This window comes from Bdellovibrio bacteriovorus str. Tiberius (genome assembly GCF_000317895.1).
Taxonomy (GTDB): Bacteria; Bdellovibrionota; Bdellovibrionia; order Bdellovibrionales; family Bdellovibrionaceae; genus Bdellovibrio; species Bdellovibrio bacteriovorus_F.
Genome location: NC_019567.1, coordinates 1,086,870 through 1,144,540 on the forward strand (window position 1 = coordinate 1,086,870; position 57,671 = coordinate 1,144,540).

Consider the following 57,671-nt stretch of genomic DNA (forward strand, 5'->3'; position numbering starts at 1 on the left):
GATCTTTGCTACGCACTTTTTGACGTCGTACAACAATGCTGGCGCGTGCGTTTTTGATAACGGTGCTTCCTAAGAGATTATTTAAGTTTTTACTAAAGGCTTCTACGGGATTAAGCAATATAAGCACGATCGAACCCAATTTTTTCGAACCCCAAACCTTACCGTTATTAAGTTGAATTTCCCTCTCGGCAATGTAAAAGACTTCGCCCATGATAGAACCAATAATCGGAGTGATTAATAGATCCTGAATGGACGGTGTCTCTGCCAAAGCCTCGATGCCGTATTCCCAAAAGAAGGTCGACATAAGAACTGAATAGCCGAATGACTCCATAGTGCTTAAGTCGTTGTGTCTGGCGACTTGATAATATATTGCGCCAGAATATGGATGGCCCAAGTAGTTAAGAGCCCAATTGTCTTGATCCATTACGGGGCCATTTCTTATATTTTCTTGGTAGTTCTTTCCAAGCTTCTTCATTTTGTCCTTGTTCCATTTGGTAACACTTTCTGGCATCATGTACAGAAGACCTGCCACCCCGGCGGCCCCGAGGGCCATATTTCGCGTGCTAGTGTATAGATTGCTTTGATCGGAAGTAAGATTCCGTAGGTCCATTTCCTGGTGCCATTCGTCTTCATCTGAGGCACGTAAGACAGTTATAGAGGCAAATGGACGGGTATCGTCACGCAGGCATAGGTCACGCGGGTCATTGAGCGTTTGTAGGTCTCTGGCATTCAAGAGCTGATGCTGGATAGCCAGGCAAGTATCCTGGTCTCTTGTGTCAACCACGATCAAATGGCCTTTTGCGATATGGCGCTGACGACGGTGTTGGTTTCTTTCGAACCGATTGATATCGTCTATTGTGAAATAGCGTGAGTAGGGGCTGGAAAATGAATCCGCTGCAGTACGGCCTTCATAGTAAGTTTCAGGCGCAGATAGGGTCGCTAAGCTGGATATTTGAGCCAAAGCAAGTTGTGGCAGGAATATCGCCATTCCAGCTACGATATTGAAGAACCTAGACATCATTCCGCCCTTGCTTTCCATAAATATTGAATTCATGGAATAAGAACAAGCAAGATTAAGGCCAATCTTCAAGGGTAGACATGGCGGACACGAATATAGAGGAAAGACGCTCTACTTGGCTCGATGGGAAATCGGAGGCGCACCAAGTAGAGCATCGGTAAAGTAAGCTATCGACAGATGCTAGCGTGAGGGTCTTTGTTGCAGAGATACGACTTGATCTCTCTATTTTCCAGAGACAGTCGTTCATTTTCAATCTTCAACAAGTTTAACTCGGACTTGTCGACTTTTTGATCAAGTTGATGATCATGTTCTAGGAACTTACTATAAAGTTCTTTTATGGCGGCAACTGCGACAGAAACGATCTTTCCATATTGCACGGACCGGTAGCTGTCTTCGCCAATATCAACGACTTCAGGGATTACCTTTTCAACTTCTTGTGCGACAAAACCGATCTGATGCTTTTGATCAAAAGATTTGGTTCGGTTGTTTGTCTTGTCCCAGTCATAGAACACTGGGCGCAGGCGGGTGACTATGTCCAATCCCTGGGTGACAGGTGTAATATTGGTTTTTAAGCGCGCATCCGATACTGTCGTATAGTTGACCCATGAGCCATTTTGATAGAACTCAAACAAGTTGGACGTGGAATTGTAGCGAACCATCCCGTTGACTGTGGTTCCAGTGAACGCTGGTGCGCGTGGTACGATAATGGCGCTCGTCGTGGTGCCCGTATCAATCACATCAAGTCTTGCGGCCGGAGTTGAGGATGTGCCGACTCCGACGCGCCCTGAGGCTGTGAAGTCGATTTGGCGATCACCATAGGCACTGGCGAATCCAACCAGCTCCATTCTGCTTCGTCCGTTTAGTTGATTTGGACGATAAGTCAAGAACGCGTGTTCGGCGTCTTTTCCAAAAAAGGTGATTGAACCGTTGTAATTAGAATCCGATGGTGTTGCGCGTGTTAGGGTATCGCCTAATACCATTGAAGACTGGGCTATGCTAAATGGTGATTGAAAGGCTTGGCCTACGTGAAATTTAGCTTGGGGATTGCCAGTGACAATACCAATGCTGCCGCCGAAATAGTTTTTAGTACTGGTATCTGATTGATAAATGGACCAACGGTCTGTAATCGTTGTCGCACTTCCATTGGGACTATCAATTTTTAGATCGTATGCATTGGTAATTGTGCCGGACTTGAATTGAGGCGCAATTCGCACCCCAACAGCAGTGGTCGTTTTTGGAACTGCGGCCGGATTTCCATCTTCGTGTCCATAGTAGATCAATGCTCCATGCAGAGTTGCAAGATTCCCTGAATCGGTTGTTCCGGTATAGCGATTTCTAGTCATCATTGTGTAAAATCCGGCAGCAAATTGACTGTGTGTCACCCCCGCTGGTATGTCGCTCGCAATGCCAGTAGCAAGTCCGATTGTAGATCGACTAGAATCACTTTGGGGAGCTAGAGTGCTATAAGCAGATAGGGCGCTTGAGGCCCCTGCTGTGGTGTCTGTGATATGTTTCAGGATGCCGACGGATGATTCGGGGCTAGCGCTATTGAAGCCTGAAAAGGCACTAGGAAAATCCGTTGTGCTTCCAAAGAGAGCGTTACCCATAACATGAAGGGTTTGAACAGGAGCATCGGTTCCGACTCCCAATTTCCCCGAGCCATTGATAGTTACCGGGGTCGATACATAATTTCCAGCCGCGTTAAAGAGATTGAAATCAAATCCACCCGCGCCGGCGCCTGGGGCATTCATGAAGCTTGTTTTTCCTGATCCCGATGTCTGATTCCAAGTGACATAGCCGCCTTGGACGGGAAGAGTGGTGGCAGACATGACTGCACTACCTACTTTACCGCCGATGCGAACGGCACCTTGATTGATATCCAGTCTCGCTGATGGGGCTACCGTCGTGCCGATACCAACATAGCCATTGCTATCGATGGTGACCGCACGACTGATGGCGCCGCCGGCCGCGGTGTTGTTCGTATAGAAGTCCATTGATGTGTTGTAGGAATTGTCCCGACGGAATGCGATGGCGGCTCCGCCCCCGCCCATGGAGCTCCATGTGATGGCGTCCTGCGAACTATTTGGTACGCTTCCTTGGATATTGATACCGTTGCCGGTAAAGGCGCTGATGTTTGTTTGGGCGTTTCCGTTGGCGACGGAATCACCTTTGATTTGAAATTTGGCCGTCGGAACTGCTACACCAATTCCGACATTGCCACCAGTCGGCGCAAACGAAATCGTACCCTTGGTTGAGTCCGTTGTTGAATCCAGTGTCAGTGATCCACTCGGAGCAGCACTTCCTGAAACAATAGGAGAAGTGATCTGGGTGCCGGCAGAGATCGCGCCTGACGAGTAGATATTTCCTGAGGTGCCAAGTCCGCCATTTACGATCAGTGCTCCAGTTGACGGGCTTGTCGAAGGGGTATTTGAGTTTACAACCACAGATCCTGTAGGTGTCAGAGTAATATTGCCGGGTGCCGTTATTGTGCTAGCATTGTCGATAGTGCCAGCGGCAGTACCTGTTGCCACGACTTTGCGTGAAGCTGTCCCATTTGTGATGTAGAAGCTGGTGCCGTCGTATTCCATAGCGCCCGCCTGGGGCGTTGTCGTTAGTGCTCCAGAAGTAAGCTTCAAAGGCGCAATAGCGGTACTTCCGGCTGCTAGATGGAGCTTGGCATTCGGCGTTGTGCCGATGCCTACGTTACCATCAGCATCGATACGCATTCGTTCTGTAGCCGAAGTGGCTCCAGTGGTGTTTTTTGTCGCTAAAATTAAGCCACCCTTCGTGCCAGTACCTGAACCGTCGTCGCCTGCATGACTTGTATACGCTGAAATATATGCTTGATTGTATTGTCCAGTGTTTGGAGTTTGAGAAGTTCCAAAATAAATACGGCCACCATCCCCAGAACTGCTCCCATTACCGGAACCAGTTCTTATATAACCAGAGTTCACATCTAACGATGTCGTTGGAGACACTGTGCCGATACCGACTTTACCGTCTGGAGCAAACACCATCTTATTAGACCACGTACTGCCATTATGGTAAGAAAACATTAAACTATTCGGTACATCTTTACGATGACTGATCAACCAATTCTTACCTACTGCTTCATCTGATTTTAACTCAAGAGTAGCGTATTCATTGCCACCAGTTCCTTCAATACGCAAAGTTGCGGCGGCTCCAGGAGCATATACATGAACTGTCCGATCTGGATTTGCCGTTCCAATACCAACATTCCCAGAGACTCGAGTGGCATTGGTTCCATCGCTATCCCAGATTCCGACGGTATTTGCGAAGGCAGATCCCGAGAGATTTGTGATCGACTGGCAAGTAAATTGATCTGTGCCGGAGTTCCAGCTTAAAGTTTGTGTGGCAGTACAGGCAGGAGAAGCAAATAGAGGGGGATTTGAAACCGCAGACGATTTCAAATCAGCGAGAGTGATCATCGCCGGTGCCCATTGACCGGCTGAGTATCTAAGAATCTGTCCCAAGGCAGGACTGGTCGTGTCGACTGCGACGCCCTGAATTTTACCCACGGAAGTCGTGCCGACAGGACCTGTAACATCCCCGGCTAGGGTAATGCCGGAAAGGTCTGGCGCGGCAGGGGCGGACCAAGAAGTAGTTGTTCCGTTAGTTGAAAGAAATTTTCCTGCGTTTCCGCCTTGTGATGGCAGCAGATTTGTAATTGCAGCTGAAGCACTCGTAGCACCTGTACCACCGTTTGCAATAGCAACAGTTCCGGTAACATTATTGGCCACTGTCGCAGAAGCTGCGGTAGTAGCTGAAGGTGCGATGAAAGTGTTGGCCATAATTTCGGCGATGATTGTTTCGATATTTATTTGTGTAACTGTGGCGCTGGTTTTAATAAAACCGTCGGCAGTAAAGCCTTGAAGCTTGTCCGCATCCTCTGATTTCACTGCGAAGGGCACTGCCTTCATTGAAAAGTCCGCGACCAAGTCTTGCCCTTGAATGTTCATACGAAGTCTAAGTTTTCGACCGTGGCTAGTGCTGGGATTGTATGTTTGCCCGTTGATGAATGCATTTGTTGTCGCATCAGTGACACACTTGAGATTCGTGCGTGTAGTGCTATTGTCCATAGCTTGTTCTACAGACAAAACCGGAGATGGATTCAAGGCTGTTGCCGTGGACGCAGTGCTGGCGCCCACAACCAGTGTGACATAGCCATTGTTGACATTAATATTAGAATGCTCCTCTTCCCTGAGGACGCAGTTCGAGACAGGATCAAGGATTTGAACAGTCGCCGTCAAACCGGCTGCGGTGGGATAGGTGTTCGCGGGGGACTTAATGCGTGCATGAAAGTTCATCCCTTTATGTGCGTTGGCTACCTGAGAAGCCGTACACAAAAGCAGGCAGGGCAAGATGATGCTTTTTGAGAATCTTAGAAAAGTGACGAAGTTTTTCATAATGTTCTATTCGGTAGACAGAATCAGCCAATTGAGGGAACGGACTTATTTGTATTGCTAAGTGTTTCCGACCTGCACGTACTCTTTACGGGAAACATGTGTGCATCTTTGTTATTAGTTTTTGAAAGTCCAAGAGTTCACCAAACGGCCAGCTAATGTCTGTTAAATTGTCTTAACGGTAATACTTCCGTACATTGGTTGAAGGTAGGAGGTCTTCATGAAAAGGCTGCCGTTGAACGTTCGGTTGTTTTTAAATATTCTTGCTTTCTCTGTTCCAATTATTGTTTTGACGTATCTTATGTTTGAATCTGAAACGATTGGTATCGATTTTGGGCGCAAGGAATCTCTGGGAAATCAATTGCAAAAGCCCTATGAAGTCTTGATGCAGGCGACGGTCATGGCAAAGCTAGCCGATTCATTCAAAGACCCAGCATATGCTCCGGCAGAACTCAAAGAACTTCAGGCACAACTTGAAAGTAAGATGAAAGAGCTTGGTTCGATATTACAGTTCACCGAGCAAGAACTTGCTGCGCGTAAGCGACAAGGCGCAAGCTTGGAAAATCTATTTCACGCGCTTTCCGAAGAAAGATGGGACGATGCCATTGCATCGATTAAGTTAGGTATCAGTCATCTCGGCGACACATCAAATTTGATTTTAGATCCAGATCTGGACAGCTACTATTTGATGGATATCACTCTGTTGGCATTGCCCCAGATGCAGGATCGGATTCAGAATATTCTGGGTGATAGATCTCTATTTGTTGCCGAGGGGGCTTTGTCTGAACAAGCGAAAATTAAGGCAGCTCTTTATGCGGCGATGTTAAGCGAATCAGATTTGAATCGCATTGTGGCTGACAGTCAAACGAGCTTGAATGAGGACGGTAATTTCTATGGTGAGATGCCTTCTTTGCAGCAGAATTTGCCAAGAACAATAGCGGAACTTCAAGCTAAGTCCGAAGCCTTTATTGCTATATTAAATAAAGTTTCTCGGGGTGATAAAGTAACGGAAGCTGAATTCACGAATTTGGGGACCGCAACTCTAAAGCAATCTTTTGATACTTGGGATGTGGTCTCTTCAGAGCTGGGACATTTGCTTGATCGCCGTGTAACCGTAATGGAAGATCATCGCTTGAAATCTCTGGGAATGGCAGGGATGGCCTTGCTATTAGCGATCTTATTTTCAATTGTAGTAGGGGTTTCATTGAGCCAAAGTATTCGGGGGATTCTTGATTCTGTACTAAAGCTTAAAACAGCATCCAAGTCGACCTTGGAAATTGGAACTCACTTAAATACTATGTCTCGTGATGTGTCAGCTTCTACAACCTCACAGGCGGCGTCTATTGAAGAAACTGCAGCTTCGATCGAGGAAATTAACAGTATGGTTCGAATCACCGCGGACAGTTCTCGGGAAGCCTTAGCTCTGGCGCAAATGACGAATTCAGCCGCAGCAAAAGGCGAGGGTGCTCTTACGACGATGTTGAAATCGATGGGTGAAATATCTGCGTCGTCAAAGTGCATCGTTCAAACTATGGCGGTGATTGACGATATTGCCTTTCAAACCAATCTTTTGGCCTTAAATGCGTCTGTAGAGGCCGCACGAGCTGGAGAGCAAGGAAAAGGATTTGCTGTCGTTGCAGAGGCAGTAAGAAGTCTGGCCCAAAAAAGTGCACTCGCAGCTAAAGAAATCAACGACCTTGTAAAGAACAATGTCGTCGTAATTGAAAAAGGCGGACAAGGAGCCGATCAGTCAGCGGCATCTTTGCGTGAAATTATAGGATATGTTCAAAAGCTAAGCCAGTTGATTAATGAAATTGCAAATGCCACGAACGAGCAAGGTGCAGGTATGGCTCAGATATCTAAAGCTATCAATGATATTGAACTAGAGGCCGGTCGAAATCAGCAAGGCGTGGCCACCTTTCAGGATTCGGCGGAAAAGCTAGTTCATGATTCTTATCAGCTAGATGGAATCATTAGTATTCTTGAGCGAGAAGTATTAGGTGGTAAAAAACCGCCGGAAATTACATCGAAGGTGCCAATCGTTTTGGTGGGGTAACTCATGAGATCTTTCATATTCTTACTTTTGTTCTCGAACTCGTGCTTCGCCAAAGAGATAATTTTAGATAGAACTAACAATATGGGAATTCGAAAGATCGATCTTCTAAAAGAGACAAAGGGCATCTATTTATTTAACGGCAAATCCTTAGGGAATCGTCTGCCGCCAAAGGTGGAGGCATCTTGGCAGGCTGTTGAAAGAGGCCCAAAGCTGCAAAAGAGAAAGGCACGTTGTTTTGCGGGAACCTATATATACATAAACAAAACCTCAGGATCCGAATACCGCCGGCAAGGATGTGCCGAAGGCCCAGGCTATGGAAGCTTGGTGCAAAGCCTCGAAGAAATTCGCAGGCATGCCAAAGGAAGATAGTGATGAAGTACGTTGTGTTCATGGTGATTTCAGTATTTGGCTTTATTGTATCGGCACAGGTGGATCCGACGGTGCAAGAAGCTATAGCAAAGATTGAAAAGGTGCGCCGGGCGCTGAAGATATCGGCATCTCAGAGCGCTCTTTGTCAGACTCCGATATCCCCATCCTGTACCTTTGAGGGCTATTGTGGACAACTTATAGATAAGGCGCAGGACTTCTATTTGTATCAGGATGCCGAAGGGCGGCAGATTCCTAATTTGAGTATGAGTGAATATTTAGGTTTTAGTGAGCACTGTGTTGATGTTTTTCCTCAACATGTAGTTTCGGATCCTTTTGTAGATGTAGAGCAGTTTGTCGATGTAAAGGCGGCCGGTGGGATAAAACAACTTCGCCGAAATAAAGAACGTCTGAAGAAAGAAACCGCACGCACGATGGCGGTTCTGGAAGATGCCCGCAGCCACGTCATTAAAGTTTTAGAAGGTCGGAAGAATGCTAATAACGCAAAACAGATCGACAGTTTGATAGCGAGAGTTAACGCTGTAAAGTATCGACCGATTAAAGCTACGGGATCGTATACAGATATTATTTTGGATGGCTGCGAATCCGCGAATGCTTACTATCGTCGCGATGCTAACTCCATTACAGTTTGCCCTCAGATGATGAATCTTCCGGAAGGAGCTCTTTTTTCGATCTTGGCCCACGAGTTAGGCCATGCGATCGATCCATGCGTATTGCAGTTTGACTTTGATTCCAAAGGAGCAAAGTACCCAAAATCTCTTAGATCTGGCGTGCAAAGGAAAAGCAAGACGACCCTTCCAGCGGTACCGTTGTCTCAGAATCCATTTGAAAACATTATTTCATGTTTGCAGTCTCCACAATCTATTGCGGTTCAGGTTCCTACAAAGCAGGCCTTATTGAATGAAATAAATGCAAGAGGCGTAAAATTGAGATCAGACATTGGAGACGCTTCGAGTGAAGACGGCTCTGTGCCAGAACTAACTGAAGAAGCAAAATTGATGTTGGCTGATCAGCGGAAGCATATCGAAGAAAATTATGAACGTTTCAAGTACTGTCGTGAAATGAGCGGGGTCGGTCACATGCAAGAGGCCTTTTCCGATTGGATTTCCACGCAAGCTTTGGCAGAAAAAGTATCTAACATTCAGGATTCATCCAAGTCGCGGGATTTTGCCTTCGCTTCTGAATCGTTATTTTATGCAAGCGATTGTGAAAATATCCAGCAGGTGGCCAAGAGTAAAGTGTTGGGGGCTATTGAAAAGTGTCCTGGTATTCAGGATATGTTGAACTACCTAGAAGAAGAAAATAGATTGAGCGGTGGAAAGTCCAGTCACCCCGATCCAGCTCGCCGAATAAATCGCATATACTACGCCAACACTAAGATTCAGAAAGCTCTTGGATGCCAGGGTGGCAACGACGCCCAAGAGTGTAACTGACGGCATCATCGACGACCCAGACATGACGGACACCGTGTGGACGTGAACAAAGTATAATCAAATTTCTATCGGCTTGTTTTAAATGGGCTGGCATATTTAGTGCTGTGGGTTTAGATGCATTGGCATTTAAACACTCTCAATATTGTTCTGGAGAAGTTATGAAAAAAACTATACTAGCGTTTTTGATTCCTGTTGTCGCGGGAAGTCTGGCCCACGCGAATTTCGATCTGGCAAATTCGGGTAAGGTTTTTGCCGTTTGCAATAAGGTCATTGATTCGAATGTAAATGGTACGGCTAAAGACACACTGCTTGAGGCTGGAGAAGTTCTAATTGTGGAGTATGACAACTACTATACTGTAGAATACGACTATACGAATCTTAAGTTTTCGCGACACGGTTCGATCCAGGCACTGGCGTCCGGTTGCAGAAAAAGGGATATCGGTCTTAAGTTTGATACATACAGTCCATGTCAAGAAAATGAAAGGACTTTGAAAATGCAGCAGTCCTTCGTTGGAGGTGATTCCCCAAGAATTCTTGCATTATTCAATAAGGAAACTGACCAACTTCGCGTAACGCTGCAGTCCCAGCCGCTTCTTTTCTATAAGACGATGAGTGACGTGGTTTTGCAGTGCTCACGTCTGTAAATGGAGAAAATAGTGAAAAAGACTTCTGCTCTATTTCTATTCTTCCGATGGGCGATTTGTGCAATGTTTGTCGCCGGATGCAACCCTCAATCAAACGAGGACATGGATAAAAAACTTGCCGAGAACATTAAACAATATGAACAAGACATGGAAGAACTTACAAGTCCTATATATCAAGGCGGCCAACCGGGAAAAATCACGGTCAGTGGAGTCATCGTTAAAAAAAATGGCGATAAAATGCTTTTAGACGAAAGAATTAAGCTTGAGCAGGCCGGCGGCAAGGGAAACCGAGGTGTTTCGCAAACGCTGGTGTCGGATAAGAACAAAGCGGTTCTTTCAGAGACTTCAGAGGTTAAAGGTCTCTCGTCAGTAAGTGAATCAAAAAGCTATATTAATTTAGGATGTGAAAGTCTGACAGCAGAAGAAACGGAAGGCCTTCAGGAAGATTCAGATAAGGCATTGATCGAATCGGTTCTCATACTTTCAGCGAAAAAGATTTTTGTGTGTGGAACTCCGCAAATTTCTCAGTCGTTTGTGTCATTGTTGGCGGATAAAATTGTCCTGAAAAATGCGTCACTTAAAATGAAAGCTATGGTCGGAATTTTGACTGTATCCACATCAAAGATTGAGCTGCTTGGAGAAAACTCCATTGAAACAATTGGCGTAGACTCAACAATAAACGTGTGGGACGCCCCGTCGTTGGACCTGCTGGTTGCTGATAAAGTTTCAGGCGAAGGCACTTTGAAAATTTCTTCCATCGGTGGGAATTGCGTTCAGAAATAATAGAAATGAAATGAAACTAGCTCCTTGCGGAGCTAGTAGGTTGCGTAGATGCGGATCCTGTTGAATACTGTATTATTTGTCGGATCGTGAGCGTGGCAGTAGATTTGCTTTCCTGCTGGGAATTGAAACCTCGAAAAGCCAGTGACTGTCTCGCTGCCTTGAGGCGGGCCGCCGCCGTAACTGTTGACTGAAAAGCCTACCTTATCACTGCTTGGGGTTCCTCCGCTCCCCCATATTCCGCAAGTAATGTGTAGTTCGAAGCCCCAAATGCCGGATGAACCGTGGGTGCCGCTGGCATGGACCATAAATGGGGAGCCATCGGTGGTAAAGTAGACCGATGCAGTCTGGTCGTTATATTGTTCCTTATAGTCAAGCACAGACGGTGGCTTGGCATCTCCCATACACGATTGGATTTTTGATGAGGACGGTATATTGATATCAGCTTCAATGGTGGTTGATATCGATAAAGGCTTTAATGCGCGAACTAACTTTGAATTGTCAAAGTCGACTATCCAGCGGCCTGTAAAGCTTGTTGCGGATTGAGTTTCAATGGCGAGGCTGATGTTAGATACCGTCAAGGAATTGGATATGGCAGAGGCTGACTGTCCAACTTGAATGGCTGCTGGTGATCCGGTCAGGGCACGAACAGGAAGGCTATTAAAAGTAAGCACCTGCGGTTTTCCTGGTTGAATCAGAGTATAGTTAAACGTTTTACCTTGTGTTACAAATTTGCAGATAGATCCATTGGCCAAAGTAGCCGTTAAGTACTTCTGTAAATCCATCGCAGCCAAAGATTCTTGCAACGCTTTGACTTCCTTGTACTGATTATTTAGCAAGTTAGCCATAGTGAGGGCAAGAACCGCCGTCAACCCTAGGGACATCATTACTTGTATAAGCATAAGGCTATCCTTTTCAAATTTGCTCGAACACCTGAAGGGTTGTAATTTATAGATTGCAAGTGATGGTGCCTTCGACGGACAAGGCTGTGCCTTGGTTGCAGCCGGGGCTGGTGCACTTTACATCATTGCCTACTATGTTGCATTTTGCCGGCGAGCCTGTTTGCGCACTACTTGTCGCCGATTGTGCCATGTTGTGATAGCATTTTCCGTATCTGAGGCTGTAAGAGCTTACGCCATTAGCACACGTAAAAGTCTTGCTTCCGCTGCTGTGGCCGGGAAGTGCCTGGACTGTATAAGTACTTGGCGAAGGTGCTGCTGACGAACTAGCCGCGGCCTGAGTAGGGGCTTTCAGGTCGCAAGAGTCTGTTGTGGCATCATAGACTCCGACTTGGCCATTGACTTTGAACTGTGTACAAATGGTCTTAGCAACAAGTTGATAATTGACGGCATCATTTCCGGAGCAAGATTCGATGATGCCACTAGAATTCACTTTTATCCAAAGTTTCATATTGTGTTTCTTTTCCCACTTCTTTCCAGCTACTGTAAAATCGGTAAAAAACTGGGCATCTGCGGCTTGCCAGCCAGGTGTCGTACGATCATATTTAAATTCGAAATTGCCGGTAGAGATATTCCCTATACGCCCGTATTCGGCCGTTTTATATCTACAAGCAGCGTAGGGTTTCGTGGATGGGGGACACCCTTGAATGGTTTTGCTTGAGTCTGCCAGGTATTCAGAAATCGGGCCACCTGTCGTCCCAATAAGGCCTACAGGTTGTTGAGCTATACTTCCCGTGTTGTAGCTGTCCAGAGCAAATGAACCGCCCGCTGATCTGATAATAGTGGCATTGCAGTTCGCCTGATCCGCAAAATGTCGGATAATAAAGTTTTTAACTTCAAGCTGTTCAGCTCTGCGCTCTGCAAGGACTTGGGCCTTATTCATATTGTCAGAAAGAGTCATAGCGATGACTCCGACAATTGCTGACATACCTAAGGCAACCAACACTTGGACTAATGCGATACCTCGATTGTTCAACATATATCCCCCTGGATATATGCAATCGGTATGATCTGGACCAACCGATAGACCGACACGCACGACAGGGAGTTTATTTTAAAGTGTCCAAGCATTTTTTGTCGATTTTTGAGATGGCATGAGCTCTTTCGGAGCTCATGCCAGGGAATGTTTCTATGATAAGTAATTCGGTCAGAGTTGTTGCTACTCTACATCCTTTTTAAAGAAGATTAAAGCAGTCGTCTGTTGGCAACTACGGATAGAGATGCCTCATCGCCATTATTTGTAGTGAAAGTAATCTGTGCCGGCACATTCTCTTTTGCTAGCACTTGGAGTTTAACCTTGTTAACTCGTTTGCCATTTTTGTCAACTACACCGACGACAAATTTCATCAAAATGCCTTTATTGTTTTGAATAGAACCTTCAGATACAAGTGCTTCAATAAAACCTTCTTCTGTATCCGTCTCTTGAGCAATAGTGGTGGTCTCGCCGGCCTTAACAATTGCTTGGGTATGCGAGATAAGTTTTCCGTTTAAGGATAAATCCATCTTCAGATCATATCCTTTGTTAGAAGCAAAAGCGGAACTACTGATAAAAGCCAAAACGATAGGAAACAATTTCATAGAAGTTCCTCCTTTAATTTTTAGTGCTTTGTTATTGATATTGTCTTTGCGAATGTAAAATCTTTTCCACTAGACTATAGGTGCCGCCTTCGATCAAGTAGGGCAGCTCGTGTTCTGGAAAGTGCAGCTGAAATTTTGTAGCAAGGTCTTTGTACATTTCTTCAGAGTTAGGTCCGAGAAATTCCTTTGCGTTGAATCCAAGTTTTCTTATTTCGCTTTGAATAATCTCAAGACTTTTTCGAAGATAGTTGGTTTGTTCTTCGACGGCGTCCTTAAGGTTGGTATTGCGGCCTCTTCCTCCATAGGCAATTGTGGAAAGTGGATAGCGTTGCGAGATGTCGTTAAGTATTGTTATCCAGCTTTCGATATCCGGGTCAAAGTGGCCTGCTTTGAGGCCGCCTTCAAGCCAGCAATGAGCCTTGTGGTGGATTATATCACCTGTAATGAGGGAATTGAGTGATGGAATGTGTGCGACCGTATGACATGCTGCTGCCGCGGGCCGGTTAATAGAGCGTAGATAGACTTCTTCATTTCCTGACAATGTTAGAAGATAAGAGTCCGAAAACTCCAAATTCGGGATGGGAGGCTTTGGGTAGGCTTTCTTACGAAACAAGGTCGTTGTATTCTTAAAATAGAATTCTTTGTGCGAGTGAATTTCTGGAAAATGTTTTGTTGTCGAAACAGAACATAGAATTTTTGCCCCGGCCTCTTGGAAGATGCTTGAACCATTGAATTTGTCGGGTGTTGGTTGCGTAATGACAAGCCAGGTAATAGGTTTGTCCGTAAACTGACGTAAATAGGTTAGGGCTCGGCGTGCTATGTCTGGTGAAAGTTGCGCATCAAAAGCAACGACTTCGTTTGAGGCCTCAAAGAAGTAAGTAACTGTGTCCATACCTTCTGTCCCTGAGCGATAAGATATTATGCGATTTGAATTTTTCATGTCAGTCCCTTCTGCGCTGTCCGTTTAATTCTTGTGCAAGCCTGTGCTTTTGTCAGGTTTCCGAATTCGATTCGCTTTGATTCCAAGCGATTATTGTTTCTGAGTAATCCTATCTAGACGGAGCAGGAAACATTCAGGCTGGGTGGGGAGGTGCTGGACCTTAGTGATGGCAAAGTGTTTCCAGTGTTCGGGCGCTTTGTTGTCGGAAACACGAAACATATGATTCGGCCGCAGCTACGTTACAAATGTGTAAAACTTTGATCCAATAAGTGTGTCGAGGTGAGAATGACCACGCTTGAAAAGTTGATACATTTTGAGGCAACGAATGAAACGAGATGCCTGTTCGTGGGACTGTCGTGGATGGTATTTTTTCCGTTGTCTTTGTTTGTAAGCTTCTTTTCTCAAAGCCTTTTCCTTACGGACAACTCAGAGTCGGCAGGATTCTTTTACTTGTTCTTTGGGCTTCTATCGACGTATCTGGTGGTACTATCTTTGTTTTGGCTTCTGGTGAATGACAGGGATGTAGCGTGTGCAGGATATAGGTCTTTTATATTGAATGTTATTGGATGTGTACCTGTTTACGCTTTTTTGCGATTAGCTTTGCCGATGTCGATCGATCTGTGGGGAAACTATATTTTGCTGCTTCCGTTTGCTTTGAGCCTTTGTAGGGTTCTTCATATGTTTGCTAGACTTGTAAGCGTGATAAGCCACAAGCAAGAAGCATTGCAAGCGGCACGTCAGGCGTAAGCTCTGACTATAAGTCAGAGCGGTTCAATACCTTAAAGGACTACTTCAGGAACTGTTGGCAGTGTTCACCCGCAGTTGAGTAAAGTGCTCCGGAACTAAAAAGTGTCTTTCCATTCTTTAGTTGGATTAAGAAGCCACGTTTTTTAGTCCAAGATGTTTCACCCATATAGAACTTTTGTACTTCCTCGGGGTCAATGTTCAGATATATAGCCTCTGAGCTATCGAGCTCTTGCAAGTTGACGAGCTTTCCAGAATCACGATTGTTGAGTCTTGTTAGTTTAATTCGTTCAACTTTCGTAAGTTCGCGATAGGATTGTTCTGTCGGATCTCCAATAATCCCGATATAACGATCATAGGAAATATATCCCTTTTCAAGATCGATTTTAAGGTCAACTTTAGCCCAAACTCGTGAGGGGCCGTCTTTTGAAGCTACAGAGGTCGACTGATCTCCGCAAACGGTTATAGATTCAGCTGCAAATCCGGATGCTGACGACAATAATAGCAAAAGGGTTAAAGCGCCGCTTTTAATCATAAGGTACTCCTATTCAAGTCCATAAAACATTCCAGACAAAACAGATATGCTATATGTGTTCCAGCTCGGCTGCTGTTTATCTTCTTAGGGCATCGAGATTTTTGAATAGTAGACAAACATCGCAGGCAATGTCCGGCATGTCTTGGGCTTGCAAGGCTTGAAAACTCAGAATTGAAGTAAATACCCTGGGGGAGGGCAGATTCGTTTTTTTAGTAGGAGCTTTTACCAGTCATGTTCTGTCTACTAAGTTGTCAGGTAGAGGATGAAGCCCGGCAAGTTCGCCGGGCTTTGTATTCGTTATTGAGTCACCCAGCCGCCATCCACAGATAGTGCATGGCCAGTGACAAACGCAGATTCATTAGAGCATAGCCACATGACGGCGGATCCGATTTCTTCGGGTTCACCAAAGCGGCCGATGGGTTCGTTTCTTAAGAAAAGCTCAAAAGGAATTATTTGTCCTTTTTGCGTGCGAATTCTTTCGAACATCGGTGTTTTAATGACGCCAGGACAGATGGCATTGACTCGGATTCCAGCAGTTGCAAATTCGAGTGCTGCGGCTTTAGTGGCGCCAATGATACCATGTTTCGCAGCAACATACCCAGGATTGCCGGGCATACCTACAAGGCCCACCGCAGATGAACAGTTCACAATGCTTCCGCCTCCGCTTTTCAGCATCAGAGGAATTTCATACTTCATGCAGACCCAAACACCAAACAAATGTACGTCAATAAGGCGTTTGAAGTTTTCTTCGGTGCACACATCCGTAGACCCCTCGTCGCCTTCGATACCAGCGTTGTTATAGGCATAGTCAAGGCGACCAAAATCTTGCCATATTTGTTCGAAGGCTTTTTTTACGACGTCCCCTTTGGAAACATCACATTCATAAAAGATGGCTTTTCCGCCTTTGGATTCGATGAGCCTAACGGTTTCAAGACCATTTTCTTTGTGTTCATCTATAATGGCTACTTTTGCTCCAGACTGAGCAAAGGCCAGACACGAAGCTCGTCCCATTCCCGAAGCACCACCTGTAACTACGGCTACCTTGCCGTTGAAATCATAAGCCTTCCCAGTATTCACAGTTTCCTCCAGTGGATGCGGATTATATTTTAACCTTTGGCGATAGTATCCAAATGTCGCATAGGCCAGGGAAGGGCTTTTTTTAAATTTAAACAACATGCTGTGTCTATTGACAAGGGTTGAGTCGGTCTTGGCCGCAAAAGAGCTAGAAGGCCTTTATTGTGCACCTGATTTCTTGACAGTGATGGACGACCCTTTAGCTTTGGCATTAAACGCCACGCGTGTCGATGATTCAAAGCAGTCATAAAGAAAACGCACTGACTATTTTTCAGTGCGTTTTCGGTCACAACATGACAAGTAGATGAGTGGTTTGAGTATCGAAAATCACTTGCTCAATTCTGAATTTATATTCTGCAATAGTAAATCAGTTAAAATTGTTGCTCTATTCCCAGAAAAGAAATTAGATCCAGAGTGAATTCCGATAATCTTATAACCGCCGGATTGATCAACCGAAATGATGGGAGCGCCACTAACGCCAACTTCAGTTGAGCAAAAGTGTGTTATTAATAGGGGATCAGCATCTCGTTTCGCTGAGCATTGGGAAAAATGTAAATCTAAATTCGGACTTGAAACAGGGTACCCATAAACAGATATCGTTTTTAAATCGCTTTCGGAAGGTACAGATAAAGTTGGGTATTCATTGATATTCGAAGCGGATTTTGCCGGAGAAATTTTAACCAGCGAAACATCAACACCTTCGAACTCGATTATATCATCTATGTCATAATCAAACTGCGTTTCCTTCGTATTTCCAATTCTAAATATATACTGAATATTCTTTGTATCGTTCAAATCTTGAGTGCAGTGTTTCGCCGTTACAGCGAATTTGGCGTTAATGAGTGTGACCGTGCAGACTTCAACCTTTTCAGGGCGTTTAGTATCTCGCCATTTTAAAATTCCAATATTACTTACAGGAAATACCTTCGCGACCTCTTGATCCACCTTTTGTAAAACACTACCGTCGATCTTTTTTTGCATACGAAGTTTGAAATGCGGCAATAGCTAACAAAATACCAACAAACTGAAATTTAAAGCACATAGAGTCTCCTAATCTTGAATACTAATGGGTTGATCTTCAGAAATGCATGGGAGATGCCATGTTGTATGTAAGTTTTATTAGTTTTAAGAAAAAAGAATGACTATATTCTAGACAAAATTGAATTGAAAAATCAGCAACTTAGTTATCGTCGTCAACTTATTAAAACAAAGTGACCATTTAGGTAATAGTTCAGATCCAAAGGACGACCGTAAACGCGCATGGATCTAGTCCAGGCTGCTCTAAAGCAGGCAGACTTAATGGGATAGTTTGCATGCAGCCGGACACGGCAGACATACGCATACATACATACTACTCACCATCTGTCTGTTCAGGCATTTGCATTCTAATCTGATTCATTTTTTCCTGAGTTGTATTGATGATTTTTTGGTTTTCGATATCCATCTGCTTCAGATTTTGAATCTTTTCCCAGCTAACAGCATTCGCGATGCTTCCGTACATCGCCATTTCCGATGCTAAAGATCGAAGATGGCTAAGTACGGTAACAGCAATATCCCGTTGAGCTTCATTCAGTATCTGCCCTTTGTTTGCTGATTTTTCACCAACACCCAGGTGGTCCGCTGCGACAGTAAGTTGCTCTTGAATGGCCGTAAGTTGTTCTTCCAATTGGTAGTTTTCGATGGAAGAAGTGACCACATCGCGATTTGCAATTTTCTTGGTTTTGATTTCTCTTAATAGTTTAACAAGCTCCACAAATTGGCGATCAACCTCGATTAATACGGGGTGCGTGATGGGAATCTTGTTAGCAGGCTGGTCGAATTGGACATGGAAGCGATAGTTTCGATCGATCAAGGAATTCAGAATGGATAAATAGGTTCTTTCTTCCTGAAAAGCAGCTTCGATGACCCCATTTGCGATGGGCCCTCGATTGAAACTGCTGCGTTCGGTGCTAAAAAGACGGCCGACTAGTTTTGCAATGATCTCGTCATAAGATTTTGAATACTCAGAAAAGACATTGCGTATCTGTGCTTCGGTATGTTTTTTCCACCAAGTCGGAAATGCGGAAAGAGCGGAATCGCCCACAACGCTATTTCGAGTCTCTGCAACTAGATATTGAACGAAACCTTGATATGTACCGCCAGACTTCGAGTCGATGGACCAGTTGTAAATACGATCGACGGGGGCTGTGGCTTTCAAACTGTTTTCGCAAACTTCAAAATTATCTTCGAAATTGGCAATACGAGGTGGCAGAAAGACAGACGGGAAACCGGCATTTTGGCCGGCAACTTTCGGTGTCTTAATTGCGCTTGCGCCAGTCTCTAATTCAGGCCCGCAAATCATCTGCATGATTAGGTAGTCAGAGATATTCGGTGTATGGAATATCCCCACCTCCCTATAGAACGAAGTCTTTTTTAATGAGTCAGAAAGCGTTGGTGACTTCTCAAAGGAAGCTCCGAAAGCACGCCCACCACCCAATAAAGGCTCAGGGTTACCCAAAAGGCTTCGCAGGTCCTTTAAGATTTTTAGATAGTTTGGCGATGCGACATATACATTTCTTTGTGCCTCATCGAGGGCTCTATTTAGCTCGACAAGCCCCCTGCCGACTGTTCTTTTGTCGCCGTTTCGAAGGTTGTCCAATACTGTACTTATAGTTTGATATTCTTGTGGATATAGCAACTTAGCGTTCGCTGACAAAAGAATTCCATCGCCCTTAAAGACCGCTTCAGATATTGTGTCCATTTGCATGTTTTCGATCATTCGTGGATGTGTTAGATACAGGTCTTCGTGGCCCGTCTCCAGGCCTAGTGGGGTCACTCCATTGAATGGCATATCCATGCGCAGAAGCTGGTTTTGAGATTGGTTGAAACGGGCATTTCGCACTTCGTTTATGAAAGCATTATAGAATGAATAGCTACTATTGAACATGCTGGTCATTTGCAAAAGTGCCTCAGACCAGTTTTGGTGTGCCTCATAGACGTCTGCCAAATTTACCATCCTCCAAGCAGTCATTTTCTGCTGGAACAGATTGATTTCTTTGACAGCGTCTTTATTCTGCAAATGTTGGGTGCCGTTTTTAGCCTGGGCCACCTCTTTATTCAAACGAACGTTAATATCTACAAACTCAGCGCCGTCAAAAAAATTCTTCCAAGCAAAGGTGACATGACGATTAAGCCACAGGTCAAGTGCCGTGAATGCCGTCAGCTGCAGTCCTTTTCCCAAGATCAGCTTAACGCCTTTGATTTGCATGGTTCCAGGAGTCAGCCAAAGGGCAATGTCCACTCCGGTCAAGCGCAAGACTGACTTTGCTATCGCAGCCTGCCCAAGGGCTGCGACCCCAGAGGAAAGAAGCATGGAAGCAAGGCCGGGTGCAAATTCCCAGATCTTTTTCTGCAGGACTAAATATTCATATGCCTTGGTGCAGGGGTCGTCGTTTTCATTTAGCGTTGCAATGGATTTTTTTTGCAGGCCCAGCATCTGTTTGCCGCAGGCAATGACATTGGGGTCCGCGAGCATGGACGAAAGGTAAGTCTGCATAAAGGCACCGACACTCATCCCTAAATAAGGGATAAAGTGGTGCATAGCCGGATTCTTCACATACATCGAAAGGACATTAGAAGTAAGTCCTTGGGAATACATAAATACAAAGAACCCAAAAGTTCCCATTGGCGAAAGCTGGTGGTCGATGTGTTGCTGCATGGCTATCGGATTTTGTGAATAGTTTCCTATAAGTTGACCGGCAACAACAGCGCCCATAGCTATAAAAAACATAGCGGATTCTGTGGGAAGATTTCGTACTGTGTTCGAGAACGTCGATCGGGCAGTGGTCTTTATTCGAGACATTTCCTCGCGCATCATCTTATTTAGATTAGTCGGTGTAAATCTGCGAAGATCGGCGGTATTCCCAAAGGGGGCGTCGAAAGAAAGCCTATTGGTCGCTTTATCGAAGATTTCGATTTTTTGCGCTTCGTTATTTACGGATACTCGATATCCAAGTGGTTCCAGGACCTTGCGATACTGGGTGGCTTGTGAAATTGCGCCGCCTGAATATGACGTGAAACCTTTCGCCGATGGTGCAAATGAAAGATTCACAAGCGCCACAATGGACAAAATCTTTTCAATGTATCCAGGCATGTCGGCTCCGAGGCTGAATGGTTTATCAAGAACATTTGCAAGTGAGAGGCCACTCAGTACTCAACCAGGAGCTTATGGCAGGTTGCATAGAGCCGGACACGAGGGACATGAGGATACATGACCAGCCCTTTGACAGATGTCGTGTTGGTCCGGTGTTCTTTTAAAGAGTTAGTGATTTTTCGAAGAAGTTCTAGTGACTCAAGAAGCGCCTAAGTATGAATTCTAATTGTGAAATCCTGGGATCTGCCGAAAAGTAGAGTGTATAGGGGGAGTGTTTATGAAATCATCCAGAATATTTCGATTGAGATGCCGACAAGCTACGAGCGTGGTAGCTTTATTTTTCATAAGTACCTTTTTTCAGAATTGTAAGCCGGCGTCCTTTGAGGTCCGATCAGACCTTATGGGTTCCCGAATTGATGCTTCTTTAGGGGATGTTCCCACTCTAGTACCGCCGGGTAGTAATGGCGGTGGCAGTGCTGCGCCGGCCGCGTGTATAAACGCGAGTACGGGTTTGTCAGCAAATGTTGGTGCGTCTATTTCTGTTTATACCAGAGCAAGCGCATCTAACGCCCAGGATTGTACTGAAGCACGGATTCAAAGTAAGTGTGTAAGTAAAGATACCTTCGCCCCAGTTATTCCATCCGTTGTCTATGCGTCGTGTATAGTCAATGCGTCCCCGGGCGGATCTGAGGGGTCGGTTTTGAGTCTTGAGAAGCTGGTGACAAGCTTTACCGTAGAATCCACAGTGAATCGTCAGAATGCGCCATTTACCATTGGACAGTCATTTGCCCCGGGAGATGTCCCAATGGGAAAAGATATTGTTACTGATAGCAGTGATGTAAAATTTCAGGCGGTAATTCAGAATAGATGGCCAGATGGCAGTGCGAAGTTTGCAATTGTATCAGGTTTGGTTGGTAATCTTTCTGCTGGGGTCGCAAAAAAGATCGATGTATATAGTGGCAGCCAGTCGGCAGGGGTTCCATTAGAAGAATCCTATTTAAAGTCTCTAAGTCCAGCGGTTCATGTATCCTTTACTGCGGGCAGCGGGGATAAGCTTGACGTCAGTCTTGCGCCATTGATCGGTGTTGAAAGCAAATACGACAGTTCCTTGGGGATGCATTTGCCAGGTCGGGTCTATGAATTTATCAAAGGGCCGATCATGTCGTCCTTTGTGTATTCTAGTGCATTCGGATCAGATGCTTCACTGCGGGCCTGGTTCGAAGTACGGGTATTCAGAAGTGGAGAAGTAGAAATTTTCCCGTGGAGTGAAAATGGCTATCTTCTTAAGAACGGTGCCGCGGAAAAAAATGGGACGTTTGAAGTCCTAGTAGATGGACGAACAGTCTTTTCGGAATCTATTCTTTTGCCTCACCACGGAGCGACGCCTCTTTTAAAGGGTAAAACGCAGTCCTACTTCCGCAGCGGAGTGGGATCACTTATCATCAAGCACGACGTCGCATATATTCAAAAGTCTCGGGCCGTTCCAACCTATTATACAGAAAGCGGAATGAACGCGACTCTGGTCGGAAACCTTGTTCAGGATTATACCCCTCTTGGGGTGCACAATCTTTCGCCAAGTATGGGGACGGCGGGCTATCATCCATCGATTGGGTTGATATCTGAATGGGATGTGTCTTATCTGTTCACGAAGGCAGATCCAAAATCCTTCAATGCCATTGTCGTGAATGCGATGGCTAACGGACGATATCCGATCTACTATCGGGATGAAAAAACGAATTTGCCGTTGAAATTCTCGGCATTCCCGAATTTGTGCTTTAACTCTGCCAATACAAATGGCGGAGGCGGTCTTAGTAGCGTCGGGCAGATAACCAGCACAGGCACAGGCGCTGCACCTCAAAAATTCGGAACTTCGCACCACCATTCAATAGGATTCATGGCTTATCTTTTAACAGGCCGATACTTCTTTATGGAAGTGACTCAGCACGCGGCGGTTGGATTCTATCTTCGTCAGGGCGATGTTGGGCGCAAATTTAGTAAGGGTATCATCGAAGGCTCTGCGGGGGCAAATACCACGCGCGGGGCGGCCTGGGTGTTGCGAACTTTGGCGCAAGCAATCTATGTTACCCCAGATAGTCATCCGTTAAAGTCTGAGTTTAGAAAGTCTTTGGATGAGAACATTCTTTACTATCATAAGATGTACGTGGAAGGCAGTAATAATCCTTACGGTTTCACCAAGCCGTACTCGGACTATACCCCATCGGGCGACAACAAGTGGCTGTCGGCAATTTGGATGGATGACTTCCAAACAGGCGTGTTTGGTTACATTTATGATCTGCAGCTTTATGATCCAGGTATAAATATCAAGATGAAGGAGTTCTTTGACTGGAAGTCCCGAGCGATTGTTAACAGGTTGGGGCCAAGTGACGACGGCGCATCTTATGACTTCAGATTTGCGGCGGCATACACAGTTGCCATGAGTCCCGTCGATTCAGCTAGCGTGGTAGAGGCAACGAACCCTTGGATTGTCAATGGTCCTTGGTTTTCGAACTGGAACCTGATTATGCATGAGTCTGTTCCAGTAGCAGATTTAAATGCAGGCAAACCAAATATGTTGTTTGGTGCCTATTTCCCAGGAACTACCTCTTACTGGGGTAATCTGCAGCCAGCAATCTCCTATTCGGTTATGCACAAGGCGCCAGGGGCAGCGGCAGCCTTTGGGCGATTGACCGGTGCGACCAACTGGCCTGATTTTGTGAAAAACTGTAAGGACGGCCCTGTATGGTGTATTAAACCGCGAGAATAGTCTTCGGGGGGGCTATTTATTACAGGTAGTAGTTCTCTGGTTTCTATTGGCACATAAACTTTTGTGGAAACAGTTCTTTTGAAGATATGGTCCAGATTTTTACTCAACCACCTCCTGTTTTTAAGCTCGCATTCGATAACATTCTTATGGGTACTTAATTTATTAGGAGGTGATAAATGGGTTCAGTTAAAGTAGCCGGCGGAATTCTGGCAGCTTTGAGTTTGGCGGGATGTGCGCAGTTTGGAAAGTCCGAAGGAAATAAACACGAGAATCGGCAAGTGGCATCTATAAGAGATAGTGATTTGTTTGATAGCACGGGCTTTCTAAATGTTCAGGGCGTGCAGTTTAAAATGGGTAGTCCGAATAATGGGCCAATTAGGATGAACGACGAAATTCTTCACCCGGTTTGGATTACAAAAGACTTTGATATTCAGACTACCGAGATTACGCAAAAGCAGTGGGTTTCTATCATGAAATATAATCCTTCGAAGACTAGAAAGAAGGAAAACTGTCCGGCCGACTTTGTCGAGGACCAGAACATTACCATGTGTCCTCAAAATCCTGTAGATAATGTATCGTGGCGTGATGTTCAGGAATTCATCAGCGAGTTGAATAAGATCAGTGACCGATATGCTTATAGGCTGCCGACAGAAGCCGAATGGGAACTGGCGGCTCGTGGTGGAACAGAGGCGGAGTATTCATTTGGAGCCGATAAAAATCTATTGTCCCACTATGGTTGGTTCAAAGACAATGCGGCGAAACAAAGCCAGGTCGTAGGGCGGAAAATGCCGAATCCAATCGGTCTGTATGACATGCATGGGAATGTATGGGAGTGGGTAGAGGACTCTTATTCAGTCTACTATGGTCCGATATCGCTTAAAGACGCACTCTTTATGCGGGTTTCAGATAAACCTGTTAAGGATCCTGTAGTTGTCCATAACGGAGACCTTAAAGTAATCCGTGGAGGTAGCTGGAATTATCCAGAGGTCTATCTTCGGTCCGCATCCAGACAATCCTATGAAAAGGACTCTGGCAGAAAAGATATCGGATTCAGACTAGTGCGAACTGCTCGTTAGTAAGAAGTAGGCTGGGGCAAGATAGCCCCAGCAATTGTATAGGGAAGATCCTTTTTCTGCTATTCGCAATGTGCTGTGTATAGTTTTAGAGAACCATTTTTTTGAGTGATTGCAACGGCGTATTTGCCGTCTTTTTCGATCAAGTTCGTTCTTCCGTCAGAACTTAGTTTAAGTGGCGTTGTCAAAGCTTCCCCTAATGTTGAATAAGTAACGTCTCCATTGGTAGCTACCAGCAGTGTATTTAGGCCAAGACCTTCGTTAAGATCAGCCAAAACTTTAAGAGAGAGGTTCAGATCTGGCGCCTCGCATTTCAAAATTGTCGTGGCATCATAAGCTTGAACTTGAATTGTCGCCATAGCGATAACACAGGCAGCAAATTTTTTCATAGGGAACTCCTTAGCGTAATTTTTTTCAAATCATTTATCTTGTGGGAAAACTTCCTCTTTTTGAAAACTATCGATGCGGCTGATATATTCTTACTTCTGCAAGTTCAAAGATTCTTCTATTCGATTGCGTATGATTGATTTTTCGCTATCTGTCGGAGCCTCGCCCCATTTATTCTGAAATTCAACCAAGGCCTGCTCGAAGGCCAATTGTGCTTGTTCTTTCTTAAGTTCCGAAATGTTCTTTTCAATAAATTCACGTTTACTTTTGAGATCACTAATCAAGGCATCGACTTCGCTATTGATGGATTGCTGGTAGGTCTCATAGCTTTCCTGGGCCATCACGATAAAGTATACCGCCATGATGATAGGCTGATACAGGCGGCGAAAGGTGTTGTAGGCTTCAATATGGGTTTGATGCTTTAGGGCGATACGAACTGCTTCTTTGTGGACACTGAAGCCGTCGCGTAGGACTTTAAATTGAAGCTCAGGCGAAATTGTTTTATCAAAAATTTTAGGCAGAAAAAATGGAGCTTGGCCGGACGTAGCTCCAATGATGCCGCTTACAAGACTTACGATTTCGGCGGGCTTGGAGTACATTAAAGTCCACATTTTATCTGTAATTTTACTAAGCTTTGAAACCTGGGCCGGGTCGTGTTCGTTTTTCCATGTTTTGACTAGGCCATCGCGAAGAATTTGCTCTTTCAAAAGCGTCACCGCAGAGCTTTCAAGACGCTGCTCTTTGTTTTTTAAGATCCAATTATCGGCGACTTCTCTTTTTCCAAATAGAACAGTGCTTAGCTCCAAGGAATAACGTTCGACGGCCTCAGGGGAGGCTCCACTCTGTAAAATGGAAGTGTTTAAGATTCTGCGAAGAACTCGTTTTTGGTTCCATGAAAGAGTTTTAGAAAAATCATCTAAGGTCTTCCCGCGAAGCAAAAAACGAGATGTTTCCTGATTAAGACCTACGACAACATCGGAAACGGTGGTAGCAAAGACATTGCGACATTGCAACGACGAAGCCTTTGCAGTCAGGGGACTGCAAAGGCTGACGATTAGAAAAAGGGATAAGACTTTCTTAAGGAACATCTTAATTTAAAGCTTCCGCAGCTTGGCGCAGCGAGCTTCTCGTGTGAGTAATTTCTTGAAGAACTAGTTCTGCTTGAGAATCAGATATCCCCTGGACAACGCGGGCAATATTACCTGCGCTCATCATCACAACACCAATGTTCACCAATGGAGAGTTGCTCTTTAGTGACAGTCCATAGACTGTCATCGCGGCGCCCATAGCTTGTGAAAGGTGCGAGGCAACGAGGCCTCTTGCGGTTGTTGTCTCATCTTTTTGATAGGCGGCTAGAGAACCTTTTAGGTCGTCGAGAGACTGGAAAAGCTCATTTGCAAGGCCTACTGAGATTTTGTCCGGGGAGTTGTTCAGCTCAGTTCTAATTTGTTCTTGGGTTTGTTCAATCTGCTTTTCGAGATCAGTCGTAGAAGCAACGGCACCTCGTTTTTGAATTGAACCGATGCCTCCGGAGCCCGCTGCAACTACAGAGACTGCCGAGGCGCTGAGGACTGCGAACAATGCGATAATGCCAGAGCCACCTTCACCGTGACGACTTTTTGAGGCGTAAGACAGAGCCGTTAGGCCTAGGCCTATAGTGGCTCCCGCAACGGCGGCAGCATTTGCAACACGGCCTTTGTTGTCGCGTTCAGAGATGGACTTAGCAATTTGATCCAAAGATTGGTCCAAACTCAACAGGTCTGATTGGATTTGCGCCATATTCATTTTTGCCTGGGCCACGGCCTGGCTACCGATGCCAGCTGTGCGGTCAGTGGCTTGGGCGAAGGCGATGCTTTGGGCAGAAATTGCTGTAGCGACGGTTAATGCAATAGCTCTCTTTTTCATATGATTTCCTTTTTTGGCGGAATTTAAATTATAGGTACATAGGAAATCACAAGTTGCACAGCTAGTGCCAAAGTGTAGATTGCTTAGAACTGTTGGCGCTGTAAACGTTCTGTGCAGACATGGTGGACATCAGGCTTAGGTTCGCGATTCTGGAAAGGAAAGGGCCACACTGTGTGGAGCGGCCCTCTATTTAGAACTAAGAATTATAGAGCTACGGGAGTTGCAATTAGCCAGCGAAGCCAGCAAAGAATTCTTTTTTAACCCAGCCGCTCTTGCAAGGGCCTTGGTATTCTTGTTTTTTCGAAACGGAGCTGCTGACGCCGCAGTCTTGGCCCTTCTTGCCGAATACAATACCGACATATTCGCCGTCACGGCTTACAGAGCAGGCGTGTGCGGTTGTATTAATATCAACCTTGCCAAACGACAACTGGCCAGCTTTCAATGAAATCAGTGTCGTGGTAGCCAGAACAATTCCTTGGCCGCCACAGGCGTCTTCACCTTCTTCGCCGCCAATTGTGACATTGCTTTCTATTGATGCTGGTTTTCTCGTAAATTCTTTTGCTTGCGCAACACAGAAACCGAGAATTAGGGATGTCGCGACTAAGTACTTAACCATTTAAGCCTCCATTTGCTAATGGTTAAAATAAGTATTTCAAAGTAAACAAAGTTAATGAAGTGTAATTTTGTAGATAGCCAGGATGCGTGTCCGTCGTGTCTGGCGAGGCGCATGAGTATAAACAGTTAATTATTGGTAATGATGCTGGCACGCCTTGCAATCTATATTAGGTTTGAGAAATATATCTGTCTATCAACAAGGGGGATAGATGAGCAAGGGGACATATCGCTTTTCTGGCAAGGTCGCCGTCGTGGCTGGAGGTTCTTCCGGTACCGGGCGTGCGACTGCAATTGCTTTTGCGCAATCCGGGGCTCACGTGGTTATTTTGGATCGGGACGCCGTTGGTGGTGCCCGAACGTTGGAAATGATAAGAAGGATTGACGGACTTGCCGATTTTATTAGCTGTGATGTTGCAGATTTTGCGATGGTGAAAACGGCATTTTCTCAGATTGAAATGGCCTTTGGGCGTCTCGACTATGCCTTTAACAATACCTTGATAGACGGGGTGTGGAGCAGCCCTACATCGTGTGCTACAGAAGCTTTTAAGGATATAATTAACACCAACTTATATGGGGTGTTACACTGTATGAAGTCTGAAATCCCTCTGATGTTGAAAAATGGTGGCGGTGCCATCGTAAACTGTGTTTCAGCTATGGGCCCGGTGGGCGCCGTAGGAATGCCGGCATACGTAGCGAGCAAGCACGCTGTTATGGGACTTACTAAAGCAGTGGCAGCAGAGTTTTCTGGTAAAGGTATTCGGGCGAATTGCATCTGTCCGGGTTCTATTGATGCGCCAATGTTAGAAAGTCTTTTGACTGCACCTCCTGTCAATCGTATTGAGCGGATGGAGGAGATCGCAGAATGTGTCCTGTGGTTGTGCTCAGATAGTGCATCGTTCGTTTCTGGGCATATCATGGCCGATGATGGCGGCGTCGTCGCACTTTAACCCCGCAGTTATTGGGTGCCTTTTTCTGCAGAGCTAATAGAGTTAGCTTCATGTTCTGGAGTTAGGACCGACTTTTTTTGCAATTCATCGCATTTTCCTATGATGTAGGGCAGCTGCTCTTTGACTACTGTCATTTGACTTGCGGCTGCACATCCCAATTCGTATTTTAGGTTTCCGAAGTAGGAGTCTCCCTTCTCCATCTTCAAGTCAGGATATCTGCATTGGCCTTGTTGATAGGCTCGCATATAATTATACAAAGGATTGGTCTGCGTTCCATCTATCTCAAGAGAGTTCGCAAAGCTCACCTGCGGATAGCTTGTATCTATGTATCCAGGCGTCCCTGTATTGGAATAGAAGCTGGCGGTGAACTTCCTATTTGAATTCAGACTATCAAGAGGCCCAGGGAAAAATGCACCTTTTATTTCAATATAGTTCTTGGGTCCTTTGCTAATTTTAGGTTCGTATGTTTTTCCATTCACCTTCATTTTCAGCTGGATGTCGGTTTCGGAGCAGCTGACTACTTCGACCTTGGCATCTTTTCCAACTGCGGACTGTTTTTTTTGCTTTTGAATCTGCGACAATAAAAGTTTGCATAGCGATGGGTTGGATTTCATAAGTTCGGATCGTTCACTAATACTTAGCTCCATCAAGTCGTTTATCGAATCGCCGGGGATTTCTAGTTTGCATTCTGAAAGCGAGGCGGTACGAATGTACCTTTGCAATGACAGCAGGGATTCGCTCGAGGCAGGGTTTAGACAAGTTTTAATTGCAGCTATCTTCGCACTTTCTTGGGCCGCTAGGGTGCCTCCTAGCGCAAGGGCGCCAGCACGAACAGAGTTCTGGGCTAGGTGTTTGACCTTAATCCTTCCTGAGAAGGACTCTATATTCTCAAGTGACGCACGATATTTCTGTGTATGCAATTCGTAGGTTCTTTTCTTTTCTGCAAGCTCCTGGGATAGCGAAGATTTTGTCCGACCTTGATCACTATAGCTTCTTAGGTGGGCACTTTCGTATTCTAAGTAGGCCTTTTCCTTATTCATAAAGGCGGCCTTTCGTTCTTTCTGTAGGTTTAGATACGTTTCGATATCTTTTGCCGAAATTCCAAGATTTTGCAGTTGAGCTATCAGCAGTCGGGGGTTCTTCTGATTTTTTACCAAGCCAGTTAATTTTGTTGTATCACGCGGGGGCTTCAATCCAGAGGCCGCCAAGCTTCCAGTGAAGATTCCAGTACCTATTATGACCTGATCGGATAAACCACAGCGGATCCAAGACTGCGAACTTTGGCAGTCGGCACGAACACTTGCCTCCCAAAGCACATCAGCATTGGCGCAGCCTGCGGGGGCAGGGGGCTCTGCGCCAATGCTATGTGGGGGAACAAATATAATGAATGTGAATGAAAAAGCTTTTGCTTGAACGAGCAGGTTCATAAATTTTATTTCTCTTTTAAGGATTGGGAGTCTTCAAGTCGCACAGGGCAAGGCGAATTCCCCCACCGTAGTTGGTTTTATATGCTGGGGGTTCTAACGCTACAGACTTTTCTGCAGCGGCATATGATTGGTTTAAGGCAGATAGTTTGGCTGTAGTTAGATCTCCGTAAAAGAAGGAAAGATTAAGGCCAATGGCTTGTTGTGAAACACGAAGATGGATGTACCTCGAGCCCATCATTGTCGAGTCAGCAAGTCCACCTCCATAGGTCTGGGGGCCGAAGATACTGCCTCCTACATTCCAGACAGCTGCTAGACTGTTGCTGCTGTTAAATGTCCGGCTTAAAACACATGTGCAAGTGTTTATAGTCTTACTTCCACACCCGTCAAAACCATGTTGCGTGATGCTGAAACCTATTAGCTTTAGATCGGGGGCTTTCAAGCCCAAGGCGATGACTTGCGGGTCTTCTTCGATATTTATCGTGCAAGTGTTTTCTGAATTGTTACCCGCATGGCAAAAGATCGGGATATTGACGATACCTTCTTGCATGGTGCCTACCGCAGTCGGCATACAGTTCAATATTTTTGCAGCAGAGGGACTGCTTATATCGGCCAGGATTGTTGTGGAAATTGAAAGAGGCTTTAGAGGGCGTACGGTTTTGGTTTCGTCAAACTCGACAAGCCACTGTCCGCTCCAGTTTGAGTCGTGTCCTGAATCGATCTGAAGGCGGATGTTCTTCACGAATAAAGTGTTCGAATATCCAGAAGCTTGCTTGCCGACTTCAGCTGTCGTGGTTGTCCCAGCCGTGTTCGTGTAAAGCTTGGAAACAGTCATGTTCTGTGGATTGATTTTTGAGGCAATAGTGCTATTGAAGGTCTGAGGATTTGGGTTGTTCAAGACGTATTTGCAAACCGATCCATCCGCCAAAGTAGATATTAGAAGCTTTTGAAGGTCCGCGGCGGCGAGCTGCTCGTTGAGGGCACGAGCCTCTTTGGATTGATGACTAAGAACGCTAGCAACCGTTGCGGCCAGAAGGGCCGTTAGGCCTATCGAGACCAAGACTTGGATCAAAGAATTTCCGCGACTATTTAAGAAGTGTTTCATTTTGTATCCTCTCATTTCGTGCGGTAACGATTGACGTCATTTAGATCGACATCAGGGGCAAAAGACTAAATGAGGATTCCTGTAATCTTCCATGAATGGAACGGGTTGAAAGTAGATATTGTTTTGGCGGGTAGGCAGTGCAGATCGAGAAACAGATTTTTGCTCCACTGGGGTTCACAAAACGTGTCTATGGGCCGTGAATCGTCATACGATATTTGTATGAGGTAGAAATGACTCAAAGCAAAGCAGTATTTGTGACACGTAAAGGAGATCAACTGCACTTCGATGCTGGTGGGGTTTCTATCAACGGGGTTTGGTATTCTGGGGCGAGGATACAGATAGTTACTTTGAAAAGACGGTATACAAAAGGACTCGTTCCCATTTTGATTAAGATCTATGATACGAATGGGCAGCTGATTTTTAGAAGAACTCCGTTTGGCTTCATAGGTGACGAATTTCAAAGTGCAATTGATGTAGCTCGTCTGTTGGGGTTGCCGATGCATGTGGAACTGTTTAAAGGTTATCGGTACGTCCCAGCCCTGCTGGGTGCTCTTCTCCTATGTGCATGTCTGGCATGTCTGACCTTTCTTTGTGCAAATTTTTTTCATAGGTAAAATATGAGAATACTTTTTTAATGGCACACAAATAGCATTGATGATGCTGTGAGGTGCTTATGAAAAAGTCAGAAATACTGTTAGCTTTGGCATTCGTCACTATGACCCCTTTCGCTATGGCGCAGGAGGAGTCGTCATATGAAGAGCGAATGGATAAAGAATATGATGAAAGGTATGCCCGCACCCAAGAGACAAGGAATGTTGTTTCTGAAGAAAGAGTTCAAAATTTTGATGCCTACTTCTATTACAGCACAAAAGCAAATGGGCAGAATTTGGATATATCTGCTTATAGCATTCCGGATAAATTTGGCAGCCAAAAAGAACAATATGCTCAAGCGCTAAATCTATTTCAGGCAGCTTTGGGTATGGATAGTGCGAGGTATTCTAAGGCGACTTCTTATGCCGAAAGCTTACAGCTATTAAAGCGCGAATCATTGGTCCTGAGCCGTGACCAGAAGCTGTTGTTTTTGTCCCTTTCGGGGTCATATATGTCCCAATTCTATTCAGAATCAGTAAAGAATAGAGGTGGCCCGGAAGAGCTCTTTAGTAATGCTCTTGAAAGTGGTACCCAAGGCGGAATATGTGGCGATATCCACCAGTTCTTAGCCGGTCAAGCGCAAGCACTGGGCTTCAAGGACATTGGTATGCATACTGGATTGTGGCAGAAAGATAAAGCTGGCAAGGATTCCGGCGGCCATTTTGTCTATCATTTCAAAGACCCGGCAACGGGCCTTTATTACATCCAAAATTATTCTCAGATCATTGCGACAGGCCAGAAGACGCAGCAAGGAATGCTGGAGGTAAGCAGTCGAATTCTCGGACCTTTGAGCGGAGTCGTTTATTCACAGGGAGTCAGTGGCAACTATCACTACTATTTACCGAAAACGGCGGCCTGGATCAAAAATGGACTGAGCGCCTTGGCATATAAGGATGTCAAGGGGTCAGTATTGAGGATGCAAGTGGGACCTCAAGAAAAGTCCGTACAAATTCAAACGGTAGCAGAACTTCAAGGTTCATATGTCCGAGCTTTTGCTTTACATCAGCAATTTAATGCAAACGAAGGCAATTACAGATTCTCTGCTGTCGGCGTATCTGGCCAGGTCGGAGGGAACTTTGTTGTCAAATCCGTTGTTGATGAAGTCGGACTGTTCATCAATGGCTATGGTGGCATCGGTCAGGTGGGATCACCGGCTTTGGATTCTATCGCAAATTGGGATGAGAAAAGAAGAACGGTTCTATTTCATCAATTAAAGTTTAAAGGAACCGCGCGCATTAATAATACGACCGGACGAGTTGAGCTTGAGCGCACAAATCTTGATACCAGTCTGATCGGCATGAAAAGAGGAAGCCGTGCAGATATAGTTGCAAAGTTTGGGATCGAACAAGTTTTAACTTCGGGGTTTACAGTTGACTATGAAAGAACTGTACGACGAGTCAAGGATGGTTACGGATCTACTCAGACCAAATGGGCTACAGAGGCAGATAAGGTCTCTGTCGTATTCGATAAACAGGCTGGAAAAGTATATCTAGTTGTTCGCGGCGAGCTTTTCCTATTCGAGGGCGTAGAAAACATGTCTGCGACGGCCGTCAAAAATTCCATTGAAGCCAGCGTTCCAGTGGGTCATCTAGGTCAAGTATATGTGAAATACGATTTGGCCAAGATGGTTAAGAATCAGTCTAACGACCCATTTTATGATCTTCCCGCGTCGCAGGAGTTTCGTTTAGGAATTAAGAGGGACTTCGCAAAACTGGTCCAATCTGGTGTCGAAGTCAGCTATGCGAAAGGATACAGAGCGTACCCTTTGCATGAAGATGCCTTTACTCCAGAATTGCAAAGTGAAAACGTCAAGGGCAGGTGGCAAGGAAATATTTGGGTCAGCCTGCGTTGGTAGTAGAAGAGTTCGGGAGCGGTCGAGCACGCTCCCGGGCTTGAATTGGATTCCACGCCCTAGCCTTGGGCAAATTCTATAAGGATGTTCGTGTCTGGCATGACTTAGTAGTAGTAGACAAAAGCTTTCATTTTCATGTAACCCCCTGTTAAAACAAAACAAAACAAACAAAACAAAAAGTAAAAGTTTTGTCCCTTTTGTGTCACTCCTGGCAAGTAAAGGCTTCGTGGTCCTACGATTAATTCATTTTAAGGTGGCGTTTTGCCGGCACACTTTGAGCTATGTTAGTTCATAACAACAGCGGAATAACCGAGTTGAATAAAAACCAAGGAGAAATACAATGAAAAAAATCATTCTAGTTGCGTCGGTCTTTTTGTCTCAGATGAGTATGGCATCATCACCAGCTAAGGTGAATGAGTGCTTTGGCAAGGTTAAGGATTTTAGCGATCGTTTGCTCGAGGTGGCTACGCCAGTAGCAAGCTCTGAAGGAGTTCTAGTAGGAACAACATCTAATGGTGAAGCTTGCCAGGTGAGTGTCACACAGAGGACTTCAGGCACTTGGGGAGGCGTGGAAGCCCATGAAGAGATCTATGTTTCAGTCAAAAGCGCTTCAGGCATTGTATCGTTTAATATTGAGAATTATCACGACAGTACTATTTCTGGCGCAACCGGTACTAGGCTATCTCTTCCAGATAAAAAGGTGGACTTTAATGTGGGGCAGTGCAGAGTCGATAGTGAAAACTTGTTGGCAAAAGTCTCTTTTTCTCAGCTCTACGTGATGAAGAAGCTTTCAGTCTCGAACTTGGGCAACGGTATTTTGCAATTTAAAGTTAAGGAAGATGGCGATGGTCTTTTGGGCTTGGGAGAGCTGTTGACGATCGGTCTTAAAAACGATTGTACAGTAGACCTCAATAGTCAACGATAACACCCATACATATATTTGGACTTTTTAGAATCAGGGTTTCTGAGTGGAATGTCTTGCAATACCCAGAAACTCTGTTAAGTGTCCCCAAAGATCAGAGGTCTGTGCTTTGGGGCTGTCTTTTTGAAGCGAGCAGAGCTAATATGTAACCTTAACTTCTGCCTTTAGTTGCGAGATTTCAGATTTGCATTCTTTGTATGAACTCCAGCTTAACATGGCAATTGTTCCAGAAACTTCGGGGCTCTTTATTGAAACCCAAAGTTGATCGTTTGGAAAGAACGGAACGTATATGCAAGAAAATCAAAAAAGGGAGTCGCAATGATTCCTTTTCTTTCGGGTATACGCTTAATCAGACAATTACAAATACTTCCAGTTTAAGATACCTTGCCATCTAACCCAGGTGCCCTCGATGAATCGAACTCTTGTGAGAAACCCAAGAGGCAAGACTTACAGATTTATGGGAGAACCGCCGTGGGTGCGACTGGTATATTTCGCGGAACCCAACTGATGATCAGTTTTTTGATAAAAAGATCTATTACCAAATGGTAGTCCGGATTGATGACGGCAAACTTTTATCGTTCGAAACTTCTAAGCGTAAAGGCGATTCCACCAAGGCCCATGCAGTTTGTATTTTGAATCCGACTAGGGTTTTCTAGGGGACAAGAGCCTAGGTCCTGTTTTCCGTGGACCTAGGCGGATTTACTGAATGCATTTAAGATTTAATAAACGCACTTGATCCGCTGCTGAGCAGTCAATGCAAGTACCCGCTTCCGTTCCTGATTGATGAAGAGCCTTCTCGGGATCAATTTCCAATAAGGAATAGCTATCAGCATCCTTATTAAATTTTAACGCGTAAATGTGCCCATCGGATCCGAAGTGAGGATAATAGACCATGTCACTTCCGAACGAAATCTTATTTAAGGACTTAGTTTTTAAGTCCAAGATAAAAATAGATTGTTGAATAGATAGAACGTTTGCTCCTGTGCCTTTCTGTGTACTATTTGCGTGAAAGGCCGTATATTTTCCGTCATAACTAAAATCCATTTTTCCGGCCATCATATTAAGTTCATAATTTTTCGTGCATGTTCCATCGTTAGCAAGGTTATAAATCACGCTGCTTTCAGACTTTACATTCCAACCTGCAATCTTAGTTCCATCTTTCGAAAGCATAGGAAGTTTTAGATCGATATTTTCACAAAACTTTTTGACTGGCGAGGCTGGCTTCACGGCCTCGCCAGAGATTTCGTAATCTCTCATAAATCCGTAGTAGGTGATAACTCGCACCTTTGATTTCTTGGCATCTTTCAGTTTTTCAATAAATCCCAAAGATTGATAATAGCCAGACATTTCAGAATCGATATAAGAAGGTTTGCTGTCATTTTGGTTTACATAGTCAGAGGACTTATAGAAACACATCGATCTGTCATTTCCACAGTGAGGAATCGTCACGAGATTTGCACCAACAATAGGGTAAGGTTCCCAAGTGCGGCCTTTCGTCAGACACTTGCCGGTTTCTAATGAAAGAGTGCAATCCCCGCTCATATAAATTTTCTTTTGTGTTGTATCTACTCGTATGAAATAGGTCGGCTTAACCTCAAGAGGAACTTCACGCACAAGTCCCTTAACCTGATTACGGCAAGAGTCTTCCGCAAATGCAGAAGCGGCCATGATTAAAAGCAGCGCAATAATTAATAGCCTCATTTGAAATATTCCTTTAAACGATGTTGGAACTTTTCTGGACTGTCATAGCCGGGGTTAAAGCTTCCTTGAAGTTGACCATTTTTAAAGAAAATATAAGATGGAAAATGCAGAAGCGCATTTTTTTTGATTAAGATCTCAGAGTTCAATATCTCGATTTTGTGAAGATCCACCTTCAACATATTTTCTTTAGTATTCGTCACAGGATCTAAGAGAGGTAGAAAAGCGACTTTTGCTTTGGTGGCGGCTGATTTATATTCGGGCAGGGCTTTCAATGAAAGATACATATGCGGTGATAAGACGAAAATCACGCCCTTGGAATGATGTTTCAGGTAGCTGCTTAGATCTTTATCGGTAAATGACGATTTTGCACTGGCTGAGTAAGTGGAGAATGCGCACATCAGAAAAAAAATTAATCTCATATGATGAGACTAAACACGGAAGCGACTCGAAGCAAGTTGATTACGGATGCAGGCTATGACCGGTTTAAGGGCTAGACCGTCCGCTGGCGCCGCGACCGAAGAGCATGTCGGCAGGACGCAAGTAGCTGATCCCGTATGCTGCCGGTGATAGTTGTACAGGTAAGAGTAGTTGTTTAAAATATTCCATGATTTTTGATAGGCGGACGGTGCATTGGGACGAATGAAGACTTGTTGAATTTCTAGCTCTTCCCTCACAGTGTAGCGACCGCCTTTATCTGCTGAGCAATATCATCAAAAACGAAACGGTGATTCCACCAAAGCCCATGCAGTTTGTATTTTGAATCCGACTAGGGTTTTCTAGGGGACAAGAGCCTAGGTCCTGTTTTTCCGGGGACCTAGGCCGCCGTTCGGAAACAGATTTGTCATTAGGTTCCTTCTTAAAGGTCCGCCTGGCATATAAAGGCAGGCGGCGATAGTACATCCTTAAAGTATGTTTAGTGTCAAAATAGGGATGCATTGTATGAAGCGTATTGCGATCTTGGTTCCCCTTTTCTTTTCAGCCTGCGGCTTTAAAATGGACCTTTTTCAGAGTGAGCAAGGATCCGCATCCGGGAGCGAATGTCAGGAAGATCTGTTGAACTCAGATCGATGTCGTGTGGGTGCAGAAAAATATGTGGCGTCGTCCTTGGGCAGCAATGTGTTGGGGCCGAATGGTCAGCTTAGTGTGCCTATTCCTCAGGGGTATTATGATGGAAGCTCTTCCGTCGCCATAAGCGATTCTAACCTGGATTCGCAAAATATTAAGAAAGACATTTCAATATTGGGGATAGTTGGCAGTCTTGAGGATCGCTATCCCTCGTGTTCCGATGACGCTTTGAATGCGGTGAAGTGTTCAACAGGGGGTGCGCGCTATGTCTATGACGGTGCCTTTGGCGGTCGGTCTGTGGCTTGCAGTAGTGGGGCAAATGCAGTGGCTTGTTGGGCCGGTGCCAATCAGTTCGTAACTTCTACAGCGGGAGCTGACGTCGTTGGCAGCAATGGGGCCTTGGTTGTTTCATTGCCTAATGGGTACTATGAGGCAAAAACTTGCAGTATCGCGGACTTGAATTTAACGGCAGGGAACGTACGGCAAGGGGTGCAGATATTCGGCGTGAATGGAAGCTATGTGGGGTCATTCGGTGCAGGTATAGCATCCCAGGCTCATCGCGACGTCAGCAGCAACCAAATTACAATGGAATCTGAAGTTAGCACCTATGCAGGAGCAGAGCTGCCAAGTGGGGGTGGTTTTGAGTACCGGGCTATCCCAGATGTTTTAAAGGATGATGACGGTTCTGACGGTTTAAGTTGTAACTATGCGCCACGGCCAAGCACGACTTGTGGCACTTCACAGGCGACCATCGCGTTGAGAATTGCGGATTGTGCTTCAAAAAATGCCGCTACAGCCAGTTGGGATGGTGCGACTCAGTGTAATGGTGGCCAAGGTTTATGGAGGCTCGTAACTCGGGCAGGGGCCAATAAAGAAGTGTGGCAAGATCAACGAACGGGTTTGGTCTGGAGTTCGATAGTGTCTAGTACCGGTAGTACCTGGTGTATGTCATCTGGTAATACCCAGCATGCCCCAGTTTATTTTGCAGAATCCTATCACGGTGCTTCCGGGACACCGATGGAAGGAAATGGCGCGATAGGTTCATTCGGCGGGGGAAGTTCTTCGCAACAAGAGACGATTACAGTTACATTTACAAGTGCCACGACTTATACGGTGACAGGGAGCAGTGGCGCCAGTGGCTGTCAGGCCGGATCGGCTGCCGGTGGGCTGACTGGGGTGGCAGGATCGACATCGACTTGGTCGCGTACGAACTATTGCAGTTTTACTCTGCGGCAAGGCAGTACTAATTTTACGGCTGGAGATACTTTTATAATTTCGAGTGCTTCGTCGACAGACACATGTTTTCCAGGAAGTGCGAACCAACCTGCAGCGAAATACAGTGTTTGTTATGAGGGCGCTGGGCTTAGCGCAGTTCCCGGAGAAAATTGGGGGACTGGAGTTTATCTGGACTCTAAAGGATATATGGGAAAGTCTACGGCTTTGAGTATTCACTGGCGTTTGCCAACATTGGCGGATTATCAGCTTGCTGAAGTGGATGGGGTCAGATTCGTAATGCCTGATATGGGACTCCCAGGTGGGGAGCGTCCGACTCGAGATGGATCGCCGGGGGGGAATAATACCCATCTGGAGTGGACAGCAACAGTCGACGCTGGCGGTTTAAATCGTCGTAGTTCTCTATTGTTTGATTCGGTGAGCGGCTTGGGCTATGGGAAGCGTAGGAGCCTTACTGGCGGAGTTCGATGCGTGGGTAGGTAGGCACTCTATCTGCCCACACATCGCGCGAAAATACTAAAATTGGTGTGATTCAGTTGGGGACTCGCAGTTGAGTTAGGAAGGGTGAATGTCCAGTATCCACTTCGGTCGTATCGTTGGCTCGCGGCAGGGAATAAGATATTTGAGGTGACCGTTGAGGTCATCTCATAATATGAGATGGACGGTAACACGAAATTGGCGCCATTGTTGGCTGCTAAACGATAGTCATTCAGCGTTGGCAGACGCCAAAATATAGACGGGACAGAGTTTTTGCCCATTCGGCCTTTTTCAGGCAAATAAGTGCCCATAGACCAATCCTCGCCAGCGACCCCAGACAGTCCTGTTGCTTCAGCACAAAGGCTTAATGGTGAGCTGGGTTGTAGGCCAGAGATTGAACCAGGCAGGCAGGATGCGGTTGTAGCCTCAGTACTTCTTAGCATCATCGTGTCACCTGAGGCAAATGGCGTAGAGCCTTGTGTGATGGTAAAGCTACAATAACCACTCCGTCCCCATGTCGTCGATGATCCGGGGACTGCGGTTAAGGTACCGCTGGTGATGGCTCCGGCTTGGCAGCCCGTCCCCCCAGCGTCGCTAGTGACTGAAAAATGGGTTGAGTCTGAAAAGGCCACTGTGACCCATTCATTCTGAGATGATTCACCACCGCTCATTGCGCTAATGGTGCCATTTCCGATAATCGGTACGGTCGATGTTCCATTATAACTAAGAGATCGATAGAATGGAGCCTCTTGACGGTTTCCAGAGGCCGTACACCAACTCGAAGGTGTCAGTGGGGATCCCCAGATAAGTTGGGTTCTTTCGTCTTGCCATACTTCCTGGCTGGGGCCAGCCCTGGTAACGAGCTTCCAGGTTCCTTGTCCGCCATTGCACTGGACAGCGCCATCCCATAAAGACTCGGTGGGGTTTTTTGCTGCGCAGTCTGCAATTCTTAGTGCTATGGAGTTCTGGGATGTGCCGCAGTTTATGCTGGGCCGATTCGCCATTTTGCAATTTACACCATCTGCACCGTTGTCATCTAAGTGGACATTCGGAACTTCACGATAGGCTAATCCGGCAGACGACGGAAGGTCGGAATTCACATAAGTTGTCATTTCGCTTTTATGACTTATTTGTGCCGATGTGCCTGGCGATTCAAGATTGGGTTGAACCACCGTACCGGGACTTCTATGCGCGCCGGAAGCAATCGTTGCTTGAAAGTCTCCAGCATAGTTGCCCGTAGTTCCAAAAATACTGACGCCACTTCGAATATTGCTTGAGACGAGATCTGCGTCGCTCATGGTGCAGACTTTTCCGTCATAGTAGCCATCGGGAATGGTGCTGGAAATTGCTCCAGCGACAGCATTGATGTTATTTCCACTTGTCGCTGTAACGTATTGATTCAGACTATTAGTCCAGCAGGCCAAAGTGTTTTGCCCCGGCGTGCATGTCGAAGAGCGGCCACCAAATTCGGAGTTGTACACGTACCGATTTAAAGCAGTTGTACAGGCTGTCGCATTTAAAAGATTGTCTCCGCAAGCTGAAAATGCGGCATCAAAGGTGCCAGATACACCGAAGAGGGTTACACCGTTCTTAATGTTTGAAGACTGAAGATCAGGTGCTATACCAGTGAATTGGCTGTTTCCATCGTAAAATCCCATGGGCACAGGTACTGTCGCTGTAGTTCCAGTCAAATCTGTACCAAGTGTTTCGGTAACATAAGATGAACCTGTGGTAAGGCATTCTGTGTGGTTTAAATCGTTGTTTGTGCAAGACGGAAGATTTAGATTTGCCGAATCAGTCTTGCTGTCCTTACTAACGTTGGCCTTGGTACAGCCCGTAAGCACAGTCAGTAGTATTGTTAGAATGGTTGCAAGGCTATCGTGTTTCACAATGTTTCATTTCGGACATTTTAGGAAAAGTCCAAACGACCGAAAGATATTAAGACGGGAAACTGTTTCTATCGTAGTCTCAGTATCTAAGGGAAACACATCGATCCCGACTTAAAGCTCAAGCCAGATCTTCATATGGTCGCCGTAATCTTCTGTTCTTACTTGATAGTAAAGAGGCGCGGCATCGACGGTCTCGTCGTATAATACGCTATAAATGGCGCCGAGCTTTTCCGCATAGGCTCCTTTTTTTGAAGGCCTGATTTGGCTATATTCCAGAGCCTCAATGAGGTGACGATAATGAACATTGAGTTCTTGGTAGCTTGGGTGTTCTGTCTTTTCGAAATTTTCTATGGCAGACCGAACGTCCTGTTCGCCCCAGTTAGAATATTTGCTGCGAGCGGCTTGTTCGAGATGTCTTGCAAGGTTATCCATGCGTAAGTAGTGTTCAGCTATAAGTCTTGTCATTGTACTTTTTTTGGATTCTTCAATCTCATCGGCACGATTGCTCTGTTGTGTTGGTTGTGATGCTGGAGTGACCGCAGCTACAACCGATTCGAATTTAAGGCGTGTAGTACGCGGAAGTGAAATAGGTTTCGCAGTTGGCATGTTGTCGGTGTGATCTGAATCTTTCAGAAAGTAGATCAACCCCATTGAGATAGCGAGGCCTGAAAAAAGAAGGATGAATTTCTTCATTTTGTGATCCTTGAGAGGATTGTGATATATTTGTTGCCGCCGGTGCCGGAAACGACTGCGGCATTGATGCCATCGCGGGCATACGACGACAGTTGAAAGCCGCCCAATGTCAGCTTTTTAGTTTCACATTTATTCTGAAATAGGACTTTTGCGCAACCGCGCGCTGTCAATGCGGGTATTGACACTCGTGACCGCGCTACAAATGTTCCGGCTGGAGTGGGCTGATAGTTGACTGTATGGTTTCCTAAAAGGACCGATTCAGAAAGAGTTTTCCCTCGATAGTAATTTTCGAAAATAGTTCCATCCCTGTGCATGGGGGACCAGTTTATTGATGTGCCTCCGTACGTGATCGCATTGGGAAAAGCCCGAACCAAGGCGGTTGACATTGAAATGCTCTTTTGGTTTGCGGGAATAAGGCCATAGCAGGCGGCATTGAAGATTGTTCTGACTTTGGACCTTTGTGCGGCCGTCATGGTTTTCGAAACTTCGTTTAAGAAGTGTTCGCCGCTAAGAACACTTGAAAGTGACCGATTGACGAATATTCCGCCTTTGTAGCCATGAACGACCATCAAGATATCAACTGCGGCATGAAGAGAGGATACTCGCTTTATCGAGCCGATGAATTGATTGTTTAGGTCGTGGTCACCTTGCACTAGATAAATACGTCCGTACTTTTCACCGTGGTCTATAATGAGCCGTTTGATAAAAGCCGCTACCAGATTATTTTGTAAACGTCTTGCATAGGGGTGCAACTCTCCTGGGAAGACTTGGCTCATCGCTCGTTGAATTTCGGCTGCGCCATCGATGTCTCCTGATTCAACTAACAAGATCAGGGCGCTGTCGTTTTTAGGGCTTAACTTTCTTTCAATATATTTTGTGACTCTGGCCTTGTGTTGTGCGATCGACGATGCCTTTGCACTATCACTTAGTAGGTTAAAGGGTGTGGGGGTAGCGCAGCCTCTGCATTTTGGCGTCTGGGCTATAACCGATTCAATAGATACATCGGTACATCCCCCACGATTGCATTTTTGAACGACGGCGGAGTTGAGATCTGGATATTTGCCGATTGTACCTGTGGAGACAAACGCGTCGCTGACACAAATGGATTTCGGATCAGAAGTGGGGGGAAGAGACATGGTTTGCGGAACTCGTCCGGTGTAGTAAGTATATTTCGGAAGATCATTTTCCCGGCAGAAGTCTTGCAGCTCATTACGAGGTTCTTCGTAAGAAACTTTTACTTCAATGCATCCAACCAGTGACAGGCACAACGTAAATAAGAATAAAAGGGCTGACAATCTGTTCATGTATGATTCCTTCCGATTAGAATCCTAGAGTAAGCAGTGTCGATGCGAAAGAAGAATACCGAGAATCACGTTCGGATAGGTCTGTATAGTAGAGAGCAGCGGTCATTGGGGCTTGGAAAGAGAAGTCAGAAAGCTTTACCTTGGCCTTCACAGAGAAACCATGGGACACGGATGAAAATGTCAGCGCAAAAGAGTGAATCAATATCGCTGCAATTGTTCTCAATGGCATATTTCCCCCAGGTAATTTAGTTTTGTTGCAAGGCGCGGACCGGTCCTTGGAGTGACTACTTTTCTTTTGGCTATAAAAATTTTGACAGAAGTTTTCTGAAAAGTGACGTAACTTCTTGTGGCTCCAAAAGAAATATAAAAGTTGTCTAATCGCTATTCGTTGCAAAAACAATCTACGGACATAGAAGACATAGAGTTGTGGGTTTGTTGTACCTTCTCGTCCAGCATGTCTGGCTATCTTTGAATATAGTGCGCTAGCAGGGTGTCGGTATCGACAAAGCTGGCGTCTTTGAAAAGACATCGATCAAGTTTGTAAGTCTTGGTGGCCGCTTGGAAATCAAGAAGTTCGGGTTTCCCACCCAACTTGCGGCAAAGCTTAAAAGAAGGCTTACCGGTGTCAGATAAAAATTGTTCAAAGGCGAATTTATTCTTCGAATGGAACGCCATACATTTTTTATGCTTACAATTTTCAGATAAAAAGACGGTTTTTTCTTTATTGTAGCAGTATTTTGAAGACTCTTTTATCGTGTTTCCAAATTCATTTTTAGAAATGATTCCCGATTGGCATGTTAAATCCTTGGCTGAAGATACGCTCAGAAAAAGAAAGAAGAGGCTATTTAATATAGCTGACATTTCTTAGTCCTTTCGAAACAATTGATTTCGGAATCCAGATGTTGCCTTCCTCACATTTGTATCTTGTATCGTAGCTGTTGCAGCCGCGCCCCCAAGAGTTTCTGATAAGGTATTCACATTCACCACTTTTTCTATTGTACTTGCGACCTACGATGCTGCTGGCATGGCCTCCGGTAACAGGGGCGTTTGCATTGTATAGAATGCTGGCGTAGTACGAGATAGCTACGATATTCTTTCTATTCAGCTGTTCATCTAAGGCGGCAAACATCTCTGATTTATCGTTCTTTAAGGCGTCGCCCAATAAATGACTGCCTTTACGTTCGACTTCAATGCCTTTTAAGCTGATTCTTGGTTCACAGGCTTTATTGCTTAAAGAAGCAATAAAGCTGGCTCGGCTGCTTTCTTTCGCGATATCCATAAGCTCTTTGGTGTTGATCGTTGGGAAGATCTTTTGGGCGGAAGGGCAACGGATGGGGGTTAATTCTGCTGTGTCCCTTTTTAGTTTATCAAGTTGGATTAGGTTTTCCATGAGCGATGCCGGGCCATTATCTTCGCTGCGAAGGTTTTCTTCAAGGCAGGCGCCGCCTTTTTGTGCGGTTTTTTCAATAGTTACTTCTTGGCTATTTCTAGATGCTGCGCCCTCAAATTCGTGTTCTGCCCAGCCGACTTGTTTTAGAAGATTGTTGTCCCATTTGTCGTTGTAATTAAGGGCCAAATCAACGGCGGAAACTTTTTTGCCAAGACGGTATGTCAGGAGGTCGGCGGCTGCAAAGGCGTAGCACCACCCAATGCCATCTTGGTCCCTTACTGGTCCTAAAGTATCATTGCGTAGGTCAACTGCCTGACAGGTGTTTTCTTCGCGGTCGCGGGACTGTCTTCCTTGTTGTCGGTATGTGTCGTAGTATGAATTTGTCTTACTGGGGTCTAGCCCTAGTATCGTCGCATACTTTTTGTATTCATTGAGCTCAGCTTCTACATCTTTGTACATCGATTCGTGCTCGATTTTATTTTGAAGTGTCGTCAGTTGTCCGTTATAGCCGGTGGTTTTCCAATAATCAAAGATACCGCGGCCCCAGCCGAACTTCGCGATATTGACATTGCATGTTCGGACCGTTTCCTGAATGTACTCGACCTCACGGGCGACGTCCGTCGTCTTAAAGACGGTCTTAATGTGGTCTGCGGTTGTCGAGATGTCACGAACAGCGTTCTTGCAATCAGGTTGTGCCCACAAGGTTGCGCAAAATAAAAGTGTACCTAGCAGGAAGGAAATGAACTGTATCATAGGGCCCTCTATCGGGGTAACCCTCTGATTGCACGAGACCGGTTCTTAGAACGAAGGTTCGGGCTGTTTCTTGCAGAGAAGGAGTCTGCGGCGGAAACACAATGTTTTGGCAGGACTTTAAGGATAAAGTTGGCGGGCCCAAAATAAAAAGAATGTAGGGGGTTCAATGAGGTTCGGAATTCTTTCGTTTTTATGTTTGTTGGTGATGTCGGGTTGTACACATGGCGACGGAAAACGGGCAGTCGCGGGTTCGCGTTACGACGATCCTTGGAATGATAAACGACCACAGGTGACCATTCACTTTAAGATTCCTATTGTATTGTTGCATGAGAAGCATCGCCAATATCCTTTGACCTTTCCTAACTTAGATGAAGGTAGGAGCAGCGAAGGATCTTGTGGCATTTATGCTAAAGGTTCCGAGAATGTTGAAATTCCAGACGGAGTCCGTGTTCGAGCAAAGCCGATGTATCATACGTATGAATTTGCGTTTGAATCAACAGATGAAAAAGTGCCATTTACGATACACTGTGGTGACTTTGGCCCTGGTTCTTTCGATAGAGTAAATGAGCGCTACGGCGAAGTATTTACAGTCAGTCCGGACGTTCAATAGCTGTTATATTTGATGCGCGGAGGCTTTCCGCGCTTTGTTCTTCTTTGGCCCACACCTATTGTTGGTCGCTTTGCTTTAGTCTTGTCACGGCCTTATTGGCAAGTTCAGGTAGCTCAGAAAAAAAGTCGTCTTTTCTGAAAGACAGATCGCCGGCGTCTTCCCCTTTGGAAATACGTTCCAGCCACATTTTCATTCTATGGATGGGCCCTGCTATTCTATGAGAAAATATATAAGAAAAGATCATAAGGACCACCGTTTCTATAATATACGCTGATAGAAAGACGTTGTTCATCAGCTCCTTTTGTTCTTTTACGAAAAGGAAGTAGGGATGATTGTTTTCTAAACCCACATTTGACCCCATCAGCTTAAAAGAATCAAAAAGATATAGATTAGACACGTAAAGAATTAGATTCAGTATCGACATCCCGATGAAGAACCAAATAAAGAATTTGATTTGAAACTTTTTGTTTATGAGTATGATCCGTCGGTTACTTTTCATGATTTTGTCCTCGAAGAAGATGTTTCTAGAAGTTGGGCTCGATTAAAAGAGCGGCGGTTTCGGAATCGTATTCCGGATACTCATAGGGTTTATCAAGCTCCAGATCCGAATAGATTCTTGCGGATTCTGTTGCCCAAACAGTATCTGGAATTTCCCCGAATTTGTAATCCTGTTCTTTCGGGGTATTGGTGACCATTTGTAAAAGTGCCTCTTCCGTGGCATTTAGCTTTTTATCATTCGACCGATCAAATTTTTGCTCCTTCTGAGTATATTCTGTGCGATCTATTTCCGTCTCGCCTGCATAGATGGATTCTGACGTTTTGACAGTGGCTGTGTCATTAGTCGCTCGGCCGATGAAGAAGGCTAGGAGCGATAGAAATATCGCTCCTAGGATTTGATTATTTCCCATATTAAACCTTGCTATTTACAAATAGTAGGTAAGGTTTTTGCTCCCGTTTTTTTGCAAAGATCGACCCCGCCATTTAAGTCTGCTAGATTCTTTTGCAGACCTTTGATTTGTGCGGAAGTCGTTGCAACGTCGTCGTTGGCTTTCTTAATTTTTGCATTTTCGCCGGCAATAATGGTTCGAGCATTGTCCCTTTTCTTTTTGATCACTTCTTCGGCGGCAGCCTTGTTGGCCCCTGCAATTGGGATGAGTGAGGCAATTGCACTATCGACCTTTGCCTGTTCGCTGGCTAAAGATTTGAGCTTTGCTCCGCTGCTATCCAAGGTCGGTTTGAATTTTGTAATGCGAGGGTGTTTGTTGCAGGCAGAGCTGATCTCTGCTACATAAGCCTCTCTATTTTCGCCGTAGGTATAGCGAGGGTTGAAAGGGATATGGTGTTTAGTTCCCGCCCAAATTCCCGAATTTATGCATGTAAGAAATTCTGAGTTCTTTTCTGACTCTGCTTTTTTGAAGATATCGTTTTGAATGCGGATATTGTTCTTGATACTTGCTCCATAAGACGTCAGGCTGTCTATCTTTTTCTTGGCAGTGTCGATATCTGTTTGAACCAGGGATTTGATTTGTGCATCCGTCATATCAGCTGTGGGTTGGTTGGCAACCACGACTGACTTGCTCTTTACGATGGCATCTTGATGTTTTTTCAAGTCGCCTTGTGCGGATTTGATTTTATTGCCCACCGAACCACACTCTTCGGAAAAACGGCCCAAAGATTTGTTATGCGCAGGAATGGCAGAAGTCAGATAAATGCAATATTTGTCTTTATCTGTCTGGCTTTTACTTGCCAAGTTGATGTAGCTGTCAATTGTACTTCCACTTTCTTTTATAGAAGATGAAAGGCCTTCTTCTTTAGAAGCGGCACTGACAAGCTGTGAACTGCAAAGCGTAGCTACAAGCAATAGATTTCTTGTGATCATTTTCGAATCCCCCTTAACGAGTCTTGAATTAGTCTATTCGGAGATTTTTAAAATAAAATGTAAAAATATAATTCGAATCATGATCGTACGGGCATGCCGGACATGATCTTAACGTGCCCTTGTTGCCGATGTTTCCGCAGAGGCTAGAGGCGGCACGGAAACACTAATGTGAGTTTACGTTTGTGTTCTGTTCCGAGGCGGCCGATCCTTTATCTAGGGGGAAGAGATGAAATTTTTGATGCTACTAATGGCATGGATATTTTCCTCGGAGCTCCACGCGGCGGACTGCCAATCGCTTCGTTGTCCCTCTGGGACCAGTATTTATGCTTCGGATAAAAGTTCTGATTCTTCTTGTTACTGTAAGGCGGACCCTGGCGCGATTCCCGATGGCGGGGGTAAGTGTGGTCAGTACGTTCAGCTTTATGAAGAGTGTGTTACTCAGATTGCAGATACAGCTTACACCTGCGATGAAAAGAACAATTCGGGTTTGAATGAGGTAGCAAATACGGCCACGGAGCTTACTTTGCTGTTCGGGCAGCAGTCTGCATCAAGTGTTCATGTGGCATGTAAAAAGATGGCGGGAATTTCTGCATCAGCGAATGCCGCAGTAGCCGCCTATCGCATGATGTGTCAAAGTGCCATTGGATCTTGCCATGCCTCGTGCGACGCACTTGTCGGTTGGGTTAAGGACAATCTTGACTGTGTTCAGCTAAGTCACAATGCAATTTCATTGTCTGTAGCTGAAACGCAAGCGGAGCGCTGCACGGCTTTTGGTGATAAGGCAGCGCAGGCGAATCAGGCCATCAATAACTTCTATGGGACAATGGTTTCCGCCTCCAAGTGTGCTGACTCAACTCGGGGTGATCCTGCGCCAGAGGTGTGTAAGACAAATCCAAGCTTACCCGGATGTGATAAGAAAGAGCCCGTGGACTGCACCAAACCTGAACTGGCGGGTTCTAAAGTTTGTGTGTGTTCAAAGAGTCCTTCGGATCCGATTTGTTCGAATGAAAAGACGGCAAGTGGCGGGCCATTGGTTGGCGGTACTAATCCGAGTTCTCGTGCACCAGAGAAAGGCGCCGGTGGTCCTGGCGGTGATTTACCGGGATTGCCATCGATTCAGCAAGGAAAATTAGCCTCTGGCGGTGCCGGCGAAGCTATCGACGGCAAGCAAGGGGGGGGCGCGGGGCTTTCAGGCTTTGGCAGTGGTGGCGGAACCGCCGGTGCCGGGGCTGGCGAAGACGATGAAGGCAGTGGGCATGCTGTTACGGCCGGATTCTATGGTGGTGGCGGCTCTTCCACAGGGAGCACAGGGGGAGGCTCGGGTTCTGAGGGGTATTCAAGGCCCGCCGGTCAGCCTAATGCGAAGCCCGGATCGCAAGATTTACGTCAGTTCCTGCCTGGTGGGAAGTATGATCCGAAAGCTCGTGGTATCGCGGGGTCCGGTGGACCAGATGGCATTACGGGGCCACATTCAAATATTTGGAAGAAGATTCAAAACCGTTATCAGGTACTCACTCCAACTTTGATTCCATAGCCGAGGGGTGAAGGGGCAAATAGGGAAAATACTGGGGTCTTTTGGAGGACATCTTGAAACTTTTATTTATAGCAATTGTACTATCATCTTCGGTCGTTCATGCGACCAGTCCAAGCGTTGTCGATTTGTCAGTTTTTGAAAAGCCTCTTTCTGAAAAGAAAGTCGCATTGAAGAAGATGAGCGACAAAAATATGAAATTTTATCTTCTGTCAACCATTGTCAGAGACTATTCCTCTTTGGAGCTAACGGTGGCGGTGACGAAAGAGGCAAAGTCCTTTTCAAAATCTCTTCTTGAAATGGTTAAAGGCTATGAAAAAGATTGGAACTATGGAAATGCTATTCATCACGGCAATCTCGTTCTTGGTAGAGTTGCCTTGTATGAAGGGAATTTAAAGGCCGCCAAGGAGTATCTTATTCTAGCAACTAAAACATCAGGATCTCCTCAGCTTCATTCCTTCGGTCCTAACATGACCCTGGCTAAGGAGCTTCTGGAAAAGGGAGAAAAGTCTGCGGTATTGAGTTACCTTGATGCGTGCCTTCTTTTTTGGACAACTCGTCGCGCTAAGGGGATAGTTGATGCGTGGAAGTCTTCGATCGATAGGGGTGAAGTACCGGATTTCGGGGCCAATCTTGAATTCTAAAATTGAATGGAGGTTCTTATGAAGTATGTTTTCTTGATCTTAAGTCTGTTTGGTGCGCAGATTAGTTTTGGAAGTGAATTAAGTTGCAATCAGGATCTTACACGCGAACCCTACTGTATTTCCATTGAAAATGCCGAGTCATATTGTAAAAGGTTGGGACGTGATTCGGCGATTTTGCTTGAAACGAAAAAGTGCTATTTAAAATTTTCTAAAGTGATGGCTGCAGACGCGGCGACGTCTGTTTGTCTTGCAGGGTTTGTTAAGTCCTCGAATACCGATAGAAGTCAGTCTAATTGTGGCAAAGCTGCCAACGCGAAAAAGACAACGGTAACCGGGAATCGCTAGCATTGAATGTAAAAAATGGCCAGGATATCAAGAATTCTGGCAGTTCAATGAAGACGCCACTTGAAGTAATTGAGTTTGAAAGGCGCTGTTTAAGAGACAGCGCCTTTTTCTTATTATCCTTCGAACCTTGTGATCTCAGGGCACAGGACTAAGGTTTGTTTAAGTGTTTCCGGGCGTATATAAATCAAAGATGGATTACTGCTATGGAAACACTTTGCGGGCTGGAATAGTCCGGTCCTTGTTTTCGATTTCGGCGTAGTAAGTGATCATGGTCAAAGAAATGCTTATATCAGCGTTTACGCCGATAAAGCCCGAAGTAGTACGCAAAAATATAAGGAGTACTTGAAATGGGAATGGATAAAAGTATCTTGATTGTTGTTTCAATGTTTGCCCTGTCTGCTCAGGCTGAAGAGGCATGTACTAAAGAACAAGCAAAAGCGGCGGTCGAAAAAGTTTGTAAAGAGATTGAAACCAAAGGCGACGGTGCTCTTGAGATGATTCAAGCGTATCGCTTTTGTGGCAGCAACTATGTTTGGGTACAAGACTCGGAAGTCAGTATGGTCATTCATCCAATTAAACCAAAATTAAATAAAACGTCGTTGAAAGAGAATAAAGACGAAAATGGAAAGGCCCTTTTTGTTGAGTTCGACAAAACAGCAAAGGCTAGCAAAGACGGCGGATGGGTCGACTATGTATGGCCAAAGCCAGGTGCGGAAAAAGCAACGGATAAAATTTCATTTGTAAAGAAATGTGGCGGTGCTAAGAATTGGATCGCTGGCTCTGGAGTTTGGAAATAGTTGGTGCAAAGAACGGCTTGAGAATGGGAATTTACTAAGATGGGATTTCGAAAGAAGCTGCTGGTTTTGATTTTTTCGGCGATCGGTTTGGGTTCTACGGCTTTGATTGTTACGGGTTCCATGGCGACAAGAAGTGCTCTTGAAAAGCAGGTGCAAGAGCAGCTGCTTTCACATGGTCTGGAGGCCAAAGCAAATGTTGTTGGCCATTCTCAGAGACTACTCAATTATGCTCTGCAAGTTCAAGACAGCCGGTTGATCGAAGGAATGTTTATTGCCTACGAGGGAGCCTTTTATGGGGCTGCTTTAGTGCCCGGTAAAGATGTGCAGGCATATACTCCGGCCTTCGAGATTTTAAATAGGACGTTCTTCGATAGAACAAAACGTATGGCACAGGACTTTAGCTTTGATGATATAGTTTTGGTGTCAACAAATGCGCAAATAGTTTTTTCTTTGGCAGATTCTAAAACCTCATCTGTGTTTCTAGGGAAAAATTTGGTCAACGGCGCTTTTAAAGATCTAAAAATTGGGTCTTGCTACCGTGCCGCTCGTGATTCAAAAAAAAGTGATCTGATTTTTTCCGGGTTTGGTGTAAACCCCGAGCTTAAGAAGGTCGTAGGATTTCTCTGCCAGGCAAAAAAAGCAGAGTTCGACCACTTGGCAGATGGGGTCAAGAAAGGTGATACGCTGGGGGTCGTTATATCCAAGATTAACATCGAGGCGTTAGAGGAAAGTGCCTCATGGAAATTTGGAGCGGGAAAGACCGGAGTTTCGTATCTTCTCGGATCTGACCAGATTCTTCGAACTAGCTATAGCCCATCCCAAGGTAGGAAGATTGATGCCGCTCTGGCCATCCAAGACGATTTGAAGTTTGACAGCAAGGCGATTGAAATTGCTCGCAGTGGAAAAGAGGGTGTTTTGACTGCAGCTAATCCTCTCGGTTTAGAAGTGATTTCTTTCTCTTCGCCAGTAGAGGTTTTTAATGAAACCTGGGTCCTGGTTGCAGAAAAAGAAACTAGCGAAGTGTTTGCTCCGGTAAAGAATATGATCTGGCTGTTGGTGAGCCTTGGGGCCTTAATATGCGCAGGCATAGGCATTGTCAGCTTCTTTGTCTTAAGGTCTTGGATTGAGCAGCTTCGTGGCATCAGTGCAAAGATGCTTTCGACTTCGGAGGTTATTAGCGCGAACGGTGGGCAATTGAACAGCTCTTCAAGCCGAATGTCTGAGGGGGCTTCTCGTGGGGCTGCGGCGCTAGAGGAAACAGTGGCGTCTCTTTCTGAAATTTCTTCAATGGTCGACGCAAATTCGGTCAATGCGCAGAAGGCCTACCAACTGTCTTTGAGAAATTCAGAATCTGCTTCGCAAGGATCGGCGAAGATTTCCCAGCTCATTGATTCGATGAGAATCGTTGCGGAGAGAGCGGGAAAAGTTTCTGAAATTACGATGGTGATAGAAGATATTGCCTTTCAAACAAACTTATTGGCGCTGAATGCTTCGGTCGAGGCTGCGCGTGCGGGCGATCAAGGAAAAGGATTTGCAGTCGTTGCAGATGCGGTCCGGGCCTTAGCACAAAAAAGCTCGTCGTCTGCTAAAGAGATTTCGGTATTGATTCAAGACACAGTAGTAGTAGCCAATAAGGGCCGCAAAGAGGCGGATGAGAGTGGTGATGTCTTGTCTGGTATCATATCCTCTATTCAGCAGACGACAGAAATCAACCAATCAATCTCAGATGCTTCACGGGAACAAACTACTGGAACGAGAGAGATATCTTCGGCAATGAATAGCATTGATCAGCTGACCCAGCAAAATGCGGCCTTGGCGATCAGTGTCCAAGAAAGTTCTGAAGAGCTGTCGCTACAAGCTAAAAATTTAAAAGTCGTTTTTGCGGACTTGAATTCGTTTTTGAATGGGGACAAGCGCGGGGGACAAGAGTGTCAAGGCAGATAGTATTTACGAGAGATCTTTCTGGTGGACAAAGTGTTGTCAGAGAACTCGCGCGCTCTCTTCAGGTCGCCGGTAAGTTGCGCTCTAACAGAGACAAGGTTGCCGGGACATTGCGACGGTTATGCCTGCAGGATACAAGAATAAGGCAGGATAAGTTGTTGTCGCAGAATTTAAGGGAACAGATTGTCTCACCGTACTTATTGGACTATTTGAGTGGTCATTCAGAGCAAGCTGAGTTTTTTGGACAGGCGTTGAGTTTAGAAGAACCTTTTCGGTTCATTTATAATAGTTCCGACTTTAAAAATTCAATTGGTCAAACGCAGGACAGCCGACTGTTTTATGGAGGCGTAAAGCACGCTAGTACCTTTGCATGCATACTTGCCCTAGACAATAGGGAGGCATTGGAAAGTGAGTTCTGGGGCCTGCGATATTTTCCAAATGAAGGCATTTTGACAACCATCGCAGGAGGAACTCATCGAACACTTGCTCATTTGATATTTGGCGACTATGTTTTTACCCCGAAACATCACGTTATCTGCAAATCCCAAGATTTACCGATTGCTTCAAGTGAATTCAATGAAGTCCTTTCAAAGTTTCGTAATATCGTGGGTATCCATAGTGTGAAAATGGACCTAAATCGAGGATCCCAAGAGATTGATCTTTTGGTCCGATTTGTTGAGGAGTCTGAATCTGAATTTAAGGAGTTTTGTTCTCAATATATTTCATTAGAGTCGAGTTCTAGAGAATATTCGCTACACCCCCTTAATTTAAGGGAGTTGTTGGAATTTCGGAATTCATACCTGAATTGGAAGCAAATGACCGTGATCCGTAGATTTCAAAGACGTATTATGCAGTCTGCCGACATGAGTCGATTTGAAGTGTTTTTGGCCAAAGTGGCATAGCTTCTAAAGCAAGGCGTCTTTGCATCGAGGAGCTGTCGCTCCATTCTTCATGAGCTATTGTGATGGGATCTCGAACTTTAGTATCCGATTGTTAAGATCGTCCGTTACCCAAAGATTATTCCCTGATGTCGAAAGATGGATGGGTTTTCCAATGCTTTCATTGTCTAGGCCATTTTTATTTGGGGTGTTCGAGGTAAAATCTGGCTGTCCGATGACCAGATCTGCTGCCTGAAGATTCTCAGTTGGAAGTTTATTGTAGACTAGGATTCGGGAATTGCCGCCATCAAGGACGATAAACTTCCCTGACGAAGTCATAGCAAGGCCCCGTGGAATGTTTAAGGATCTTGCGGAGACGACGCCACCTATGCCATTTGTGTCACTGTTTGCCGCGTTGTTATAGAAGTTAATTTGACCCAGCACGATGTCGGCGGGTTGCCCCGTGACCGAAGGGAATGTGTTCCATATCAGGACACGATGGTTAAAGGCGTCAGAAATCGCAAGTTTTTCGCCGTTGTTGATGCATAAGCTGGCATAGGGATTTTTCATTCTGGCAGGGGACATGCCACTGCTTATAGAAGCAGTATTGGGCTGCCCCAAGATTACATCGGCGGGGGCATTATTTGTGCTTGGGATTGAATTGTAAATCATGACGCGATGATTGTAGTAATCAGTTATGATGAGCTTTCCACCGCACAGTTCAACATGATACGGATTTCCAATGCTTGATGCGGAGGGTCCCCCGAAGTTCAAATTTCTTGTTGTCATCGTAGCTTGACCTAAAACAACACTTGCGGCGGCGCCGTCAACTGTTGGGATGGGATCGTAGATTAGAACTCGCGAGTTATTGAAGTCTGCAATAACAAGAATATTGCCGTCCGAGGCTACGCTGTTCGGCTTATTTAAGCTGATTGCAGACGGCGGGTTAGCAGCACTTCTGGTGGCCATGGATGCCTGCCCCACTACAATATTGGGTTGTTCTTGGTTAAGGGGGACTGTGTTGTAGATGAGCACTCGGTTGTTTAAGTAGTCGGCAACAAATAGCTTGTTCCCGACAACTTTGCTGTCTCGTGGCCAGTAGAAGCTATTGCCATTCAGTATAGTGCCAGTATTGGCGCTTAAGTTTGACGTAAAGTCAGGCTGCCCAACCGTATGATTCGCAGCCACGTTGTGGGCTGTAATAGGCAAAGTATACATCATCGATCTAAAGTTGGAGTCATCCCCAATGAAGAGATGTGTTGATGTTGCAAAGAGTGACCTTGGAAGGTTCAATGTTCTGCTTGTGGGCGTGCTTCCTTGATTGGCGGCCGCAGAAGTCATAGCTGTTTGTCCTATGACGTAGTTTGCGGCGATATTGCTAGTGATGGGAAGGGGGCTCCAAATTAGCACTCGATTGTTACCTGGATCTGCTAGAAAAAGAGAGTTGTTTTGTATGAATGAATGTCTAGGGGAGCGGGCGGACGAGGACGATGGGGTAGAGCCTCCGCCAGCGTTGGGAGAAGTGCCATTGAAATTTGGTTGCCCCAGGACATGGTTGGCGGCTTGAGCATTTGCTGTTATCGGGTTTAGCCAGATTAAAACGCGGTGATTTCCCGTATCAGAAACATAGATTATGTTGTCGCTAGCGGATATTCCTTCTGGAGCATTAAGATTGGCGTCCGGGCTTCCGGCGGAATTGGCAATTTTAGTTGTAAAAGAAGTTTGGCCTAAGACAAAAGATGCGCTGGCTCCGTTTGTCGTCGGGATGGTATTAAAGACGAGGATTCTATGGTTCGAGGTGTCGCAGATGTATAGCTTTCCATCGTGTATAGCAACCGCTGACGGATGGTACAGCGTACTTGCTGTTGGAGGCGAGGCTGAAGTATTTGTCGTAAAGTTTGTTTGGCCGATAACCACGTCGGCCTTTGCAAAGTTGTCAGTTGGTAAAGAATTGTAAATAAGGACCCGGTGATTTTTGGTGTCGGCAACAACAAGTTTTGTTCCATCTGTAGCCAGGCCGCGGGGTTCATTGAGTGTGTAGGCGCTTGTCGAAGCAACAATTAGCGAAGAAGGTGCAACCTGTCCGATGACTCGATCTGCAGGTGCGCCATTGGATGAAGGAATTTGATTGTATATTAGAATGCGATGTCCTTGGGAGTCTGCAACTACAAGCTTATTTCCGATGACTACCTGACTTAAATAGGTTGGGTCTCCGATGCCGAACCCGTGAAGAGCCTGCAAATTGGTATTAAAGTCAGGTTGCCCCACGACTTGTGTTGCCTTGAGACGGGATGGTGTGGGGAGTGAGGGCTCCAGGGACGGGGCCGATTCCGAGCCTTCATCAAGTAGTTGGACTGTTATCATACAGCCGGCCAAGGTCCATGACATCAATAATGCCAAGATCAATTGCAGCCAGTTGTTCTTTTCGTCGACAAAGTTCCACATGACGTAGCTATCGGTGCAAATACGAGGAGTCTTTACGAAATACCAATGAAAAACAGTTTCTTATTTATTATCTTTGTATTGTGAAAACAAAGGCGGGGCTTTGCTCCACTACCTTGCTCGTTCGAAACTTGTATCGCTAAAGCCATTTAACAAATGTCGAGCTTTCCTAGAAGCATTGTACACACGTCTTTTCAGTCGGCTGATCACGCCCAATGGCTTATGATAGGAAATATTTCCGTTCCAAGGATTGAAGCTAAGGTCCTCACACACTTTCGAGTTCCCCACGATGTCCTGGTCATTAATTTTTAGGATTCGCAATGTTCCAGCTTTGACTGGAGGTGATACTCTTTTTTGATAGATTCTTTTCAAATACGAAGCCCGTTCTCCGGAATAGATCTTCCACAGTGGATTTCCAGGAGATGGAACGACGGAGCTGATCCATTCATCGCGCTCTCGTTCGCTTCTAAACCAAATATCTGTTGAATCTTCAATATTCGTACTTAGCTGATCGCGATATGGCTGTAAATACAGACCATAGCAAAAGTCTTTTTGACTAAGACTTTGCTGAAGATTTTTACGTAGATAGTTGGCGGGATAGTCGTTGGAAAGGTGGTCGTCAAACGGAGGTGTTGTGTATTTTGTCCTAGGTGAAAAAATATCAGCATAGCTCCGAACTTGCGACCACTTTGGCCATTGTTGTGCTTGTTCTGCGTTGAAGTCTTGCTCTTGACCTGGGCAAGCTTCTGGGCGCCAGAAGTACTTTACGGCTCGGCGTGCGCCGGTGGGGCCCAGGCGAGATGGCACCATCGAGAAGTACTCCTGATAGAGAGGCGACTGGATGATGCTGCCGTTGACCCATAGTGCTTGGCGGATTTCCATTGCTCCAATGCCCGTTGAAAGAATAGACAGCCCTTCACGCAGCTTTCCCGTGATCGGATTGCCAAAGTCGACGGCGCTGTCGAGAAAAAATTCGTTAATTTCTGTATACTTCAGGGCTGTTCTTCGTTCGTTGACAAAGAAGGTAGGGAAGTTGATTGATAAAATATCTAAAGATGTGGATCTATTCAGGGAGCCGCTATCTTGTTCGTGGAGAGGCAAATTGTGTTGCATTGTGCCCGGCGCAAGAATTTTAACTGCAAAGCCACGTGCATCCGGTAACTTGTCGGGACGATTCATTGGGTGTCCGTTGGAGTACCTAACAATGACATCATGATGGCTGCCTGGCTGAAAAATTCCCAAATCGTCCGAATTTGCCAATATAGAGGGCATTGGGCCTGGTTTGTTCAGTCCTTGGGTCTGCTCCGATGCGCGTTCTTGGCGAATCTTTTCAGTTGCAGTGTTGAAGTCCTGTTGCAAGGATTCATTGATAGATAGTTCGCCCTTGTAGCAACCGTGGGTTTTGCGGTGTACGTCCCGAGTTGCATACGGACCTTCTTGTGGAAGATCTTTATAGACTTTTGAGTATTCACCCGGGGTGCCGCGTGCCAGTTCTCTTTTATATTTAGCTAGATTTTCATTTGCAGTTCTTATTTTAAATTGTCTGTGTACAAACGTGCGGATGACGGCTGCGACCTGTTCGAAGCCGATTTCTTCATCAATTTGAGCTGTTTCTAAGGCGGTATCCAAACTATCAGGACCATTGTTATCAAGGCCGAGATACATTGTGGATGCAAAACCCAAGATCAGAAGAAGCAGGAGCGTATATAAGAAAGACTTCATAAGGTATTTCATTGCAAAAACTCCTTTA

Annotated in this window: 48 protein-coding genes (1 of these 48 only partly in view); 20 read left to right on the plus strand and 28 right to left on the minus strand. The window is 45.4% G+C overall.

Annotation, left to right across the window (positions count from 1 at the left end; genetic code table 11):
* Positions 1 to 1,039, minus strand: the 5' portion of a protein-coding gene (locus tag BDT_RS05295; RefSeq protein WP_235046273.1) for a DUF3943 domain-containing protein. The gene continues 53 nt to the left of window position 1, outside the view; the window shows 1,039 of its 1,092 coding nt (coding positions 1–1,039); its start codon is at positions 1,037 to 1,039; its stop codon lies beyond the left edge, outside the window.
* A 146-nt stretch (positions 1,040 to 1,185) separates the two neighbouring features.
* A complete protein-coding gene (locus BDT_RS05300; protein WP_015090234.1) occupies positions 1,186 to 5,445 on the minus strand; it encodes a tail fiber domain-containing protein in 4,260 nt (1,419 codons plus the stop codon).
* A 217-nt stretch (positions 5,446 to 5,662) separates the two neighbouring features.
* On the opposite strand from BDT_RS05300, the gene BDT_RS18940 reads away from it, so the two are divergent.
* The 5 genes from BDT_RS18940 (at position 5,663) to BDT_RS05325 (ending at position 10,745) form a co-directional block, all read left to right on the plus strand.
* Positions 5,663 to 7,498 (plus strand): methyl-accepting chemotaxis protein, encoded by a 1,836-nt coding sequence (locus BDT_RS18940; RefSeq protein ID WP_015090235.1) that lies wholly within the window; start codon positions 5,663 to 5,665, stop codon positions 7,496 to 7,498.
* A 3-nt stretch (positions 7,499 to 7,501) separates the two neighbouring features.
* Positions 7,502 to 7,867, plus strand: coding sequence for a hypothetical protein (locus BDT_RS19175; RefSeq protein ID WP_041577098.1), 366 nt, complete (start codon positions 7,502 to 7,504; stop codon positions 7,865 to 7,867).
* A 2-nt stretch (positions 7,868 to 7,869) separates the two neighbouring features.
* Positions 7,870 to 9,318, plus strand: a complete 1,449-nt coding sequence (locus BDT_RS05315; RefSeq protein WP_041577100.1) for a hypothetical protein — start codon at positions 7,870 to 7,872, stop codon at positions 9,316 to 9,318.
* A 158-nt stretch (positions 9,319 to 9,476) separates the two neighbouring features.
* On the plus strand, positions 9,477 to 9,962 hold the full coding sequence (locus BDT_RS05320) for a hypothetical protein (protein WP_041577102.1): 486 nt from the start codon (positions 9,477 to 9,479) through the stop codon (positions 9,960 to 9,962).
* 12 nt (positions 9,963 to 9,974) lie between these two features.
* On the plus strand, positions 9,975 to 10,745 hold the full coding sequence (locus tag BDT_RS05325; protein WP_148278722.1) for a hypothetical protein: 771 nt from the start codon (positions 9,975 to 9,977) through the stop codon (positions 10,743 to 10,745).
* Between the two features lie 32 nt (positions 10,746 to 10,777).
* Here BDT_RS05325 and BDT_RS05330 read toward each other — a convergent pair whose 3' ends face one another.
* The 4 genes from BDT_RS05330 to BDT_RS05345 form a co-directional block, all read right to left on the minus strand.
* Positions 10,778 to 11,644, minus strand: a complete 867-nt coding sequence (locus BDT_RS05330; protein ID WP_015090238.1) for a hypothetical protein — start codon at positions 11,642 to 11,644, stop codon at positions 10,778 to 10,780.
* A gap of 46 nt (positions 11,645 to 11,690) precedes the next feature.
* Entirely contained in the window at positions 11,691 to 12,680 is a 990-nt protein-coding gene (locus BDT_RS05335; protein ID WP_041577104.1) for a PulJ/GspJ family protein, read from the minus strand.
* 206 nt (positions 12,681 to 12,886) lie between these two features.
* Complete coding sequence (locus BDT_RS05340; protein WP_041577106.1) at positions 12,887 to 13,279, minus strand: hypothetical protein; 393 nt, start codon at positions 13,277 to 13,279, stop codon at positions 12,887 to 12,889.
* A gap of 31 nt (positions 13,280 to 13,310) precedes the next feature.
* The gene (locus BDT_RS05345) at positions 13,311 to 14,219 is read right to left on the minus strand and encodes an MBL fold metallo-hydrolase (RefSeq protein ID WP_015090240.1); all 909 of its coding nucleotides are present in this window, start codon (positions 14,217 to 14,219) and stop codon (positions 13,311 to 13,313) included.
* Between the two features lie 285 nt (positions 14,220 to 14,504).
* Between BDT_RS05345 and BDT_RS05350 the strand changes: the two genes are divergently transcribed.
* Positions 14,505 to 14,966, plus strand: a complete 462-nt coding sequence (locus BDT_RS05350; protein ID WP_041577110.1) for a hypothetical protein — start codon at positions 14,505 to 14,507, stop codon at positions 14,964 to 14,966.
* A 40-nt stretch (positions 14,967 to 15,006) separates the two neighbouring features.
* On the opposite strand, the gene BDT_RS05355 is transcribed toward BDT_RS05350, so the two are convergent.
* The 4 genes from BDT_RS05355 to BDT_RS05370 form a co-directional block, all read right to left on the minus strand.
* On the minus strand, positions 15,007 to 15,498 hold the full coding sequence (locus BDT_RS05355; RefSeq protein WP_041577112.1) for a hypothetical protein: 492 nt from the start codon (positions 15,496 to 15,498) through the stop codon (positions 15,007 to 15,009).
* A 297-nt stretch (positions 15,499 to 15,795) separates the two neighbouring features.
* Positions 15,796 to 16,674, minus strand: a complete 879-nt coding sequence (locus tag BDT_RS05360) for a glucose 1-dehydrogenase (RefSeq protein WP_015090243.1) — start codon at positions 16,672 to 16,674, stop codon at positions 15,796 to 15,798.
* A 225-nt stretch (positions 16,675 to 16,899) separates the two neighbouring features.
* A complete protein-coding gene (locus BDT_RS05365; protein ID WP_041577114.1) occupies positions 16,900 to 17,553 on the minus strand; it encodes a trypsin-like serine peptidase in 654 nt (217 codons plus the stop codon).
* Positions 17,554 to 17,923: 370 nt separating this feature from the next.
* Complete coding sequence (locus BDT_RS05370) at positions 17,924 to 20,704, minus strand: hypothetical protein (RefSeq protein ID WP_015090244.1); 2,781 nt, start codon at positions 20,702 to 20,704, stop codon at positions 17,924 to 17,926.
* Positions 20,705 to 21,404: 700 nt separating this feature from the next.
* On the opposite strand from BDT_RS05370, the gene BDT_RS05375 reads away from it, so the two are divergent.
* Together BDT_RS05375 and BDT_RS05380 are read left to right on the plus strand one after the other, a co-directional pair.
* The gene (locus BDT_RS05375) at positions 21,405 to 23,468 is read left to right on the plus strand and encodes a hypothetical protein (protein ID WP_041577116.1); all 2,064 of its coding nucleotides are present in this window, start codon (positions 21,405 to 21,407) and stop codon (positions 23,466 to 23,468) included.
* A 176-nt stretch (positions 23,469 to 23,644) separates the two neighbouring features.
* Positions 23,645 to 24,544, plus strand: a complete 900-nt coding sequence (locus BDT_RS05380) for a formylglycine-generating enzyme family protein (RefSeq protein ID WP_015090246.1) — start codon at positions 23,645 to 23,647, stop codon at positions 24,542 to 24,544.
* A 59-nt stretch (positions 24,545 to 24,603) separates the two neighbouring features.
* Here BDT_RS05380 and BDT_RS05385 read toward each other — a convergent pair whose 3' ends face one another.
* From BDT_RS05385 to BDT_RS05400, 4 genes are all read right to left on the minus strand, one after another.
* Positions 24,604 to 24,930 carry a hypothetical protein gene (locus BDT_RS05385; RefSeq protein ID WP_041577118.1) on the minus strand — a complete coding sequence of 109 codons (327 nt, stop codon included), beginning with the start codon at positions 24,928 to 24,930 and terminating at the stop codon, positions 24,604 to 24,606.
* A gap of 90 nt (positions 24,931 to 25,020) precedes the next feature.
* On the minus strand, positions 25,021 to 26,016 hold the full coding sequence (locus tag BDT_RS05390; protein WP_015090248.1) for a hypothetical protein: 996 nt from the start codon (positions 26,014 to 26,016) through the stop codon (positions 25,021 to 25,023).
* A 1-nt stretch (position 26,017) separates the two neighbouring features.
* Positions 26,018 to 26,833, minus strand: a complete 816-nt coding sequence (locus BDT_RS05395) for a hypothetical protein (RefSeq protein ID WP_015090249.1) — start codon at positions 26,831 to 26,833, stop codon at positions 26,018 to 26,020.
* Between the two features lie 226 nt (positions 26,834 to 27,059).
* Positions 27,060 to 27,449, minus strand: a complete 390-nt coding sequence (locus tag BDT_RS05400; RefSeq protein ID WP_041577120.1) for a hypothetical protein — start codon at positions 27,447 to 27,449, stop codon at positions 27,060 to 27,062.
* Positions 27,450 to 27,657: 208 nt separating this feature from the next.
* On the opposite strand from BDT_RS05400, the gene BDT_RS05405 reads away from it, so the two are divergent.
* Positions 27,658 to 28,395, plus strand: coding sequence for an SDR family oxidoreductase (locus BDT_RS05405; RefSeq protein WP_015090250.1), 738 nt, complete (start codon positions 27,658 to 27,660; stop codon positions 28,393 to 28,395).
* 8 nt (positions 28,396 to 28,403) lie between these two features.
* On the opposite strand, the gene BDT_RS05410 is transcribed toward BDT_RS05405, so the two are convergent.
* Positions 28,404 to 29,822: a hypothetical protein gene (locus tag BDT_RS05410; RefSeq protein WP_015090251.1), complete on the minus strand. Its 1,419-nt coding sequence runs from the start codon at positions 29,820 to 29,822 to the stop codon at positions 28,404 to 28,406.
* 16 nt (positions 29,823 to 29,838) lie between these two features.
* Complete coding sequence (locus BDT_RS05415) at positions 29,839 to 30,924, minus strand: PulJ/GspJ family protein (protein WP_041577122.1); 1,086 nt, start codon at positions 30,922 to 30,924, stop codon at positions 29,839 to 29,841.
* A gap of 230 nt (positions 30,925 to 31,154) precedes the next feature.
* Here BDT_RS05415 and BDT_RS05420 point away from each other — a divergent pair, with 230 nt between their 5' ends.
* From BDT_RS05420 to BDT_RS05430, 3 genes are all read left to right on the plus strand, one after another.
* A complete protein-coding gene (locus BDT_RS05420) occupies positions 31,155 to 31,538 on the plus strand; it encodes a hypothetical protein (protein WP_041577125.1) in 384 nt (127 codons plus the stop codon).
* A 59-nt stretch (positions 31,539 to 31,597) separates the two neighbouring features.
* Positions 31,598 to 33,430 carry a hypothetical protein gene (locus BDT_RS05425; protein ID WP_015090253.1) on the plus strand — a complete coding sequence of 611 codons (1,833 nt, stop codon included), beginning with the start codon at positions 31,598 to 31,600 and terminating at the stop codon, positions 33,428 to 33,430.
* Positions 33,431 to 33,767: 337 nt separating this feature from the next.
* Positions 33,768 to 34,352 (plus strand): hypothetical protein, encoded by a 585-nt coding sequence (locus BDT_RS05430; RefSeq protein ID WP_041577127.1) that lies wholly within the window; start codon positions 33,768 to 33,770, stop codon positions 34,350 to 34,352.
* A 696-nt stretch (positions 34,353 to 35,048) separates the two neighbouring features.
* Here BDT_RS05430 and BDT_RS05435 read toward each other — a convergent pair.
* Positions 35,049 to 36,050 (minus strand): hypothetical protein, encoded by a 1,002-nt coding sequence (locus BDT_RS05435; RefSeq protein ID WP_015090255.1) that lies wholly within the window; start codon positions 36,048 to 36,050, stop codon positions 35,049 to 35,051.
* On the minus strand, positions 36,047 to 36,469 hold the full coding sequence (locus BDT_RS05440; RefSeq protein ID WP_148278723.1) for a hypothetical protein: 423 nt from the start codon (positions 36,467 to 36,469) through the stop codon (positions 36,047 to 36,049). The genes BDT_RS05435 and BDT_RS05440 overlap by 4 nt, the downstream gene beginning before the upstream one ends.
* Before the next feature lie 520 nt (positions 36,470 to 36,989).
* Between BDT_RS05440 and BDT_RS05445 the strand changes: the two genes are divergently transcribed.
* A complete protein-coding gene (locus tag BDT_RS05445) occupies positions 36,990 to 38,831 on the plus strand; it encodes a hypothetical protein (protein WP_041577129.1) in 1,842 nt (613 codons plus the stop codon).
* A 5-nt stretch (positions 38,832 to 38,836) separates the two neighbouring features.
* On the opposite strand, the gene BDT_RS19180 is transcribed toward BDT_RS05445, so the two are convergent.
* The 5 genes from BDT_RS19180 to BDT_RS05465 form a co-directional block, all read right to left on the minus strand.
* Complete coding sequence (locus BDT_RS19180) at positions 38,837 to 40,714, minus strand: hypothetical protein (RefSeq protein ID WP_015090258.1); 1,878 nt, start codon at positions 40,712 to 40,714, stop codon at positions 38,837 to 38,839.
* Between the two features lie 111 nt (positions 40,715 to 40,825).
* Positions 40,826 to 41,407 carry a hypothetical protein gene (locus BDT_RS05450; protein WP_041577131.1) on the minus strand — a complete coding sequence of 194 codons (582 nt, stop codon included), beginning with the start codon at positions 41,405 to 41,407 and terminating at the stop codon, positions 40,826 to 40,828.
* Positions 41,404 to 42,711: a hypothetical protein gene (locus BDT_RS05455; RefSeq protein WP_015090259.1), complete on the minus strand. Its 1,308-nt coding sequence runs from the start codon at positions 42,709 to 42,711 to the stop codon at positions 41,404 to 41,406. The genes BDT_RS05450 and BDT_RS05455 overlap by 4 nt, the downstream gene beginning before the upstream one ends.
* 462 nt (positions 42,712 to 43,173) lie before the next feature.
* Positions 43,174 to 43,572, minus strand: coding sequence for a hypothetical protein (locus BDT_RS05460; RefSeq protein ID WP_051026269.1), 399 nt, complete (start codon positions 43,570 to 43,572; stop codon positions 43,174 to 43,176).
* Positions 43,553 to 44,854 (minus strand): C1 family peptidase, encoded by a 1,302-nt coding sequence (locus BDT_RS05465; protein WP_015090261.1) that lies wholly within the window; start codon positions 44,852 to 44,854, stop codon positions 43,553 to 43,555. The genes BDT_RS05460 and BDT_RS05465 overlap by 20 nt, the downstream gene beginning before the upstream one ends.
* A 166-nt stretch (positions 44,855 to 45,020) precedes the next feature.
* Here BDT_RS05465 and BDT_RS05470 point away from each other — a divergent pair, with 166 nt between their 5' ends.
* Positions 45,021 to 45,464: a hypothetical protein gene (locus BDT_RS05470; RefSeq protein WP_041577133.1), complete on the plus strand. Its 444-nt coding sequence runs from the start codon at positions 45,021 to 45,023 to the stop codon at positions 45,462 to 45,464.
* Between the two features lie 55 nt (positions 45,465 to 45,519).
* Here the strand turns inward: BDT_RS05470 and BDT_RS05475 are convergent, their stop codons facing one another.
* From BDT_RS05475 to BDT_RS05485, 3 genes are all read right to left on the minus strand, one after another.
* Complete coding sequence (locus BDT_RS05475; protein WP_158320226.1) at positions 45,520 to 45,813, minus strand: hypothetical protein; 294 nt, start codon at positions 45,811 to 45,813, stop codon at positions 45,520 to 45,522.
* A 175-nt stretch (positions 45,814 to 45,988) separates the two neighbouring features.
* Entirely contained in the window at positions 45,989 to 46,372 is a 384-nt protein-coding gene (locus tag BDT_RS05480) for a hypothetical protein (protein ID WP_041577137.1), read from the minus strand.
* A gap of 11 nt (positions 46,373 to 46,383) precedes the next feature.
* Positions 46,384 to 47,343, minus strand: a complete 960-nt coding sequence (locus BDT_RS05485) for a hypothetical protein (protein WP_015090264.1) — start codon at positions 47,341 to 47,343, stop codon at positions 46,384 to 46,386.
* A gap of 247 nt (positions 47,344 to 47,590) precedes the next feature.
* Here BDT_RS05485 and BDT_RS05490 point away from each other — a divergent pair, with 247 nt between their 5' ends.
* The 6 genes from BDT_RS05490 (at position 47,591) to BDT_RS05515 (ending at position 53,503) form a co-directional block, all read left to right on the plus strand.
* Positions 47,591 to 48,877 (plus strand): hypothetical protein, encoded by a 1,287-nt coding sequence (locus BDT_RS05490; protein WP_235046274.1) that lies wholly within the window; start codon positions 47,591 to 47,593, stop codon positions 48,875 to 48,877.
* Positions 48,878 to 48,930: 53 nt separating this feature from the next.
* Positions 48,931 to 49,518, plus strand: a complete 588-nt coding sequence (locus BDT_RS18945; RefSeq protein ID WP_148278725.1) for a hypothetical protein — start codon at positions 48,931 to 48,933, stop codon at positions 49,516 to 49,518.
* A gap of 18 nt (positions 49,519 to 49,536) precedes the next feature.
* Positions 49,537 to 49,863, plus strand: a complete 327-nt coding sequence (locus BDT_RS05500) for a hypothetical protein (protein ID WP_041577139.1) — start codon at positions 49,537 to 49,539, stop codon at positions 49,861 to 49,863.
* 347 nt (positions 49,864 to 50,210) lie between these two features.
* A complete protein-coding gene (locus BDT_RS05505; RefSeq protein WP_015090267.1) occupies positions 50,211 to 50,660 on the plus strand; it encodes a cache domain-containing protein in 450 nt (149 codons plus the stop codon).
* A 39-nt stretch (positions 50,661 to 50,699) separates the two neighbouring features.
* The gene (locus BDT_RS18950) at positions 50,700 to 52,604 is read left to right on the plus strand and encodes a methyl-accepting chemotaxis protein (protein WP_015090268.1); all 1,905 of its coding nucleotides are present in this window, start codon (positions 50,700 to 50,702) and stop codon (positions 52,602 to 52,604) included.
* Positions 52,589 to 53,503 carry a hypothetical protein gene (locus tag BDT_RS05515; RefSeq protein WP_015090269.1) on the plus strand — a complete coding sequence of 305 codons (915 nt, stop codon included), beginning with the start codon at positions 52,589 to 52,591 and terminating at the stop codon, positions 53,501 to 53,503. Before BDT_RS18950 ends, BDT_RS05515 begins: the two co-directional genes overlap by 16 nt.
* Before the next feature lie 54 nt (positions 53,504 to 53,557).
* On the opposite strand, the gene BDT_RS05520 is transcribed toward BDT_RS05515, so the two are convergent.
* Together BDT_RS05520 and BDT_RS05525 are read right to left on the minus strand one after the other, a co-directional pair.
* Positions 53,558 to 55,924, minus strand: a complete 2,367-nt coding sequence (locus BDT_RS05520; RefSeq protein WP_015090270.1) for an NHL repeat-containing protein — start codon at positions 55,922 to 55,924, stop codon at positions 53,558 to 53,560.
* 108 nt (positions 55,925 to 56,032) lie between these two features.
* Positions 56,033 to 57,655: a hypothetical protein gene (locus BDT_RS05525; protein WP_041577141.1), complete on the minus strand. Its 1,623-nt coding sequence runs from the start codon at positions 57,653 to 57,655 to the stop codon at positions 56,033 to 56,035.
* Positions 57,656 to 57,671: the final 16 nt, after the last annotated feature.

Excerpts from the sequence above, each read along its gene's own strand:
- BDT_RS05465 (WP_015090261.1), bottom strand. The coding sequence starts at position 44,854 with ATGATACAGTTCATTTCCTTCCTGCTAGGTACACTTTTATTTTGCGCA.
- BDT_RS05440 (WP_148278723.1), bottom strand. The coding sequence starts at position 36,469 with ATGAGATTAATTTTTTTTCTGATGTGCGCATTCTCCACTTACTCAGCC.
- BDT_RS05410 (WP_015090251.1), bottom strand. The coding sequence starts at position 29,822 with ATGAACCTGCTCGTTCAAGCAAAAGCTTTTTCATTCACATTCATTATA.
- BDT_RS05340 (WP_041577106.1), bottom strand. The coding sequence starts at position 13,279 with ATGAAATTGTTTCCTATCGTTTTGGCTTTTATCAGTAGTTCCGCTTTT.
- BDT_RS05360 (WP_015090243.1), bottom strand. The coding sequence starts at position 16,674 with ATGTTGTTTAAATTTAAAAAAAGCCCTTCCCTGGCCTATGCGACATTT.
- BDT_RS05485 (WP_015090264.1), bottom strand. The coding sequence starts at position 47,343 with ATGATCACAAGAAATCTATTGCTTGTAGCTACGCTTTGCAGTTCACAG.
- BDT_RS05430 (WP_041577127.1), top strand. The coding sequence starts at position 33,768 with ATGAAAAAAATCATTCTAGTTGCGTCGGTCTTTTTGTCTCAGATGAGT.
- BDT_RS05335 (WP_041577104.1), bottom strand. The coding sequence starts at position 12,680 with ATGTTGAACAATCGAGGTATCGCATTAGTCCAAGTGTTGGTTGCCTTA.
- BDT_RS05505 (WP_015090267.1), top strand. The coding sequence starts at position 50,211 with ATGGGAATGGATAAAAGTATCTTGATTGTTGTTTCAATGTTTGCCCTG.
- BDT_RS05520 (WP_015090270.1), bottom strand. The coding sequence starts at position 55,924 with ATGTGGAACTTTGTCGACGAAAAGAACAACTGGCTGCAATTGATCTTG.
- BDT_RS05425 (WP_015090253.1), top strand. The coding sequence starts at position 31,598 with ATGAAAAAGTCAGAAATACTGTTAGCTTTGGCATTCGTCACTATGACC.
- BDT_RS05415 (WP_041577122.1), bottom strand. The coding sequence starts at position 30,924 with ATGAAACACTTCTTAAATAGTCGCGGAAATTCTTTGATCCAAGTCTTG.
- BDT_RS05345 (WP_015090240.1), bottom strand. The coding sequence starts at position 14,219 with ATGAAAAATTCAAATCGCATAATATCTTATCGCTCAGGGACAGAAGGT.
- BDT_RS19175 (WP_041577098.1), top strand. The coding sequence starts at position 7,502 with ATGAGATCTTTCATATTCTTACTTTTGTTCTCGAACTCGTGCTTCGCC.
- BDT_RS05395 (WP_015090249.1), bottom strand. The coding sequence starts at position 26,833 with ATGAAAAAGAGAGCTATTGCATTAACCGTCGCTACAGCAATTTCTGCC.
- BDT_RS05500 (WP_041577139.1), top strand. The coding sequence starts at position 49,537 with ATGAAGTATGTTTTCTTGATCTTAAGTCTGTTTGGTGCGCAGATTAGT.
- BDT_RS18950 (WP_015090268.1), top strand. The coding sequence starts at position 50,700 with ATGGGATTTCGAAAGAAGCTGCTGGTTTTGATTTTTTCGGCGATCGGT.
- BDT_RS05445 (WP_041577129.1), top strand. The coding sequence starts at position 36,990 with ATGAAGCGTATTGCGATCTTGGTTCCCCTTTTCTTTTCAGCCTGCGGC.
- BDT_RS05385 (WP_041577118.1), bottom strand. The coding sequence starts at position 24,930 with ATGAAAAAATTTGCTGCCTGTGTTATCGCTATGGCGACAATTCAAGTT.
- BDT_RS05355 (WP_041577112.1), bottom strand. The coding sequence starts at position 15,498 with ATGATTAAAAGCGGCGCTTTAACCCTTTTGCTATTATTGTCGTCAGCA.
- BDT_RS18940 (WP_015090235.1), top strand. The coding sequence starts at position 5,663 with ATGAAAAGGCTGCCGTTGAACGTTCGGTTGTTTTTAAATATTCTTGCT.
- BDT_RS05525 (WP_041577141.1), bottom strand. The coding sequence starts at position 57,655 with ATGAAATACCTTATGAAGTCTTTCTTATATACGCTCCTGCTTCTTCTG.
- BDT_RS05400 (WP_041577120.1), bottom strand. The coding sequence starts at position 27,449 with ATGGTTAAGTACTTAGTCGCGACATCCCTAATTCTCGGTTTCTGTGTT.
- BDT_RS05390 (WP_015090248.1), bottom strand. The coding sequence starts at position 26,016 with ATGTTCCTTAAGAAAGTCTTATCCCTTTTTCTAATCGTCAGCCTTTGC.
- BDT_RS05435 (WP_015090255.1), bottom strand. The coding sequence starts at position 36,050 with ATGAGGCTATTAATTATTGCGCTGCTTTTAATCATGGCCGCTTCTGCA.
- BDT_RS05350 (WP_041577110.1), top strand. The coding sequence starts at position 14,505 with ATGACCACGCTTGAAAAGTTGATACATTTTGAGGCAACGAATGAAACG.
- BDT_RS05480 (WP_041577137.1), bottom strand. The coding sequence starts at position 46,372 with ATGGGAAATAATCAAATCCTAGGAGCGATATTTCTATCGCTCCTAGCC.
- BDT_RS05300 (WP_015090234.1), bottom strand. The coding sequence starts at position 5,445 with ATGAAAAACTTCGTCACTTTTCTAAGATTCTCAAAAAGCATCATCTTG.
- BDT_RS05420 (WP_041577125.1), top strand. The coding sequence starts at position 31,155 with ATGACTCAAAGCAAAGCAGTATTTGTGACACGTAAAGGAGATCAACTG.
- BDT_RS05330 (WP_015090238.1), bottom strand. The coding sequence starts at position 11,644 with ATGCTTATACAAGTAATGATGTCCCTAGGGTTGACGGCGGTTCTTGCC.
- BDT_RS05405 (WP_015090250.1), top strand. The coding sequence starts at position 27,658 with ATGAGCAAGGGGACATATCGCTTTTCTGGCAAGGTCGCCGTCGTGGCT.
- BDT_RS05370 (WP_015090244.1), bottom strand. The coding sequence starts at position 20,704 with ATGCCTGGATACATTGAAAAGATTTTGTCCATTGTGGCGCTTGTGAAT.
- BDT_RS05365 (WP_041577114.1), bottom strand. The coding sequence starts at position 17,553 with ATGCAAAAAAAGATCGACGGTAGTGTTTTACAAAAGGTGGATCAAGAG.
- BDT_RS05315 (WP_041577100.1), top strand. The coding sequence starts at position 7,870 with ATGAAGTACGTTGTGTTCATGGTGATTTCAGTATTTGGCTTTATTGTA.
- BDT_RS05380 (WP_015090246.1), top strand. The coding sequence starts at position 23,645 with ATGGGTTCAGTTAAAGTAGCCGGCGGAATTCTGGCAGCTTTGAGTTTG.
- BDT_RS05455 (WP_015090259.1), bottom strand. The coding sequence starts at position 42,711 with ATGAACAGATTGTCAGCCCTTTTATTCTTATTTACGTTGTGCCTGTCA.
- BDT_RS05490 (WP_235046274.1), top strand. The coding sequence starts at position 47,591 with ATGGCATGGATATTTTCCTCGGAGCTCCACGCGGCGGACTGCCAATCG.
- BDT_RS05460 (WP_051026269.1), bottom strand. The coding sequence starts at position 43,572 with ATGTCAGCTATATTAAATAGCCTCTTCTTTCTTTTTCTGAGCGTATCT.
- BDT_RS05450 (WP_041577131.1), bottom strand. The coding sequence starts at position 41,407 with ATGAAGAAATTCATCCTTCTTTTTTCAGGCCTCGCTATCTCAATGGGG.
- BDT_RS05470 (WP_041577133.1), top strand. The coding sequence starts at position 45,021 with ATGAGGTTCGGAATTCTTTCGTTTTTATGTTTGTTGGTGATGTCGGGT.
- BDT_RS05320 (WP_041577102.1), top strand. The coding sequence starts at position 9,477 with ATGAAAAAAACTATACTAGCGTTTTTGATTCCTGTTGTCGCGGGAAGT.